The following is a 57,671-nucleotide window of genomic DNA, read 5'->3' as shown; positions in this document are numbered from 1 at the left end:
GGTGGCGATGGCGGCCGACGGCCTCAAGGTGGGCGTCGTCGACGCCGACATCTACGGCCACAGCGTGCCGCGCATGCTGGGCGCGGACGGCAGTCCCACCCAGGTCGAGAACATGATCATGCCGCCGTCGGCGAACGGCGTGAAGGTCATCTCGATCGGCATGTTCACCCCGGGCAACGCGCCGGTCGTCTGGCGCGGCCCGATGCTGCACCGCGCGCTCCAGCAGTTCCTCTCGGACGTCTACTGGGGCGACCTGGACGTCCTGCTGCTCGACCTGCCGCCGGGCACCGGCGACATCGCGATCTCCGTCGCCCAGCTGGTCCCGAACGCGGAGATCCTGGTCGTGACGACCCCCCAGCAGGCGGCGGCCGAGGTCGCCGAGCGGGCCGGCTCCATCGCCGTCCAGACCCACCAGAAGATCGTCGGCGTCGTCGAGAACATGTCCGGCCTGCCCTGCCCGCACTGCGGCGAGATGGTCGACGTGTTCGGCACCGGCGGCGGCCAGACGGTCGCCGACGGCCTGACCCGGACCACGGGCGCGACCGTCCCGGTCCTCGGCTCCATCCCGATCGACGTCCGGCTGCGCGAGGGCGGCGACGAGGGCAAGCCCGTCGTCCTGACCGACCCGGACTCCCCCGCGGGCTCCGCGCTGCGCGCCATCGCGGGCAAGCTGGGCGGCCGTCAGCGCGGCCTGTCGGGACTGTCGCTGGGGATCACCCCGAAGAACAAGTTCTAGGCCTGTACGACCATGGGGTGCCCTCCGCCGGGAGGGCACCCTTCGTGCTACTGGGCGTACGCCTCGATGTCCTTCACCACGGAGAAGCCGAGCCCGTAGGCGCTCATGCCCCTGCCGTAGGCCCCCAGGTGCACGCCCTGCTCGGTGGAGCCGGCCAGGACCCATCCGAACTCCGACTCGCGGTAGTGGAAGGGGGTCGGCACACCGTCGACCGGGAGGGACAGCGCCGACCAGTCCGGCCCCGCCAGGTCGTCCGCGAGCACCCAGGCCGTCTCGGTCTGCTGGTCCAGCCAGTCGTCCCGCAGTGTGTGGTCCATCTGGCCCGGCCAGGTGAAGGACAGCAGACCCACCCCCGCGAGCCAGGCCGCCGAGGACACCGAGGTGGCCTCCAGCAGGCCCGTGCCGTCCGGGCTGCGCCGCACCGGGTTCGCGGCGACCGTGACGACGACCGCGAACCTGCCGCGGTCCTCGCCGGCCGTCTCGTGTCTTATGGAGGGTTCGTCACCGTGTCCGATGGAACCGTGTTCGACGGCCCCGTCGGCCGCCGCTCCCACCTGCATCAGCCAGCGCGGTCCCGTGTAGGCCTCGTCGAGGCCGTACCACGGGAAGGGCGCCTCCAGGTAGCCGTCGACCGTGCGCCGGACGGAGGGAACCTGTTGTCCACCCTCCGCGGCCGGCGTCTGCGCGACTGCCCGACTCGTCGTCTCCATGTGCCCGGACGCCTCCTCGCTCTCGACGGAGCGACGGGCCCGCCCCCCTTCGGGCGTACTCGTCCGCTCCGCACAACAACCAGGCAGCATAGCCACCCCGCCGCGGAGAGCGGTGAAGCCGCCCGGCGCGCAGGTGGCGCGGGGCGGCTTCAGGGGGACCCGGAGTGGTCCGGGGAGCGCACGGGGGTCGCTCAGGTGGCGTCCGCGTCGAAGGGCGGCCGGTCGTCCTTGCCCGGGTCCTCGGGCTTCTTGGTCATGTCGATCCTGCCGCCCGACGACCCCGCGGACGAGCCCGCGGACGTGTCCGTGTCACGGCTGTGCACGGCGTCGGTGACCTCGGCCATCTCCTTCTTCAGGTCGAAGCCGTTACGGATCTCCTTCAGCCCCAGTTCGTCGTTGTCCAGCTGCTTGCGGATGAACGTCTTGGGGTTGAGGTCCTCGAACTCGAAGTCCTTGAACTCCGGTCCGAGCTCCTGCCGGATGTCCTGCTTGGCGCTCTCGGAGAACTCACGGATCTTCCGGACGGTGCGCATCACGTCCGAGATGACCTTCGGGAGCTTGTCCGGACCGAAGACGAGCACGGCCAGGACGACGATCGTCACCAGCTCGAGCGGGCCTATGTCATTGAACACCTGAAGCTCCTTGCGATGTCCGCGGTCCTCGGCCCTCTGCGGTCAGGTCAGGTCTTCCGTGGTCCGGGCCGGGTCCACGGTACCCGTCGCACCTGTCCGACCGGTACCGTCCCGTGCTGTCCGACTGGGTGCACACGGCCGGTTTTTCGCGTTGTTTGCCTTGTCGGAGCGTGTTTCGGGGTCCGATCTGTGAGGTTTCTGTCAATCGCTGTGGGGTCGCCGTCCGGGAGCCGTTCAACTTCCGTCGGCGGAGCCCAGGACCAGCGAGAGCGTACGTTCCCTGCCGCCACGCTCGACGGTCAGCTCCAGGCGGTCACCGGGACGGTGGGCACGGGTTTTGACGATCAGTTCGTCACCCGAGTGGATGCGGGTGCCGTCGACCTCGGTGATGACGTCCCCGGCCTTGATGCCGGCCAGGTCACCGGGGCCGCCCGGGGTGACCGCCGCACCGCTGGCACCGCCCTTGCTGCTCACCCGCGCGCCGTCGCCCGCGTAGTCCAGGTCGAGGGTGACGCCGATGACGGGATGGGTCGCCCTACCCGTGTTGATCAGCTCCTCCGCGACGCGTTTGCCCTGGTTGACGGGGATCGCGAAGCCCAGGCCGATGGAGCCCGCCTGGCCGCCGCTCTGAGCGGCACCGTCGTCGGCGGACCGGATGGCGGAATTGATGCCGATGACGCGGCCCCGGGAGTCGAGCAGGGGCCCGCCGGAGTTGCCGGGATTGATGGGCGCGTCGGTCTGCAGGGCGTCCACGTACGACACGTCACTGCCGTCCCCGCCCCCGCCGCCGGCCGTGATGGGCCGCTCCTTGGCGCTGATGATGCCGGAGGTGACGGTTCCCTCCAGGTCGAACGGGGCGCCGATGGCGACGACCGGGTCGCCGACCTGGACGTTGTCGGAGTTGCCGAGGGGCAGCGGCTTGAGGCCGCCGACCCCGCTGACCTCGACGACGGCGAGGTCGTACCCGCTGTCCCTCCCCACGACCTCCGCCTCGGCGGTCTGTCCCCCGTTGAAGACGACGGTTATCTTCCCGTCGCTTCCGGCGGGCTCGACCACGTGGTTGTTGGTGAGGATGTGACCGCGGGTGTCGAGCACGAACCCGGTGCCGGTGTCGGACTCCCCGCTGCCGGTGACCCGCAGCGTGACCACACCGGGCAGGGCCCGGGCGGCGATCGCGGCGACGCTGTCCGCGGCCCGCCCGGTGGGCTCCGCGGAGGCCTGCGGCAGCTCCACCCCGCCGAACCCGCCGTTGCGCTCCAGATGGGCACCCACGACCCCGCCGAGCACCCCGGAGACCAGTGCGAGCCCCAGCGCGCCCCCGGCCAACCGCCGCCGCACCTGCCTGCGCCGCTCCCCCTCACCGACGACACCGGCACCGGTCTGCTGAAGGGGACCTAGGGAGCCGCGCGGAACGGGGGAAGCCCAGGGGTCGTAGCGCTGCCACGGGGTGGCCGGAACCGGGACCTCGACGGGGGCGGGCGGCGACTGGGGCGGGGCCGGGAGCGGAGGGGGGACGGGCGCGGCGGACTCGGGTGAGCTCGACTCCGCCGGGGTGGCCGAGGCCACGGCCGGCGCGGGGTGGGCCGGCGCCGTGCCGTGGGCCGGGGCGACCGCCGGGTGCTGGACGGGGGGCGCGGGGGCCCAGGGGCCCGGGTGACCGTAGGGCGGGGTGCTGTAGGGGTCGGGGTCGTGCAGGGGCTTGGGCGGCTCGTCGGGGACGGGGGCCGGCGCCGGCCCGGCGAACGGCTCCTCGGCCGGGACGGTCGCGTCGGGCGTGAGGGCAGGTGCGTTCGGCGTCCGAGCGGTCGCGTCCGGCGTCGGAGCGGGTGGGTTCAGGGGGCGGCTCAGTTCGTAGTCGCCGTCGTCGGCACCCGCCTCGTCACCCTCGGTCTCCCCCGCCGCCTCGCCGCCCGGGACGGCACGCTCCGGGAGGGCCAGTTCGAAGTCGCCCTCCGGCAAGCGGTCCTCAGGCAGGCCGCCCGCCGACGGGTCGCCCTGCAACGCGTCGCCCTCTGCCGGCAGACCTTGCTCCCCCGGCCCCGAAGGTTCCTGCGGTCGAGGCCGGCTCCACCACTTCGCCTTCGCGGACTTCCCCTCGTCCATGCTCTCCCCCCTGCCGGACCCGGTCAGGGCCGGGTCGCCTCCTTCTCCTGGATTCAACCAGGTTCGCCGCGGACCGGCTCGGGGGCCGGTTCAGCGGGCGTTCGGGGAGGCGGACGGGGCGGAGGTGGTGTCGGGGACGGGCACGGCGAGCAGACCTGGGCCGGTGGCCTCGGAGGTGGCGGTGGTCCAGGCGGTCAGGGCGAGCGGCGGGGTCGTGGCGAGCGGACGTATCAAGGGGGACACGGCCGCCGCTCCGGCCACCACGGGGGCGGTGAGCCGGTGCAGGACCGAGTCCGTGGTACGCCCGGTGGCCGGGGAGGGCACTCCGGGCAGCAGCGGGGCGGAGACCTCGGTCGGGGCGACCTGCCCGCCGCCGACCAGCGTGCCGTCCTGCGCGAGCAGGGGCCCGGTGCCGCGCCGGCGCTGGCTGTCGGGCGTCGTGGCGGAGCCCGTGCCCGGGGTGCGGGCCGGGGTCACATTGCTGCCGCCGGATCCGCCGCGTGCGTCCGCCGCCGTGTCGACCGACACGCCGGTGTTCACCCCGCCCAGGGCGATCGCGGCCAGCGACACCGCGCCGGCCGCCACGAAGGCGAACCGCATACTGCGCGAGCGCTCGCTGTCGGGCCGCCCGACGGGGTGGATGCGGAAGCCCCGGTCCGGGGCGGACGGCTGGAGGGCCGGGCCGTGGCCGCCGTCCGCCGGCACGTAGCCGAACGAGAACGGATCGTCACGTCTCATTCCGAAGACACCGCCGCCGAAGCCTGACCCGCCCAGCGGCGTACCGCCGCCGTCGGAGTCACCTCCTGCGGGGAGCCCCTGGAGACGGGCCAGGAAGCTCTCGGAGGGGGCGGGCGGGGCCACTTCCGCGAACACGTTCTTCAGCCGGCGCTGGGCGTCGACCTCGGCCTTGCACTTCGGACAGGTCGCCAGATGCGCCAGTACGCGCTCACGGCTGTCATGACCGAGCTCGCCGTCCACCAGGGCGGAGAGCCGGTCGCCCAGATGCTGCTCGGCGAGGAGCCCCTCGGCGGGATTGCGTCGAGTTCCACTCACGCGGTCGCGCCCCCTCCTCCCAGAGCGGGAACGCGGGGCACGAAGGAGCGGTGCTCGGCGCGCGCCTGCGGCGAGCGGTGGGCGAGGGCCTTGCGCAGCTGGGAACGCCCGCGGTGGATGCGCGAGCGGACGGTGCCCAGCTTGACGCCCAGGGTCGCGGCGATCTCCTCGTACGACAGTCCTTCGATGTCGCACAGGACGACCGCGGCGCGGAACTCGGGCGCGAGGGTGTCGAGGGCCTGCTGGACGTCCGCGTCGAAGTGGGCGTCGTTGAAGATCTGCTGCGGGGTGGGTTCCTTGCTGGCGAGCCGCTCGGCCGCGTCCTCGCCGAGCGAGTCGAAGCGGATGCGCTGCTTGCGGCGGACCATGTCCAGGAAGAGGTTGGTGGTGATGCGGTGCAGCCAGCCCTCGAAGGTGCCCGGCGTGTAGGTCGACAGGGAGCGGAAGACGCGGACGAAGACCTCCTGGGTGAGGTCCTCGGCGTCGTGCTGGTTGCCGGTCAGACGGTAGGCGAGCCGGTAGACCCGGCCGCTGTGCATGCTGACGATCTCCTCCCAGGTGGGCGGAGTCCACGCCTGCCCGTCCGCGTCGGTGGAGAAGGTCGCGGTCTGGGCCGGACCGGCGGCGAAGCCGACGGTGTGGCTGCTGTCAGCGGTGTCGTTCACGGATTTCGGCCTGCCTGCCGACCCGAGAAAGCGCCGCAGCGCTCCTCTCCGATCCACAGGCGCAGCCGCACCTCCCCTGTCGGCTCTGGTGGTGTCCAGTGGAGCCCCTACCATAGCCACCTCGCCCGTTAGCTCCGGATAAGCGGTTTTACGAGAATTTGATCTGTGCTGATACGGCTCATACGGCTGCGTCAGCACTTGCTCGGCGTCCCGTCCCTCGTCGTGATCCAACTGTGTCCCCCGGTCGTCGTTCCCACCCTTTCAAACGACCGGTCCCATCTGCGGGTTCCCGGCGGCAACGGATACAGTCACGCCCAGGCAACCACGGGGACAGGAGAGGGTCATTACCGGCAACCGGCAGACGAGCTGGGCGTTCGCCGACGCCTATGTCGCCGAGGACGAAGCGCTGCTCTGGGCCCGTGACCGGGCCCGCGAGGCAGGGCTGCGCTCGGTGTCGCCCAGCACGGGCGCCGCGCTGCGGTTGCTGGCCGCCTCGGTGGACGCGAAGGCGGTGGCCGAGATCGGCACCGGCACCGGCGTCTCCGGTATCCATCTGCTGCACGGCATGCGGTCGGACGGTGTCCTGACCACCGTCGACCCCGAGCCGGAGCACCAGCAGTTCGCCCGGCAGGCCTTCCGGGCCTGCGGCTTCGCCAGCAACCGGGCCCGCTTCATTCCCGGCCGGGCGCTGGACGTGCTGCCGCGTCTCGCGGACGCCGGCTACGACCTCGTCTTCTGCGACGGCGACCGGCTGGAGTTCCTGGACTATCTCGCTGAATCGTTGCGCCTGCTGCGCCCCGGTGGCCTGGTCGTTTTCGAGGGCGTCTTCGCCAACGGCCGCACGGTCGACTCCGGCCCACAGCCCACGGAGGTCATAAGGATCCGGGAGCTGCTGCGGGCGGTGCGGGACAGCCAGGAGCTGGTGCCGTCACTGCTGCCGGTGGGGGACGGGCTGCTGTGCGCGGTCAAACGGTGAGCTGAGCGGCACCAGCGGGGAGAAACACCCGCCCCGGCAGCCTTGAGGGTGCCGGGGCGGGTGAAAGGGTATGGTCGCTTGCGCGTCAGCCGACGACCTTCTTGAGGGCGTCGCCGAGCGCGTCGGCCTCGTCAGGGGTCAGCTCGACGACGAGCCGACCGCCGCCTTCGAGCGGAACGCGCATGACGATGCCCCGCCCCTCCTTGGTCACCTCGAGCGGGCCATCACCCGTCCGCGGCTTCATGGCCGCCATGCTCGTTCCCCTTCCTGAAACCAGCTCACGTCAAAGCCGACGACCCTGGGAGGGCACGCGCGGTCCAAACGTGGGACACGCGACACCGGCATCGAACACATTGCTTCCAGGCCATTATCCCGCATCTCAGGACCCGATGACCAACAGCAGTAGGCATCGCTTGGGCAACGCGCGATAGCAAAACCACTCAATTCGCCGCTGTGACTGCGATACTGCGCCGCCGCACAGACTTGCCGGGTCCGTAAACCGGGTCGGATTCTTTGACACAGGTCACATGTCGCGTCCGGTCCTCGGACAACGATCTCCGCCATGCTGTCCCTCGTAGGTCTGAGCCGCGACACGGAGGGGACATCCCATGGCCGACAGCGTCCTGTACGAGGTGAGCGACGGGCTCGCGACGATCACGCTCAACCGCCCGGAGGCGATGAACGCGCTGAACGTCGCCACGAAGGTCGCCCTGCGGGACATCGTGCGGGAGGCGGCGGACGACCCTGCCGTACGGGCCGTGCTGCTGACCGCCGCCGGGGATCGGGCGTTCTGCGTGGGGCAGGACCTCAAGGAGCACATCGGGCTGCTGGCCGAGGGGTCAGCCCACGTCATGAGCACCGTCAAGGAGCACTACAACCCGATCGTGCGGGCGCTGACGGAGGCGCCGAAGCCGGTGGTCGCCGCGGTCAACGGGGTGGCCGCGGGTGCGGGCTTCGGTCTGGCACTGGCCGCGGACTACCGCGTCGTGGCCGACACGGCGGGTTTCAACACGTCGTTCGCGGGCGTCGCGCTCACCGCCGACTCGGGCGTCTCCTGGACCCTGCCCCGGGTGATCGGACCCGGACGGGCCGCCGACCTGCTGTTCTTCCCCCGGACGGTCAAGGCCCAGGAGGCGTACGAGCTGGGGATCGCCAACCGGGTGGTTCCCTCGGCGTCGCTGCGCACCGCGGGCGAGCAGGTGGCGCGGATGCTGGCCGAGGGGCCGACCGTGGCCTATGCGGCGATCAAGGAGGCCGTCGCCTACGGCTTCTCGCACTCGCTCTCCGAGACGCTGGAGAAGGAGGACGAGTTGCAGGGGCGGGCCGGGGCGTCCGAGGACCATGCGATCGCCGTGCGGGCGTTCGTGGACAAGGAGGAGCCCAAGTACCTGGGCCGCTGAGTCAGGCCTGTCGGCTCACACAGTTTTCCAGGTGGTCGTCGACCAGGCCGCATGCCTGCATGAGCGCGTACGCCGTCGTCGGACCCACGAACCGCAGGCCACGTTTCTTCAGGGCCTTCGACAACGCCGTCGACTCGTCCGTCACCGCCGGGACGTCCGCGAGGGTCCTGGGGACCGGGCGGGTCGCCGGGTCAGGGGCGTGGGACCAGATGAGTTCGTCCAGGTCGCCCGGGGCCCACTCCGCCAGCACGCGCGCGTTCGCCAGCGTGGCGTCGACCTTGGCGCGGTTGCGGATGATGCCCGCGTCGGCGAGGAGGCGTTCGCGGTCCTCGTCGGTGAAGGCGGCCACCGAGTCGATCTTGAAGTCGGCGAAGGCGGTACGGAAGCCGGGACGGCGGCGCAGGATGGTGATCCAGGACAGGCCGGACTGGAAGGCCTCGAGGCTGAGCCGCTCGAAGAGGGCGTCGTCGCCGTGGACCGCGCGGCCCCACTCGTCGTCGTGGTAGGCCACGTAGTCCTCGGTGGACAGCGCCCAGGGGCAGCGCAGCGCGCCGTCCGGACCGGCCAGCACGGTGCCGTCGCTCACTGGTGGTCCTCCGGGGCGGGCTTCTCGAAGGAGACCTGGTGCCCCGTCCGGGCCTGGGGGCCGGCGAGGGCGGACTCCAGGTCGGCGATCCGGGCGTCGCGCTCGGCGAGCTCGGCGGCGAGGCGGTTCAGGGCGTCGTCGACGTCCGCCATGCGGTAGCCGCGGACGGCGAGCGGGAAGCGGAGCCGGTCGACGTCGGCGCGGTCGACGGGGCGGTCCTCGGGCAGCGGGTCGTGCAGCAGCTCCGGAGCCACCTCGGGCAGCGGGCCGGTGCCCTCGCCGCCGCCCACCACGGCGAGCGTCACCGCGGCGACCACCACGGCGAGCGCGATGACCAGGAACAAGAACATAACCATCGGTGGGTCCCCAGGCTCGGTGTGCTCGGTCTCGAATGTGTGTGGGTCCGATCGTGCCATGCGGGTCCGACGGTTAGGGTCACAGGCGGCGGATGTGCAGCACGTACTAGGAGAGGTCACAGGCGATGCTCAGGCTGGGCAGTCGGGTGTTCGCGGCCCACGAGCCGGTGATCATGGCGATCGTCAACCGGACGCCGGACTCGTTCTACGACCAGGGAGCGACCTTCCGGGACGAGCCGGCGCTCGCGCGGGTGGAGCGGGCGGTGTCGGAGGGTGCCGCCATCATCGACATCGGCGGGGTGAAGGCGGGTCCCGGCGAGGAGGTCACCGCCGAGGAGGAGGCGCGGCGCACGGTCGGGTTCGTCGCGGAGGTACGGCGGCGGTTCCCGGACGTGATCATCAGCGTGGACACCTGGCGGGCGGAGGTCGGGGAGGCGGTCTGCGAGGCGGGCGCGGATCTGCTGAACGACGCGTGGGGCGGGGTCGACCCGGGGCTCGCGGAGGTCGCCGCGCGGTTCGGGGTGGGGCTGGTGTGCACGCACGCGGGCGGTGCGGACCCCCGCACACGGCCGCACCGGGTGACGTACGACGACGTCATGGCCGACATCCTCCGGGTGACCGTGGGGCTGGCGGAGCGGGCGGCGGGGCTGGGGGTGCCGAGGGAGTCGATCCTGATCGATCCCGGGCACGACTTCGGGAAGAACACGCGGCACAGCCTGGAGGCGACGCGGCGGCTGCCGGAGATGGTGGAGACGGGGTGGCCGGTGCTGGTGTCGCTGTCCAACAAGGACTTCGTGGGGGAGACGCTGGACCGGCAGGTGAAGGAACGGGTGCTGGGGACGCTGGCGACCACGGCGGTGTCGGCGTGGCTGGGGGCGCAGGTGTACCGGGTGCACGAGGTTGCCGAGACACGGCAGGTGCTGGACATGGTCGGCTCCATCGCGGGCCACCGTCCGCCCGCCGTGGCCCGGCGCGGGCTCGCGTAGGCGCGTGTCCCAGGGGGCTCCACCCCCTGGACCGCGGTCGGCCCCGAAGGGCCTCGTCCTCGAACGCCGGACGGGCTGAAAGATCGCGCCCGGCCGGCGTCGAGGACCAACGGCTAGGGCGAAACACGCCCTAGCGGGCCGCCTCCTTGGACACCAACGCCACCGCCTCGTCCACGTCGTCCGTCACGTGGAACAGGAGGAGGTCCTTCTCCGCCGCCTTGCCCTGGGCGACCAGGGTGCCCCGGAGCCAGTCGATCAGGCCTCCCCAGTACTCCGTTCCGAAGAGGACGATCGGGAAGCGGGTGACCTTCTGGGTCTGGACGAGGGTGAGGGCCTCGAAGAGTTCGTCCAGGGTGCCGAGGCCGCCGGGCAGAACCACGAAGCCCTGCGCGTACTTCACGAACATCATCTTGCGGACGAAGAAGTACCGGAAGTTGAGGCCGATGTCGACGTAGGGGTTGAGTCCCTGCTCGAAGGGCAGCTCGATGCCGAGGCCGACGGAGACGCCGCCCGCATCGAGGGCGCCCTTGTTCGCCGCCTCCATCGCGCCCGGGCCACCGCCCGTGATCACCGCCCAGCCGGCGTCCACCAGGCCGCGTCCGAGCCGGACGCCCGCCTCGTACTCCGGTGAGTCGGCGGGGGTGCGGGCGGAGCCGAACACGCTGATCGCCGGGGGCAGTTCGGCCAGGGTGCCGAATCCCTCGATGAACTCCGACTGGATGCGCAGGACCCGCCAGGGGTCGGTGTGGACCCAGTCGGAGGGGCCGCCCGCGTCCAGCAGCCGCTGGTCGGTCGTGCTCGCCGTGACCTGACCCCGCCGTCGGAGGACCGGTCCCAGCCGCTGTTCCTCCGGCGGCTGCTTCTTCCCCTCGGGGTTACCGGTAGCCATGTGCGCTCCCTCCGCTTGCAGGTCTTTCCGTGCCAGCGTAGATCCAGCCCGGTTACGGGCGGGGGACGTCGGCGTGTCCGGCACGGAGCGTGCCCGTGCTCAGCCGTTGAGCCAGGCCCGCAGGCGCTCCTCCCCGGCCAGGATCTTCGCCGTCTCGACGCGTTCGTCGCGCTTGTGGGCCAAGTGCGGGTTGCCGGGGCCGTAGTTGACCGCGGGGACGCCCAGCGAGGAGAAGCGGCTGACGTCCGTCCAGCCGTACTTGGGCTGCGGGGTGCCGCCCACCGCAGCGATGAAGGCGGCGGCGGCCGGGTGGGAGAGGCCGGGCAGGGCGCCCGGGCTGTGGTCGTCGACGACGAACTCCGCGACCCCGCAGTCCGCGAAGACCTCGCGGACGTGTGCGATCGCCTCCTCCTCGGTGCGGTCCGGCGCGTAGCGGAAGTTGACCGTCACGACGCACTCGTCGGGGATGACGTTGCCGGCCACTCCCCCGGTGACGCCCACCGCGTTCAGGCCCTCGCGGTACTCCAGGCCGTCGATCACCGGATGGCGCGGCTCGTACTCGGCGAGGCGGGCGAGGATCGGGGCGGCCGCGTGGATCGCGTTCGAGCCCATCCAGCCGCGCGCCGAGTGCGCCCGCTCGCCCGTGGTCTTCAGCAGGACCCGCAGGGTGCCCTGGCAGCCGCCCTCGACCTGGCCGTCCGACGGTTCGAGGAGGACCGCGAAGTCGCCGGCCAGCCACTCGGGGTGCGCCTCGGCGACGTGCTTCAGGCCGTTGAGGTCGGCGGCGACCTCCTCGTTGTCGTAGAAGACGAACGTCAGGTCGCGGTTGGGGGCGGGGACCGTGGCCGCGATGCGCAGCTGGACCGCCACTCCCGCCTTCATGTCGCAGGTGCCGCAGCCCCAGAGGACCCCGTCCTCGTCGAGGCGCGAGGGGACGTTGCCGGCGATCGGGACGGTGTCGATGTGGCCGGCGAGGATCACCCGCTCCGGGCGGCCCAGGTCCGTCCGGGCGACGACGTTGTTGCCGTGGCGGTCCACCGTGAGGTGCGGCAGGGCGCGCAGGGCGGTCTCGATCGCGTCCGCGAGGGGCTTCTCGGTGCCGCTCTCCGAAGGGAAGTCGACGAGCCACGCGGTGAGTGCGGCGGCGTCCAGGGTGAGATCAAGGGGGGTGTCGGCCATGCCGTCGACCCTAACGCGCCAGATGTACGGCACGCTTCGGTCCGCTCTTCACATACCGTCCACACCTGTCTCCTGCATCTCCGTACTCTCCAGTACCTTGTACGCGTGCCGAAGCCGTCCCCCTCCCCCAAGCGCCGCGGCCGCCGCCTTCTCCGTTTCGGGGCGGCCTGCGTGGTCCTGTCCGCCGTCGCGGGTTACGTCGTGGTCCAGTACGTCAGCGGTGGCGCCGGTGATCCCGGTTGCAGAGTCGTCTCCGGCAGCGGGACCGGGCCCTCGTACGAGTTCACGCCGGAGCAGGCGGTGAACGCCGCGACGATCACCGCCGTCGGCACCAACCGGAACATGCCCGAGCGGGCCGTGGCCATCGCGCTGGCGACCTCGCTGCAGGAGTCGGGGCTGCGCAATCTCACCCACGGCGACCGGGATTCGCTCGGCCTCTTCCAGCAGCGGCCCTCGCAGGGCTGGGGCACCGCGAAGGAGGTCTCGGACCCGGCGTACGCGGCGAACGTCTTCTACGAGCATCTGGCCAAGGTGCCCGACTACACCAAGCTCCCGCTCACAGTGGCGGCGCAGCGGGTGCAGCGCAGCGGCTACCCGGAGGCGTACGCCAAGCACGAGCCGGACGCCACGCTGCTGGCCGCCGCGCTGACCGGGACCTCGGCGGCCGCGCTGACCTGCGACGGCCGGCTGGCCGCGGCGACGGCCACCGGCCCGGACGCGGTGCGCGCGGCGCTCGTACGGGACTTCGGGCGGGACGCGCTCAAGGCGGCCGGGGCCGAGGCCGACGGCGGGACGACGTCCGCGTCGGCCGCCGGCGTTGCACCGTCCGCCGAGACCGACGGGCGGACGGTGACACTGCCCGTGTCCAAGGAGACCACCGCCGCGGGACGCAGTGTCGAGGAGCGCGGCTGGCAGCTGGCGCACTGGGCGGTGGCCAACGCGTCGGCGCTGCACATCGAGCGGGTCTCGTACGCGGGCCGGGAGTGGACGGCCGGGAACACCGACAGCAGGTGGCGGCCGTCCGGGACGGGTGCCGCGGAGGCCGCGGGGGCCGCGGGGGCGGGCGGCGGCACGGGCAGCGTGCGGATAGTCACCGGGGAGTAGCGCCCCGCGCATCAGGGCCCGTGGGCATCCGGCGGGCGGGGCATCCGGGCATCCGTACGGGCCTTCACCCGGCCGGGTTGTGCACGGGGTGCCCGGCCGGCCGGGTGCTCAGGTTTTCGCGCCGTCACTCCCGTGTGCGGCGAAACCCTTGGGAGCACAGGGCTCCGGCGGTTTGACGGACTTTCACATCGTCCCGCTTTTGCCCGTTTTTATCCACACCCGATTATGCGACGCATTGCCAACTCTTTACGTCGGGCGTCCGCAACCTTCGCGGCCTTCGAGCGGTAGTCACGGCGTCTTTGTTCTCTCCCGTCGAAGGAGCATCATGTCCCTCCCCCTGACCCGCAGGATCGCCCGTGCCGCGCTGCTCGTCGCTGCGGGAGCGGCCGCCGGGGTCGGTGCGGCCGGCTCCGCCAGTGCGGCCCCCTCCGCCCTGCCCGCCACCCCGGCCCTCGGCGGGCTGACCGCCCTGGACGCGGGCAGCGTCGGCAACACGGTCGACGGCGCGGCACAGAAGGCCGCCGGGCTCGCGGGCGAGACCGGCGGCAAGGCCGTGCAGCAGACGGTGCCGGCCGCGGGCAGGACCGGCGGCAAGGCCGTGCGGAAGGCGGCGCCGGCCGCGCAGAAGGCCGCCGGTGAGGCGGCGGGGTCCGCGGGGGGCATCCTCGGGGACACCGCGAAGGCCGCCACGAAGGGCGGACTGCCGACGGACGGGCTCACCAAGGGCGGGCTGCCGGGCGGCGCGAACCTCCCGACGAAGGGCCTGCCGATCGGCTGAGCGCCCGGCTCGGGCCGGTGAGGTGAAACGGGGTCCGGGGGTGTGCTCCCGGGCCCCGTCCCGTTGTGCTCACAGCCGCTCCACGGCCGCCCGCACCCGCTCGTCCGTCGCCGTCAGGGCCACCCGGACGAACTTCTCGCCCGCCTCGCCGTAGAAGTCGCCGGGGGCGACGAGAATGCCCCGGTCGGCCAGGTGGGCGACCGTGTCCCAGCAGGACTCGTCCCTGGTCGCCCAGAGGTAGAGGCTGGCCTCGCTGTGTTCGATGCGGAAGCCGTGGGACACCAGCGCCTCGCGCAGCAGGACGCGGCGGGCCGCGTAGCGCTCGCGCTGCTCCTGGACGTGGGTGTCGTCACCCAGGGCCGCCACCACGGCCGCCTGCGTCGGGGCCGACGTCATCATGCCGCCGTGCTTGCGGATCTCCAGGAGCGGGGCGAGGACCGCCGGGTCGCCGGCCAGGAAGGCGGCGCGGTAGCCCGCGAGGTTCGAGCGCTTCGACAGCGAGTGCACGGCGACGACGCCCTCGTACGAGCCGCCGTTCACGTCCGGGTGCAGGACCGAGACGGGGTCGGCCTCCCAGCCCAGTTCGAGGTAGCACTCGTCGGAGAAGAGCAGGACGCCGTGCTCGCGGGCCCAGGCGACGATCCTCGTCAGCTCGGCCTTCGACAGGACCTTGCCGGTCGGGTTGGACGGCGAGTTCAGCCAGAGGAGCTTCAGGCCCTCGGGGTCCAGGTCGGTCGGGTCGTCGTAGACCTCGTACCCGGCACGGGCCAGGCGCGCGCCGACCTCGTACGTCGGGTAGGCCAGGCGCGGGTACGCCACCCGATCGCCGGGGCCGAGGCCCAGCTGGGTGGGGAGCCAGGCGACGAGTTCCTTGGAGCCGACGATCGGCAGCACGTGCCGGTGCGTGACCTCGCGGGCGCCGAGCCGGCGCTCCAGCCAGCCGGTGATCGCGTCGCGCAGCGCCGGGGTGCCCCAGACGGTCGGGTAGCCGGGCGAGTCCGCCGCCTCGACGAGCGCCTTCTGGATCAGGTCGGGGACCGGGTCCACCGGGGTGCCGACCGAGAGGTCGACGATGCCGCCGGGGTGCGCCGCGGCCGTCTTCTTGTACGGCTCCAGCTTGTCCCAGGGGAAGGTGGGCAGGCGGTCGGAGACTGCGGAGGACACGGTTGCTGGCTCACTTTCTTCGGTACGGCAAACGCCTCGGCCCCGCACGGCGAGCCGAGCAGGCCGTGCGGGACCGAGGCGACGCGTCTTGGGCGGCCGCTCGAACTGGTTACTCGGCCTGCGGCGGCAGCGCGGCGACGAAGGGGTGGTCGCGCTCGATCAGACCCAGCTTGCTTGCGCCGCCGGGCGAGCCGAGCTCGTCGAAGAACTCGACGTTCGCCTTGTAGTAGTCCTTCCACTCCTCCGGAGTGTCGTCCTCGTAGAAGATCGCCTCGACCGGGCAGACCGGCTCACAGGCACCGCAGTCGACGCATTCGTCCGGGTGGATGTACAAGGACCGCTGGCCCTCGTAGATGCAGTCGACCGGGCACTCCTCGATGCACGCCTTGTCCTTCACGTCGACACAAGGCTGCGCGATGACGTAGGTCACGCTGTCGTTCCTCCTCGATAGGGCGCTGGCGGGCCTCCTCGGGCCCTGCCGCCTGGCGCGCGGGAGCGCGGCGTCGTCGATGCCCGCCCCTAGTATCTCCGTTCTTGGGCATGATCCGAACAGGAGGGGTGAACCGACCTGTGGAAATCTCGGCCTACGGACGCCTCGAGGTCCGTGTCACCGCGGCTGACGTGGGCAAACGTGTCTCCGTGCGGCGTTTGACCGACCCGGGGACCACCGAGGGGAAATTCACCGACACGGTGGGTGTTCTCACATCATGGGACGACGGTGTGCTGGTGATCACACGGAAGAGCGGTGAGAGCGTGCGGATTGACGAGTCCTCGCTGGTCGCCGCCAAGATCGTCCCGGCCGCCCCGGCCCGGCGCCGTGGCCCCGCCGCCTCGTACGAGGAGCTCGCGCGGGTCGCCGCGCGGGGCTGGCGGCCGGTCGAGAGCGAGCGGCTCGGCGAGTGGGAGCTGCGGGCCGCCGCCGGGTACACCAGGCGGGCCAATTCCGTGCTGCCGCTGGGCGAGCCCGGCATACCGCTCGACGAGGCGCTGGACGCCGTACGACGCTGGTACGGAGAGCGTGGTCTGCCGGCCTACGTGCAGACCGCGACCGGTGCCGAGGGCGCCCAGGAGCTGCTGTGCGCCGAGCTGGAGCGGCGCGGGTGGGTGCGCGAGGTGACCGCGGAGATGTGGATCGGGGCGCTCGCGCCGATCGCCGACGCCGTCGAGCCGGCGGTGGCCTCCGGGGTCGTGCTGTCGCGGGTCGCGGACGAGGCCTGGCTGGCCCGGTATCAGCGCAAGGGGGTGAGCGAGGTGGCTCTGAAGGTGCTGGGGAACTGCCCGTCGGTGTGGTTCGCGTCGGTGCCCGGTGCGGCGGCCGGTGACGCGCCCGCCGCCATCGGGCGGTGCGTCGTGGACGGGCGGTGGGCCGGGTTCGCCGCCGTCGAGGTCGATCCGGCGCATCGCCGCGAGGGGCTCGCCACGACCGTGATGGCCGCGCTCGCCCGGCGGGCCCTGGACGAGGGGGCGTCGGCCGCCTGGTTGCAGGTGGAGGAGGACAACGCCGGGGCGCGGGCGCTGTACGCCGGGATGGGGTTCTCGGCGCATCACGCCTACCACCACTACCGGGGGCCGTCGTGAGCGGCTACGCCGTCGGTGAGGTGCGGCGGCTGTTCGCCGAGGAGGTGCGGGCCGAGCGGCCCGACCTGGCCACGCTGTGCCTGCTGATCGGCGCGCAGGCGGACCGGGAGCTGGACGAGGCCGGGCTGGACGCCGCTCAGGCCGAGCTCGACCGGCTGGCCGGGCAGGTGCCGTACCGGCCGGGCGGGCCGCGGGAGTGGGCGGTGGCGCTGCGGGAGCTGCTGGGCGAGCGGCACGGGTTCCGCGGCTCCGCCGCGGACTACCAGCGGCTGGAGTCCTCGCTGCTGCACCATGTGCTGGCACGGCGGCGGGGACTGCCGATCCTGCTGTCGGTGGTGTGGGTGGAGGTCGCGCGGCGGGCGGGGGCGCCGGTGTACGGGGTCGCGCTGCCGGGACACTTCGTGGTGGGCTTCGGGCCGCCGGAGGACGTGGAGCGGCAGGTGCTCGCCGATCCGTTCGACGGCGGGCGGATTCTGGCGGGCCCGGACGCGGAGGCGCTCGTCACCCGGGCGACGGGGGCTCCGCTGGAGCCGTCCATGCTGACGTCGGCCGAGCCGATCGAGGTGATCGTGCGGATTCTGAACAACGTCCGGTCGTGGGCCGCGGCCCGGCCGGAGCGGTCGGATGTCGCGCTGTGGGCCGTGGAGTTGTCGCTCCTCGTGCCCTCCCATCCGGCTCGGCTGCGGTACGAGAAGGGGCAGTTGCTGGTGCGGCGGGGTGATTTCGTGGGGGGTGCGGTGGAGATGGAGGAGTACGCGGAGCTGGTCGAGGTGGTGGACGAGTCGGCCGCGGCCCGGGTCCGGGGGGAGGCGCAGGCGGCCAGGGCGATGCTCAACTGACCGGCCGCGGCCGGGCGTACCCCGGCAACCAGCCCCTACAACCAGCCCTTCTCCCGCGCGATCCGCACCGCCTCCGCACGGTTCCTCGCCGCCAGTTTCTGGATCGCCGTCGACAGGTAGTTGCGGACCGTGCCCTGGGACAGGTGCAGGGCCGCCGCCAGTTCCGCGTTGGTCGAACCGTCGGCCGCCGCGCGCAGGATCTCCCGTTCGCGGTCGGTCAGCGGGTTCGCGCCGCCCGCCAGGGCCGCCGCCGCCAGGGTCGGGTCGATGACGCGCTCGCCGGCGAGGACCTTGCGGACGGCCTGGGCCAGTTGGGCCGCCGGGGCGTCCTTGACGAGGAACGCGTCGGCGCCCGCCTCCATCGCGCTGCGCAGATAGCCGGGGCGGCCGAAGGTGGTGAGGACGACCAGCTTCAGCCGCGGGAGTTCCTTGTGGAGCTGGGCCGCCGCCTCGATGCCCGTCTGCCCCGGCATCTCGATGTCGAGGAGGGCCACGTCGACGTCGTGGGCGCGGGCGGCCGTGAGGACCTCGTCACCGCGGGCCACCTGGGCGACCACCTCGATGTCGTCCTCCAGGCCGAGGAGGGCCGCCAGTGCCTCGCGGACCATCGACTGGTCCTCCGCCAGCAGGACCTTGATCGTGCCGTCACTCATGAGCCGGATCCTATGTCCGGCGCGGCCTTGGCCGGGACCCGGGCGACCAGGCGGAAGCCGCGCTTGACCCGGCCCGCCTCCAGGGTGCCGCCGGCCTTCTCCATGCGTTCGGTGAGGCCGGTGAGGCCGTTGCCGGGGCCCTTGCCGGATCCGCCCGAGCCGTTGTCCTCCACGGAGAGTTCGAGGAGGGGGCCGTCGAGGGTCTGGCGGCGGACGACGTCCACGGTGGCGCGGTCGGCGCCGCTGTGCCGTACGACGTTGGTGATCGCCTCGCGCAGGGCCCAGGCGACGGCGGACTCGCTGTCCTCGGGCACCCCGTCGAGGTCGGGTTCGGCGGGCACCTCGGCGGTGATGCCCGCCGCGGTCAACGCGACCTGGGCGCCGGCCAGTTCGGCGGCCAGCCGGGGCCGCCGGTAGCCGGTGACGGCCTCGCGTACGTCGACCAGGGCCTGCCGGCTGACCTGTTCGATGTCGGCGACCTGCTGGGCGGCCTTCTCGGGGTGCGCGGGGAGCATCCGGCCGGCCAGCTCGCTCTTCAGGGTGATGAGGGAAAGGGAGTGGCCGAGCAGGTCGTGCAGGTCCCTGGCCAGGCGCAACCGCTCCTCGTTCGCGGCCAGTTGGGCGACGGTCGCGCGGGCCTTGCGCAACTCCACGGTCGTCCGGACCAGTTGGCTCACGCCCGTCATCGCGAAACCGATGAGCAGGACCAGCAGCAGGAGGTTGAGCGCCTCCTCCTCGTCGGCGTGCAGGCCGACGAGGAGCATCACCGCGCCCGTGCCCGGGATGGTCCAGAAGGCGAGGCGCAGCGGCAGCGTGATCCCGCAGGCCACGGAGACGTAGCAGAACAGGCCGAGCCAGCTGGAGCCGAGGGTGAGGACGAGGACGACGGCGAGCACGGCCATGGAGCCGATGAGGGCGCCGACGAGCCACGACGGGAAGGGGGTGGCCCCCATGTCCCGGAAGAGGAGCGAGAGGTAGACGGCGACGAACACCGCCAGGCCCAGCCAGCCGGCGACCGTGCCCGCGGTGCCGTGGTGCCCGGAGAGCAGGTCGTGCACCGGCGAGCTGAGGAACACCAGCCAGACGCCGATCCACAGCACCTTGCGCCGCCACAGCTCCCGCCGGTTGCGGGCGGCCCGGCCCAGCGCGATCGGCGGCCCCTGGGCCTCCTGGGACAGAAGGTCGTCGGTCATGGCGCTCACGCCTTCAGGGTGTCCTTCCGGTACAGCCAGGCCGCCCCGCCCGTGAACAGGGCGAAGAAGACGACCAGGACGGCGATGTCCTCGGCATGCGGGGCGCGGCTCTGTTCGATGGCCTGCCCCAGGGCAGCGTACGCGTGGGTGGGCACCCACCTGGCTATGTCCTGGAGCCACTGCGGGAAGGTCGTCGTGGGCATCCACAGGCCGCCGAGGATCGACAGTCCGAAGTAGGTGATCATGGTGATCGGGCGGACCGCGTCCCCGTTCGCGAGGTAGCCGATCGCGACGCCCAGGGCGGCGAAGACGAGGCTGCCCGCCCAGATCGCGCCGGTCAGCGCGAGCCACTGCCAGGCGTCGAGGCGTACGTGCTTCACGGCCGCGGCGACGGCGAAGACCACGATGATCGAGGGGAGGCTGACCACGGCCGCGCTCGCGGTCTTGGCGAGGACGTATCCGTGCCCGGGGAGCGTGGTCAGGCGCAGCTGCCGCACCCAGCCGCTCTCGCGCTCCTTGGCGATGCGCTCGCTGTTGCCCATCAGGACGGCGGTGAGGGCGCCGAAGGAGGCCATCGACACCATCATGTACGTCGGGAGGGTGAGGCCGGAGCCGTCGACCTTCTCCGTGGCGTCGGAGGAGCCCGCGATCAGCAGGAACAGCACCGACGGGTAGATCACCGAGAAGAACAGGAACTTGCGGTTGCGCAGGGCGCGGGTCAGCTCGAGCCTGATCAGGCCCCGCGAAGCGAAGGTGTTCACTTGGTCCTCGCCTCCTCGGCGGCGGTGATGGCGACGAAGGCCTGCTCGAGACCGAGGCCGGCGACTTCGAGGTTGCGGGGGTAGAGGCCCAGGCCGTACAGGGCGTGGACGGTGGCGTCGGCGTCGGAGGACTGGACGCGGACGGTCTGGCCGGAAACGTCGATCGTCGTCAGGAACGGCAGGGCGCGCAGTGCGGCCTCGTCGATCTCGCCCTCGAGGTCGAAGGAGATCCTGCGGGCGCCCGCCTTCGCCTTGATCTCGGCCGCCGTGCCGTCGGCCAGCAGCCGGCCGCGGTGCAGGACCAGCACCCGGTCGGCGATCGCGTCGGCCTCCTCGAGGTAGTGGGTGGCGAACAGGACGGTCCGCCCCTGGTCGGCCTGCTCGCGCATGGTGGCCCAGAAGCCCTGGCGGGTGGTGACGTCCATGCCGGTGGTCGGCTCGTCCAGGACGATCAGATCGCTGTCGCCGGCCGTGGCGAGGGCGAAGCGGACCCGCTGGGCCTGGCCGCCGGACAGCTTGTCGACCTTGCGGCCGGCGATCTGGGAGACGCCCGCGCGGGCCAGCACGTCGGAGGGCTTGTACGGCTTCGGGTGCAGGCCGCAGGCGAGCCCGACCAGTTCGGCGACCGTGACCTCGTCCATGAGCCCGCCGCTCTGCAGCATGGCGCCCACGCGTCCGGCCACGATGGCCTCGCGCGGGCCGGTGCCGAAGATGCGGACCGTGCCGCTGTCGGCCTGCTTGAGGCCGAGCAGCAGGTCGAGGGTGGTGGACTTGCCGGCCCCGTTGGGCCCCAGCAGTGCCACGGTCTCCCCCGGGTGGAGGGCGAGCGTCAGCCCGTCCACCGCACGTACGTCCCCGTAGCTCTTGCTCACCCGGTCGAAGGCGACCGCCGGTGCTGTCTTCGTCGTCATGACGGCCATCGTCGCCCCGGGCACCCGGCGGGCGTCAGTGTCGGCCGTCCCCAGTGCCGCATGACAGATGTCATGCGGCACTGTCGGCGGATCAGCTCGGGTCGGTGTCGATGACCCCGACCCGGTTCGTCCTGCTGACGAGGGCGGGGCGCAGCGCGCCGATGACGTCCTCGACGGTGACGGCCGTCTTCTGGCCGGTGCCGCGGGCGATGAGGACGCCGTCGAAGGCGTTGCCGTAGAGCTCCTCCAGCGCCTTCTTGTTGTAGCTCTCCACCAGCTTGCCGTCGACGGCCTTGACCCCGAGGAACTTCCACAGGGAGTTCTCCGGGCTCATCGGGACGGAGTGCGCGGCGTCGGTCTGCACCGTGACCTGGCCGGACATCGCCGGTTCGGCGAACTTCTTCATCATCCGGTCGACCTCGGCGTCGCTGATGGTGGGCTGCTTGGTCGTCGTCGGGACCTTCGCCGGGGTGGTCGAGCCGGTCTCCACGGCGGCGCGGAACGCCGCCACGACGGCCTCCTCGGCCTTCGCCGCGTCGATGCCCTTGCCCGCCTTGCCGTAGACGGCGACGGCCTTGCCCGACTCGAACTTGATCGTGCCCTCGGTGGCGGAGCCGGAGGCGCCCGCGGCGGTCTCCAGAGCGGCCTGGAGCTTCTCCTCGTCGACCGGCATCTCGGGCTCGACCACGCGGTGCTGTCCGAACAGCGAGCCGATCACGGAGACGGGGTTGTAGTCGCTCTTGGCGGCGTCGTCGACCGTGGCCGGGATGTCGAACTGGAGGCCCGCCTGGTCCGGCTTGAGGCTCACGGTGTCGCCGTCGACGGACAGCTTCAGCGGCTGGGCGACCCGCTTGTCGAAGGCGTCGTCGAGCTTCTTGACGGCGTCGTCGCGGGTGCCGCCGCCGATGTCGACGCCGAGCACGGTGGTGCCCTTGGGCACGTCGGAGTGGTTCATCAGCAGTCCGGCGCCGTAGACGCCGACGCCGCCGAGGACGAGCAGTCCGCCGAGCAGGACCAGCTTGCTGCGGCCCTTCTTCTTTTTCTTCTTCGAGCCGGCCGTGGACGCGGTCTGCGCGGCCGGGGCCGGGGTCTTCGGAGCGTTGGCCGCGCCGGGCGCCGTCTGGGTGCCGCCGGGCACGACGGGGATGCCGCTGGTCACGGTGTGCCCGGAGACGTTGTCCACGGGACGGCCGCCGTAGCCGCCGCCCGGCGGTTCGGGGGCGGGCTTCTGCGGGGTGAGGATCGCCGTGTCGTCGCTCAGGCCACCACCGGGGTGACGGCCGGGACCGGCGCCGACGGCGGTGCCGGGAGCGGCTCCGCGGGGGCCGCCCGGGGCGGTGGGCCTGCCGGGGGCCGCGGTGCCGGCCGGGCCGTGGGTCGCCGGGGGCACGATCAGGCCGTCGCCGGTGACCGGGCCGCTCGTCGGACCGGTGGGGCCCTGCGGGCCGCCGCCGCCGAAGGGGCCGGCGGGACCCTCGGGGCCGTTGAAGTCGTGCCGGCTGCCGGGGCCGGGGGCTCCGCCCTGGCCGTTCGGACCGCCCTGGCCGTTCGGACCGGCGAAGCCGTTGTCCGAGAAGTACGGCAGGCCGTCGCGGCGCGACTCGGCGCCGCCGCCACCCTGCGCCTGGCCCTGGCCCTGACCCTGGCTCCGCGGCGGGCGGGACGGGCCGAGCGGGCCGGCGGCCAGCGCCTCGGTCACGTCGAAGGAACCGGTGCCGCCGCCGTGCCCGGGCGCCACCGGACCGCCGGTGGCGCCGCCGGGAAGCCCGGCACCGTTCGTACCGCCCGGACGGGTACCGCCCGGCGCGCTCATGGAGCCGACCACACCGCCGGGCCGCCCGGTACCGGGACGCGCGCCGGACGGGGCGCCCGGAGCGGCCGTGCCCGAGGCACCCGCCGCACCGGAGACACCGGCGGCCGAACCGCCCGGCATCCCGGCCCCGTTGGTGGAGCCGCCACCCTGACCGCCCTTGGCCGGCCCGGACTTGCGCGGGGCGAACCAGTCGCTGGTCTTCTCCTCGGCGGCGGGCGCCGGTTCGGCGGGCAGCGCGAAGGACCCGGTGGTCTCGGACACCGAGGGACTTTCGGCGGGCGCCGACAAGGCGTCGGTACCGGTGTCGGTACCGGCGTTGTCCTCGCCCTCGGAGTCCGCGACGGGCTTGCGCACGACGACCGGCGGAATGGGCCGCGAACCCGGGATGTTGATCCGGATCCGGGTCGTCAGCGTGGTCTCGGTCTTGCGTTCCTCCGGCCGGGCGGCCGAACGGCCCGCGTCCGCACCGCCGTCGGACACCACCGGGGTGCCGTACGGCGGCGTACCCGAGGGGTACGCGGCCCCACCGCGCCCGTTGGGCCCGGAGGACGGACTGTCAGTTTCACGACTCAAGGCAGGTTCTCCAGGTTGGCTCCGCCGCCCGCCACGACCTCACGGCAGACCTGGCGGCGCGCACCACCATACTGGCCACTTCTGGCCTCTATCCCACGACCGCCGCTGAAACCCACACGGGACTCGCACGGCCGCGCCACGGCGAACTGGTACGTCACTTGCGAAGTCGGACGTCGTCGCCGAGCGGTTGCCGACCCAGGCCAAGGGTGGCGCAGATCACAGCGAGAGCCATACCGCCGAGCAGGAAGAGATAGGAGCCGCCTCCCGCGCCGAACAGGTAGTCACCTTCGGGACGGCCCGCGGTGCACAGGACGACGGCGATCATCCAGCCTGCGGCGGGCGCGACCGCGCCGGCCCGGCTGCGGGCGGCCCGGGCGCCGCCGAGGAAGAGCCCGGCCGCTCCGGCGAGCGCGAGCAGCAGCCCGCCGGGGAACCAGCCGGCCTGCACGAGGGCCCCGGCCAGGCCGGTGACCAGGCCGAGGAGAAGAAGCCCCAGATAGGCGGCGATCCGCCCGGCGGAGGGCCGCCGGAGGGGCTGGGCGAGCATGGAACCGCGGTCGGACATCACACCACTCCCTCGATGCCGGCGAACAGGTCGCTCTCCCGGGCCGCGCCCTCCTGCCGCCCGCGCACCAGTTCGTAGTACTCGGTGGTGAACAGGGGTTGCGCGAGTTCGTTGGAGAGCGCGAAGTACCGCCCGTCCGGGGCGACCTCGATCTGGGTGGCGTGCGCGCGCATCGCGGCGGCCTTCGCACCGGCGTACGCGGCGCCGTCGATCTCGGTGGTGATCCGCTCGTCGTCGACGACACCGGGGACGTCGCCGACGGCGGCGCTCTTCGTGAAGGGCAGCCCTGGCAGTTCCTCCCGGAGCCGGGCGAAGGCGGCCTCGACGACGGAGCGCGGGACGCGGTTGTAGTAGACCTTGGGGACCGTCCAGCCGGCCTCGGCCGCGAAGTCGACGGCCCGCAGGGCTACGCGGTGGGCCTGGATGTGGTCGGGGTGGCCGTAGCCGCCGTTGTCGTCGTAGGCGACGACGACGTGCGGTCGCACCTCGACGATCACCTCGGCGAGCGCCGCGGCTGCCTCGTCGACCCGGGCCTGCCAGAAGCAGGCGGGGTCGTCGTTGTCGGCGAGGCCCATCATCCCGGAGTCGCCGTAGCGGCCGACGCCCCCGAGCAGCCGGAAGTCGCCGACGCCGAGCTCCGCCATGGCGTCGTTGAGTTCGCGCAGCCGGTACTCGCCCAGGGCGGCGCCCGTGAGGTGCCGCAGGTGCGGCGGGATGACCTCGCCCCGCTCCCCGAGGGTGCAGGTGACCAGGGCCACCCGGGCGCCCTCGGCCGCGTACCGGGCCATGGTCGCGCCGTTGTTGATCGACTCGTCGTCCGGGTGCGCGTGCACCAGCAGCAGACGCCGAGCGGGCAGTTCCGTCATGCGCCCACCCTACGAGGCGGCCGCCGTCGTCCGGCCACCTCCCCGCCCGCCTGTCACCCCTCGTCGTCGAGCACGTGGGTGACGGCGGGCGCGATGCCGGCCACCCGTCCCGGATCCGTCAGGCTTACGGATCCGGATGCGGGGAAGGCGCGCAACATGGCAGCCAACGGCGAGCTCCGGTCGACCACCCACCCGAGCCCGCCTGCCGCCGCGCGTCAGAACTTGATACTGCCGATCATGCTCGCCACGCTCGTCGTCAGATCGTTGATCGTCCCCGCCATCGTCGAGGAGGCGAGATAGAAGCCGAGCAGCATGCAGACGACCGCATGACCGCCCTTCAGTCCTGACTTCTTGATCAACAAGAAGACGATGATCGCCAGCAGCACCACCGCCGAAATCGAGAGTGCCACGGCGGCTCACCTCCAAGAACCCGGGAACGTGGGGGCAGAACAGAACGAGGGAACTTGTAAATCCATACAACTGCCAGCAGGTTCATACCCACACAGCGGTAGTGATCATAACTATGAGTGCGTGCGCATCTCTCGGCGCACAGCCGCACAAGGGGGCGCATGGCCAATATGGTCGGGGGATGACGACCGAGTCCGACTCCTTTCCCCGCCGGCACGCACGCACCCAGCGCTTCACGCTCGGCGCGCCGCGTTCGTTCACGGTGGCTCCCGACGGCTCCCGGGTCGCGTTCCTGCGCTCCGGTTCCGGCACCGACCGCGCAGGTTCGCTGTGGGTTCTCGACCCGGCGGACGGCACGGAGCGCGTGGCCGCGGACCCGAGCGCTCTCCTGGGCGGCGCCACGGAGGACCTCTCGCCCGAGGAGCGGGCCCGCCGCGAGCGCAGCCGCGAGGGCGGCGCCGGGATCGTGGGCTACGCCGTCGACGAGGCCGTGGAGCTTGCGGCTTTCGCCTTGTCAGGGCGGCTTTTCACGGCCGAGTTGCGCGCCGGGACCGCCCGTGAACTGGACGTTCCCGGGCCGGTGATGGATCCCCGCCCCTCCCCCGACGGGCGACTCGTCGCGTATGTCGCCGGGGGCGCGCTGCGGGTCGTGGGGGCCGAGGGCGACGGGGACCGGGTGGTCGCGGAGCCCGAATCGGAGACGGTTTCCTATGGATTGGCCGAGTTCATCGCCGCCGAGGAAATGGCGCGTTCGCGGGGCTACTGGTGGGCTCCGGACTCGGACCGGCTGATGGTGGCGCGGGTGGACGACGCGCCGGTGGAGCGATGGTGGATCTCCGATCCTGCGCAGCCGAAACGTGACCCACAACACGTGCCGTATCCGGCTGCCGGGACGGCCAACGCGGAGGTCCGGCTCTACGTGTTCGGGCTCGACGGGGTGCGTACGGAGGTCGTCTGGGACCGGGCGCGGTATCCGTATCTGGCGCGAGTGCACTGGTCAGGGGCGGGTGCGCCGCTCCTGCTCGTACAGGCGCGCGACCAGCGCAGTCAGCTGTACCTGGCCGTGGACACCGACTCCGGGGCGACCCGGATGGTGCACGCCGACGAAGATCCGATTTGGCTTGATCTTTTCCCCGGGGTGCCGTGCTGGAGCCCGTCGGGCCGGCTGGTCCGGATCGCCGACGAGGGTGGCGCACGGGTCCTCGCGGTGGGGGAACGGCCGCTGACCGGAGCGCAGTTGCAGGTACGGGCGGTGCTGGACGTGACGGCCGACGACGTGCTCGTCTCGGCCTCCGCCGGGGAGGACGCCGAGCTGCCCGAGATCGGCGAGGTGCATGTCTACCGCGTCAACGAACTCGGCGTCGAGCGTCTTTCCCAGGAACCCGGCGTGCACTCGGCGGTGCGGGCCGGGGGTGTGACGGTCCTGGTGTCGGCGAGCCTCGACCGGCCCGGGAGCAAGGTGCAGATCCTGCGGGACGGGAAGCCGGTGGCGACTGTCCGGTCGTATGCGGAAGATCCCGGTCTGTCCCCCCGCGTGGAACTCACCCAGGGGGGCGCACGGCGAATCCCGTGCGCCGTGCTTATGCCTACGGACTACCCCGGTGACACCACACAACCGCTGCTTCCGGTTTTGCTGGACCCCTACGGCGGCCCCCACGGCCCCCGCGTCCTCGCCGCACACAACGCGCACCTCACCTCGCAGTGGTTCGCCGACCAGGGCTTCGCGGTGGTCGTGGCCGACGGCCGGGGCACACCGGGCCGCTCGCCCGGCTGGGAGAAGGCGATCCACCACGACCTCACGGTCAGTCTCGACGACCAGGTCGAGGCGCTCCAGGACCTCGCGCGGCGGTACCCCCTGGATCTCACCCGGGTGGCGATCCGCGGCTGGTCCTACGGCGGCTGGCTGGCGGGCCTCGCGGTCCTGCGCCGCCCGGACGTCTTCCACGCCGGCATCGCGGGCGCCCCGGTGGCCGACTGGCGGCTGTACGACACCCACTACACCGAGCGGTACCTCGGCGACCCCGTCGCGCACCCGGAGTCGTACGCGAAGAGCTCGCTCGTGACCGACGAGGGGCTCTCCTCACCCGCCGAGCCGCACCGGCCGCTGATGGTCGTGCACGGCCTCGCCGACGACAACGTGGTGGTCGCGCACTCCCTGCGGCTGTCCTCCGCGCTGCTCGCGGCCGGCCGCCCGCACGAGGTGCTGCCGCTGTCGGGAGTCACCCACATGACCCCGCAGGAACAGGTCGCGGAGAACCTGCTGCTGCTCCAGGTGGACTTCCTGAAGCGTTCGCTGGGGTTGCGGTAGCGCAGGCAACGGGCCGGGGCGACATGGCGCGCCCCGGCCCGTTTACGGCACCCGCACGGCCGTACGCTGTTCAGCCTGACGCGTCCGTATATCGGAATCGGGTCAGCCAAGTTGCCTGCGTGTTAACGCAGTTGCTGCACAAATGTGCGGCTATGGAACCTGGTTTCCATGATCGTCCGCCGGGACCACCTTCTTCTCCTGCGCGAAATGGCAGGCCGAGTCGTGCGCGGCGGGTCCGCTCGCATACCGGAACTCCGCCGGCACCGCGAGCTCCGGCACCTCCAGCGCGCACCGCTCCCGCGCCTTCCAGCAGCGGGTGCGGAAGCGGCAGCCGGAGGGGATGTTCGCCGGGGAGGGGACGTCACCGGTCAGGATGATCCGCTCCCGGTGCTCGCGCGCGACCGGGTCCGGCAGGGGCACCGCGGACAGCAGTGCCTGGGTGTAGGGATGCGTGGGATGGTCGTAGATCTCGGTGTCCCTGCCGATCTCCACGATCCGGCCGAGGTACATCACGCCGACCCGGTCCGAGATGTGCCGGACGATCGACAGGTCGTGCGCGATGAAGAGGTACGACAGCTCGAACTCGGCCTGGAGCCGGTCCATCAGATTGATGACCTGGGCCTGGATCGAGACGTCCAGCGCGGAGACCGGTTCGTCGGCGACGATCACCTCGGGGCGCAGGGCGAGGCCGCGCGCGATGCCGATGCGCTGGCGCTGGCCGCCGGAGAACTGGTGCGGGTAGCGGTTGACGTACTCCGGGTTGAGGCCGACGACGTCCAGGAGGTCCTGGACGTGCTTGCGCCGGTCGCCCTTCGGCGCCACCTCCGGGTGGATCTCGAACGGCTCCCCGATGATGTCGCCGACCGTCATCCGGGGGTTCAGGGAGGTGTACGGGTCCTGGAACACCATCTGGATGTTGCGGCGGACGGCCTTCAGGGCCTTCCCCGACAGCCTGGTGACGTCCTCGCCCTTGTAGCGGATCCGTCCTGCCGTCGGCCGCTCCAGGTGGACGAGCATCTTGGCGACCGTGGACTTGCCGCAGCCGGACTCGCCCACGATGCCGAGGGTTTCGCCCTTCCCGAGCGCGAAGTCGACGCCGTCGACGGCCCGCACCGCTCCGACCTGCTTCTTGAACAGGATGCCCTGGGTGAGCGGGTAGTGCTTGTGCAGCCCGCTCACCTCGAGGACCGGCTCAGACGTCGAGGCCATCGAGGCACTCCCTCCAGAGGTGGCACGCGCTCCCCCGGTCCGCGTCCACCTCGTAGAGCGGCGGCACGTCCGTGCGGCACACCGCCCGGGCCGTCGGGCAGCGCGGGTTGAAGGCGCAGCCCGGCGGGATGTTCATGAGGTTGGGCGGCAGGCCCCTGATGGCGTAGAGCTCCTGGCCCTTCTGGTCCAGGCGTGGGATGGAGTCGAGCAGACCGCGGGTGTAGGGGTGGGCGGGGGCCTTGTAGATGTCGTGGACGGGCGCCGACTCGACGATCCGGCCCGCGTACATCACGGCGATGCGGTCGGCGACGTCGGCGACCACGCCGAGGTCGTGGGTGATGAGGATGAGCCCCATGCGGTACTCGCGCTGCAACTCCGCGAGGAGGTCCATGACCTGGGCCTGGACGGTGACGTCGAGGGCGGTGGTGGGCTCGTCGGCGATGATCAGTGCCGGTTCGAGGGCGAGCGCCATGGCGATCATGATGCGCTGGCGCATTCCGCCGGAGAACTGGTGCGGGTAGTCCCTGACCCGTTCCCTCGCCGCCGGGATGCGGACGTGCTCCATCAGCTCCACGGCCCTGGCCCGCGCGTCCTTCTTCGACATCCCCCGGTGGACGACGAACATCTCGCCGAGCTGGTCGCCGACGGGCAGCACCGGGTTCAGGGCGGACAGCGCGTCCTGGAAGATCATCGCCATCTCGGCGCCCCGGGTCCGCCGGCGCTCGTCCTCCCTGAGCTTCAGCAGGTCCCGGCCCCGGAAGAGGATCTCCCCGCCGGTGATCCGTCCCGGCGGCATGTCGAGGATCCCCATGACCGCCTGCGCGGTGACGGACTTTCCCGACCCGGACTCGCCGAGCACGGCGAGGGTCTCGCCGGCGTCCACGGCGTAGGTGACCCCGTTGACGGCCTTGGCGACACCGTCCCGGGTCCGGAACTCCACATGCAGGTCACACACTTCGAGCAGCACCGGACCGTCACCTCAGCTTGGGGTCGAGGGCGTCGCGGACCGCGTCGCCGAGCATGATGAACGCGAGCACGGTCAGGGCGAGGGCGCCCGAGGGCCACAGCAGGGCGTGCGGGGCGTTGCGGACGTACGGGGAGGCGGCGGAGATGTCGATCCCCCAGGAGACGGTGGGCGGCTTCAGACCGACGCCCAGGTAGGACAGGGTCGCTTCCAGGGCGATGTACGTGCCGAGGGCGATGGTGGCCACGACGATCACCGGGGCGACGGCGTTCGGGGCGATGTGGCGCAGGATCAGACGGGAGTCGGAGGCGCCCAGGGCGCGGGCGGCCTGGACGTAGTCGTTCTGCTTGGCGGTGATGACCGAGCCGCGGGCGATGCGGGAGATCTGGGGCCAGCCCAGCAGCACCATGAAGCCGATGACCGGCCAGACGGTGTTGCTGGTGACGACGGAGAGCAGTACCAGTCCGCCCAGCACCACCGGGATCGCGAAGAAGACGTCGGTGACGCGCGAGAGGACCGAGTCGCCGGTGCCGCCGAAGAAGCCCGCGAGGCCGCCGAGGACGCTGCCGAGGAGGGCTACGCCGAGGGTGGCGAGGACGCCGACCGTGACGGACGTGCGGGCGCCGTAGACCACGCGCGTGTAGACGTCGCAGCCCTGGCCGTCGAAGCCGAAGGGATGGCCGGGCTGGGAGCCCTCCTGGGCCTTGGAGAGCTCGCATTTGAGGGGGCTCATCCAGGTGATGGCCGAGGGCCACAGAGAGATGAGGACCAGGAAGAGGATGATCAGGCCGGAGACGATGAAGACCGGGTTGCGGCGCAGGTCGCGCCAGGCGTCGGACCAGAGGGAGCGGGGCCCCGCGGCCGGCTCCGTGACCGGGGCCTCCTCCAGGGTCTCGCCCTCCGCCGTGGCGAGGTCCATCGCACCGCCCGCGCCGGTGCCGGCGATGGCGCCTTCCGGTTCGTACGGCTGCTCAGACATAGCGGATCCTCGGGTCGAGTACGGCGTACAGGAGGTCGACGAGGAGATTGGCGACCAGGAAGACCAGCACCAGGACGGTCACGAAGCCGACGACCGTCTGGGTGTTCTGGCGCAGGATCCCCTGGTAGAGCTGGTAGCCGACGCCGTGGATGTTGAAGATGCGCTCGGTGACGATCGCGCCGCCCATCAGGGCGCCGATGTCGGTGCCGATGAAGGTGACGACGGGGATGAGGGAGTTGCGCAGCAGGTGCCGGGTGACGACCCGGTGGCGGGGCAGGCCCTTGGCGACGGCCGTACGGACGTAGTCGGAGCGCTTGTTCTCCGCGATGGAGGTCCGGGTCAGACGGGTGACGTAGGCCAGGGAGACCGAGGCCAGCACCAGGCCGGGCACGACCAGCTCACCGAAGGTCGCCTCCGTGGACACGGACGGTTTGATCCAGTCCCACTCGACGCCCAGCAGCAGCTGGAGCAGCAGGCCGGTGACGAAGGTGGGGACGGAGATGACGACCAGGGTGAGGACGAGGACGCCCGTGTCGACGGGCCGCCCCCGCTGCAGTCCGGTGATCACGCCCAGGGTGATGCCGATGACGATCTCGAAGAGGACGGCGACGATCGTCAGCCGGATGGTGACGGGGAACGCCGACGCCATCAGCTCGGTGACCGGCTGGCCGTTGAACGCCGTACCGAAGTCGCCGGTGAAGACGTTCCCCATGTAGGTCAGGTACTGCTGCCATACGGGCTTGTCGAGGCCGAACTCCTTCTTCAGCTGGGCGGCCGTCGCCGGGTCGCACTGGCGGTCGCCGCACAGTCCCGCGACGGGGTCGCCCATCACGTTCACCATCAGGAAGATCAACAGCGTGGCGCCGATGAACACCGGGATCATCTGCAGCAGGCGCCGGACCACGTACCGCCCCACGCGGGTCAGCCGACCTTGATCTCGTTGTAGACGGGGACGGAGAACGGGTTGAGCTTGACGCCGGAGAGCCGCTCCGAGTAGCCGGCGCTGCCGTTCTGGTACCAGAGCGGGATGGCGGCCATGTTGTCGCGGACGACCTCCTCGGCCTGCTGGAAGGTCGTGACGGCCTTGGCGGTGTCGGTCTCGGCGTTGGCCTGGTCGACGAGCGTGTCGAAGTCCTTGTCGGACCACTTGCCGTCGTTGGAGGAGGCGTTGGTGTAGGAGAGCGGCTGAAGGAAGTTCTGGATGAGCGGGTAGTCCATCTGCCACCCGGCCCGGAAGGGGCCGCTCATCTTCTTGTCGCCGATCTGGTTGCGGAAGTCGGCGAAGGTGCCGACCGGGTTGCCGACGCAGGCCTTGTCGTTGCCGAGGGCGTTGTTGACGGAGTTGCAGACGGCGTCCACCCACTGCTTGTGGGAGCCGGTGTCCGCGTTGTAGGTGATCTTGACCTGGCCGTTCGGGAGGCCGCCGCCCTCCTCGATGAGCTTCTTGGCGGCCGCGGGGTCGTAGTCACAGGCGTCCCCGCACAGGCCCGCCTTGTAGCCGCCCTCCTCGCCGAGCACCGGCGAGGTCCAGTCGGTGGCCGGGGTGCGGGTGTTCTGGAAGATCGTCTTGGTGATCTGCGCGCGGTCGATCGCCCGGGACAGGCCCGTGCGGACCTTCTCCGAGCCCGGCTTGTTCCAGTCCGGGTCGTAGTACGGGAAGGCCAGGGTCTGGATGATGCCGGCGGGGGTGTTGAGGTAGCGGCCCCCCAGGTCGTTCCCGACGTTCTTCAGCTGGGCCGCGGGCACGTCGTCGACCAGGTCGAGGTTGCCGGCCAGCAGGTCGGTGTAGGCGGTGTTGTTGTCGGTGTAGACCTTGAGGTCCACTCCGCCGTTCTGCGCGACGTCCTCGCCCGGGTAGTCGTTCCACTTCCGCAGGGACATCTGCGAGCCCTTGGTGTACGAGGCGACCGTGTACGGGCCGTTCCCGACCGGTTTCTTCACCCAGCCGGCGTGGTCGGTGAAGAAGGACCGGGGCAGTGGGGCGTAGGCGTTGTAGCCCAGGGTGTCGGGGAAGGTGGAGAACTTCTGCCGGAGCTTCACGGTGAAGGTGAGGTCCCCGGTCACCTTCAGTCCGGAGAGGGTGTCGGCGCTCTGTGCGCTGCCGTCGTCCGGGTGGGTGCTGTCGTAGCCGTCGATGTACTCGAAGAAGTACGCGTTCTTCTGGTTGTTCCTCAGGCTCGCGCCGTAGTTCCAGGCGTCGACGAAGGACTTCGCCGTCACCTTCTCGCCGTTGCTGAACGTCCAGCCGTCCTTGACGGTGATGGTGAAGTTCCGCGAGTCGGTGGTGTCGATCTTCTCGGCCAGCATGTCGTAGGCCTTGCCGGTCTCCGGGTCGTACCGCTTCAGGTTGCGGAAGATCATGTCGAGGACCTTGCCGCCCTGCACCTCGTTGGTGTTGGCCGGCTCCAGCGGGTTCTGCGGGTCCCCCCAGGAGGAACTGAGGACCCCTCCGCTCTCCCCGCTGGCCCCACCCCCGCAGGCCGTCGCCGCGAGCACCGTCAGCGCCGCACATACGGCCCATTTCGCGTGCGTGGCTCCACGCATGGGATGCCTCCTCTTGACTGCGGACCCGTCACCGTGATCCTTTACCAGTCAATATCGGCACATGGTGCGTGCGGTGCATTTTCACCCCACCCGTACGGGTTTATCCCCGCCAAACGGATGACCCCGAACAGCCGTACCGAGCCGTTCGGGGTCATCCGCGGTTCAGGTCGGGTCAGCGCGGCAGCGCCTTGAAGACCACGTGGGCTCCGCCGTGCGGCGACAGCGATATCAACAGGTTCGACGACAGGGCCGCCGCGAGCCGCTCCAGCACCGGCAGCGTCGGCACCCCGCGGCCGTGCTCCATGCGCGAGAGCGCGCCCTGGCTCATCCCCGCCTGTTGCGCAAGGCGTTCCTGGGTCAGGCCCAACTCCAGCCGCCTGGTCCGTACGGCCGCCCCGAAGGGCCGCCCGAGCCACTCCCCCGCGACCCCGGCGCCTCTTCGATCCGTTGCAACCAACATCTCGTCACTCTCCCCGTTTGCGTTGGAACAACGATCAGGACAGAGAGTGGTGGAACCTGGTTCCGGGCTTGGCGAAGTCTTGAGCGCGCCTTGCATACCGCAAAGCACATGCGCCCACACGGTGAGACGCTGATCACTTCATGCGGTCCATGTGATGGTGACGATCGGCGCGCACACGGCCAAATCAACCCTCCGTCCGCTTTCCCGAGTTCCCGTCCGCACGCTTTGCCCGATGGCGCCGCGGAGTGTCAATGCGCCCTGTGGCATGGGCACGTTCGGGCGCCGGGCAACCCGGTTGCCGCCCTGTCCGTGCCCGGCCAGTCTGACTCCGCGCTCGGGTGCACCGCTCCGGTGAACGCAGCGCTTCCTGAAGGGGGAATCATCGTGCTGAGAATCGCAAGTGCCGTCGTCTCCACCGCCGTCGCGGCCGGCGGACTCGTGGCCGGTGTGGCCGCTCCGGCCTCCGCCGCGTGTGCCCCGAGCCCCGGCACCGGCTACCACATCACCAACAAGTCCACCGTGAGCAAGCCGACCAACCTGCACAGCGAGTGGATGTACGACAACCTCGACGGCAACCTCACCTACAACCACTCGGCGACCGCCACGGTCAGCGCCAGCGGCACCGCGGGTGTCGAGGCCGAGGCCGGGGCCATCTTCGCCAAGGCGAGCACGTCGTTCAGCGTGACGCTCGGCAAGTCCTGGGCGAAGTCGAACAGCTGGAGCTACTCGATCCCGGCGAAGAACAAGGCGGGCAAGACCAAGGTCCGCATGACGATGTTCCACGAGTCGAAGAAGTTCAAGGCCACGAAGTACTCGTACTACTACGACGGCCACTGCAAGTACCACGAGAGCAAGAAGTGGTCGAAGTGGTTCACCGCTCCGGTGAAGAAGGACTCCAACGTGTGGGGTCTGGAGTGGAAGTAGCGGCCGCACGAGGGGTCGTGGCCTGACACGGCCGCACCACCGGGGGAACCTCGACCTCGACGCGGGCCGGCCGGGACCGCCACTGCTGGCGTTCCCGGCCGGCCCGGAGCACTCACGCGGAGTGGACGACGTCCTTCTCCTCCGCGAAGTGACAGGCCGACTCGTGGGCCGCCGGCGTGTCCTCCCCGCGGAAGCGCTCGGGTACGGCGAGCACCGGCACCTCGGTGGAGCACTTGTCCTGCGCCTTCCAGCACCGGGTGCGGAACCGGCAGCCGGACGGCGGGTTCGCCGGCGAGGGCACGTCACCGGAGAGGATGATCCGCTCGCGGCCCTCACGGGCCTCCGGGTCGGGCACCGGGACGGCCGACAGCAGCGCCTGGGTGTAGGGGTGCGTCGGGTGCTCGTAGATCTGCTCGTCGGAGCCGATCTCGGCGATCTTGCCGAGGTACATCACGCCGACCCGGTCCGAGATGTGCCGGACGATCGACAGGTCGTGCGCGATGAAGATGTAGGAGAGGTTGAACTCGTCCTGCAGTCGCTCCATCAGGTTGATGACCTGGGCCTGGACGGACACGTCCAGCGCGGAGACCGGCTCGTCGCAGATGATGACCTCGGGGTTGAGCGCCAGCCCTCGGGCGATGCCGATGCGCTGGCGCTGACCGCCCGAGAACTGGTGCGGGTAGCGGTTGATGTACTCCGGGTTGAGGCCGACGACGTCCAGGAGGTCCTGCACCTTGCGGCGCCTGTCGCCCTTGGGCGCCACCTCCGGGTGGATGTCGAACGGCTCCCCGATGATGTCGCCGACCGTCATCCGTGGGTTCAGGGAGGTGTACGGGTCCTGGAACACCATCTGGATGTTGCGGCGGACGGCCTTCAGGGCACGGCCGGACAGCTTGGTGATGTCCTGGCCCTTGTAGAAGATCTCGCCCGCGGTGACCCGCTCCAGGTTCATCAGGAGCTTGGCGACCGTGGACTTGCCGCAGCCGGACTCGCCCACGATGCCGAGGGTCTCGCCCTGGTAGAGGTCGAAGGAGACGCCGTCGACGGCTTTGACCGCGCCGATCTGTTTCTTGAACAGGATGCCCTGGGTCAGCGGGAAGTGCTTCACCAGGTTGCGCACCTGGAGAATCGGTTCACCGCGGTCCACGGGCGCCTCGATCGCGGCGACCGCGTCGGTCTCGGACTGCACGTCCGCGGTCTCCACCTCGGAGACGTTCGGCGTGGCCTCCTGCTCGTCGTTCTTGCTGAGCTCAGCCATGGATCGTCTCCTTCCAGAAGTGGCACGCCGAGGCGCGGCCGACCAGCTCGGTGCCGTCCTGCTCGGTCACCGGCAGCAGGGCCGGGACGTCCGTACGGCAGATGTCCTGCGCCCTGGTGCAGCGCGGGTTGAACGCGCAACCGCTGGGGACGTGCAGGAGGTTGGGTGGCAGGCCCTTGATCGCGAACAGTTCCTGGCCCTTCTGGTCCAGGCGCGGGATCGAGTCCAGCAGGCCCCGGGTGTAGGGGTGCGCGGGGCGCTTGTAGAGCTCGTGCACCGGGGCGTGCTCCACGATCCGGCCCGCGTACATCACCGCGATCTTGTCCGCGACGTCGGCGACCACGCCGAGGTCGTGGGTGATCAGGATGAGACCCATGTTGTACTCGCGCTGGAGCTCCGCGAGCAGGTCCATGACCTGGGCCTGGACCGTCACGTCGAGGGCCGTGGTGGGCTCGTCGGCGATGATCAGGTCCGGTTCCAGGGCCAGCGCCATGGCGATCATGATGCGCTGACGCATACCGCCGGAGAACTGGTGCGGGTAGTCGTTGACCCGGGCCGCGGCGGCCGGGATCTTCACCCGGTCCATCAGCTCGATCGACTTGGCCTTGGCCTCCTTCTTGGAGAGGCCCTGGTGCACCCGGAACATCTCGCCGAGCTGGTAGCCCACGGAGAGCACCGGGTTCAGCGAGCTGAGCGCGTCCTGGAAGATCATGGCGATCCGCTGACCACGGATGCGGCGGCGCTCCTCGCCGGACATCTTGAGCATGTCCTGGCCGCGGAAAAGGATCTCGCCCTGCGGGATCCTGGCCGGGGGCATGTCCAGGATGCCCATGACCGCCTGTGCGGTCACCGACTTGCCGGAGCCCGACTCACCGAGCACGGCGAGCGTCTCGCCCGCCTTCACGCTGTAGTTGACGCCGTTGACGGCACGTACGACACCCTCGCGGGTGACGAACTCGACGTGCAGGTCACGGACTTCGAGCAGCGGGGTGTCCCCGCCGTCGCGGGGCGCCGGTACCGGGGCTTCTTCGATGATGGTCACGTACGCCTCCCTCAGCGCGTCTTCGGGTCAAGGGCGTTGCGGACCGCTTCGCCGAGCATGATGAATGCCAGCACCGTGATGGTGAGCATGATCGACGGGTAGAGCATGATCCACTGGGCCACCCGGATCGAGTTGCCGCCGTCGGAGATGTCGTTGCCCCAGGAGACGCCGTTCAGGCCGAGCCCCAGGAAGGACAGCGTGGCCTCGGAGCCGATGTAGACGCCGAGCGAGATGGTCGCGACGACGATCACCGGGGCCAGCGTGTTCGGCAGGATGTGCCGGAACAGGATCCGTGTGGTGCTCGCGCCGAGCGCCTTGGCCGCCTGGACGTAGTCGGACTGCTTGGTGGTGATCACCGCGCCGCGCATCACCCGCGCGAGCTGGGTCCAGCCGAAGAAGCCCAGGGCGCCGATGACGACCCAGGTGGTGCGCTCCGGGAAGGAGTTGAGGACGACCATGGTGCCCAGCAGGAACGGGATGCCGAAGAACACGTCGACGAGCCGGGACAGGATCGAGTCGACGATCCCGCCGAAGTAGCCGGCGATCATGCCGACCAGACCGCCCGCGATGGTCACCAGGAGGGTGGTGCCGAAGCCGACGGCTATGGAGGCGCGGGCGCCGTAGATGAGCCGGGCGTAGACGCTGCGGCCCTGCTGGTCGTAGCCCAGCCATTCCGGCGAGAAGACCTTGCCGAGCTTCGGCTTCTGCAGGTAGTGCTTGGCCAGGTCGCCGTAGGTCGGGTCGGCGCTGGTGAACCAGCCGGGGAAGAAGGTGATCGTCAGCAGCAGCAGGATCAGCACCGCCGAGACGATGAAGATCTTGTTGCGGCGCAGGTCCTGCCAGGCGTCGCCCCACAGGCTGCGGACCTTCTCGGCCTTGACCGGCACTCCGGCCGGGGCGGCGGTGGCCACGGCGTCCGGCGTGGCGGTGGCGGTGTCGGACTTGGTCATGTCAGGCATAGCGAATCCTCGGGTCAAGGACCGCGTAGAGCAGGTCGACAAGGAGGCTGGCGACGAGGTAGACGAGGACGAGGATGGTCACCAGGCCCACGAGGGTGGTGCCTTCCCGGCGGATGATCGACTGGTAGATCGTGCCGCCGATGCCCTGGATGTTGAAGATGCCCTCGGTGACGACGGCACCGCCGAGCAGGGCGCCGATGTCGGTGCCCAGGTAGGTGACCACGGGGATCATCGAGTTGCGCATCAGGTGGACACTCACCACCCGGCGCCGGGGCAGGCCCTTGGCGATGGCCGTACGGACGTAGTCGGCGCGCATGTTCTCCGCGATGGACGTACGGGTCAGCCGGGACACATAGGCGAGTGACGCCGTGGCCAGTACGATCGCAGGCATCAGCAACTGCCCGTAGTTCGACGGGTCGTTGACGTTCGGTTCGAGCCACTGCAGCTCGTCGGCGAAGATCCACTTGAGGATGAAGCCGAGGACGAACACCGGGACCGAGATCAGCAGCAGCGTGATCAGCAGGACCGTGGTGTCGGCGGCGCGTCCGGCGCGCAGGCCGGCGAAGACGCCGAGGGCGATGCCGACGACGAGCTCGATGGCGAAGGCGAAGCTGCCCAGCCGCAGAGTCACCGGGAAGGCGTCGCCGAGCACATCGGTGACGGGACGTCCGCTGGCGATCTGCGTGCCGAAGTCGGCGTGCAGGACGATGCCCTTCATGTAGTCCCAGTACTGCACGAGGATCGGCTGGTCGAGGCCGTACTGGTGCTTCAGGGCGGCGATCACCTGGGGGCTGCCGCCCTTGTCGCCGAACAGTCCGCGCACGGGGTCGCCGGGCAGGGCGTAGACCATGAGGAAGATAAGCAGGGTGGTCCCGATGAACACCGGGATCATCTGGAGCAGTCGTCGTGCGACATAGCGCCCCATCGTGCCTCCAAAAAAGTCACAGCGGCAGCAGGCGGGCCCTTCCCCCGCGCACCGCGTCGCGATGCATGTGGAAAGGGCCCCCCGGCCGCTGCCATTGCCCGGGGCGCGGCCTGCGCGCCCCGGGCAACGGATTGTCTGCGGTTACTTCTTGACCTCGACGCCGGTCAGGATCGGGTCTCCGTCCTGGCCGAACTTGACGCCCGAGACCTTCTCCGAGTAGCCCGCGTTGACCTTGTAGTACCAGAGCGGAATGCTCGGCATGTAGTTGACGAGCTGCTTCTCGATCTCCTGGTACTTCTTCACCGAGTCGTCCAGCGTGGCGGCGCTGTCGGCGGCGGCAATATCGGCGTCGATCGTCTTGTTGGAGAAGCCGCTCTGGTTGCCGTCCGACTTCGTGCCGTACAGGTCACGGATGAAGTTGGCGTTCATCGGGAAGTCCAGCACCCAGCCCGAGCGGTACATGGACTTGACCTCGTGCGCGTCACGGGCGTTGAGGTCGGCCTGGAAGTCGGCCTTCGGGTCGGTGTTGCACTTCACCCCGGTGGCGTTGGTGATGGAGTTGCAGACCGCCTCCACCCACTCCTTGTGACCGCCGTCGGTGTTGTACTGGATGGTGATGGAGTTGCCCGGAACGCCGCCACCTTCCTTGATGAGCTGCTTGGCCTTGGTCGGGTTGTACGTGGTGACGTCACCCGCGACGTTCGGCTCGTAGCCGAGGACGCCCTTGGCGACCCAGCCGGTGGCGGGCTCACGGGTGCCCTGGAGCACGGTCTTGGTGATGGTGTTCCGGTCGATCGCCATCGACAGGCCCTGCAGGACCTTCGGGTCGATGTCCTTCCACTGCTTGGTGTAGAAGGCCGGGGCGATGGTCTGTATCGCGGAGTACGCCTGGTCCACCGCGCGGGAGCCGAGGTCCTGCTTGTAGACCGGCAGGTCCTTCGGGGCGACCTGGGTGATGACGTCGAGGTTGCCGGACTTCAGGTCCTCGTACGCCGTCTCCGGGGTGGAGTAGTTCTTGAAGACCACGCCACCGTTCTTCGCCGCGTTCGAGCCCTTGTAGCCGGCGTACTTCTTGACCGTGATGGCCTTCTTGTGGTCCCAGCTGACGAACTCGTACGGGCCGTTGCCGACCGGCTTCTGACCGGCGGCCTTCGGGTCCTTGTAGAAGGACTCGGGCAGCGGCGAGAACACCTGGTAGCCGAGCTTGTAGACGTAGTACGGGATCGACTTCGACAGCGTGATGGTGAAGGTGTTGTCGTCGACGACCTTCAGACCGGAGAGCTCGGTGGCCTTGGGCTTGCCCTTCGCCGGGGCGACATCGTCGTAGCCCGCGATGTCGGAGAACCAGAAGCTGTTGGTCTGCTTGTTCTCGGGGTTGGCGGCCCAGTTCCAGGCCTTGACGTAGGACTCGGCGGTGACCGGGGTGCCGTCGTGGAACTTCCAGCCGGACCTCAGCTTGACCGTGTAGGTCTTGCTGTCCTTGGTGTCGATCGACTCGGCGTTCATGTAGACGATCTTGCCGCTCGCGTCGTAGTCCACCAGGCCGGTGAACAGCGAGTTGATCACGATGCTGCCGTAGGACTCCATCGTGTTGGCGGGCTGCAGGGGGTTCTGCGGCTCGCCGGACTCGACCGTGAACGTACCGTTCGGGTCGACGGCGGCCTTGCTGTCACCCTTGTCGTCGTCGCCACCACCACAGGCGGTCGCTGCCAGTGCCACCACCGCGGCCATCGCGACCCACTTGGCACTCCTCGCACCGCGCATGGGTTCCTCCTCAAGAATCCATTGATTCAGCGCATGGGGCAGCACGCGACTCAACACCGTTGCCGGCGCCTGAAAATGGTCGGTGCCCCCAGCGCTCGCGAGCCTGCGCCGCCTGTCGGCGCCTGACCCGTCCATCCGAGCTCTACGCGCCTAACTATCTGCCATGAGCGAAGACCGAACCACACCGGCAAGGTCTCGGTTCGATCACACCTGTCGCCTACTTCTTCCAAAATCCGGACAAAGGGATAGAGGGAAGATCCCTGCGAAACGGACTTGTTACACATCTACCGGAGAGAGGTGTCCGCATTCCGGACGTTCGGGAAGAAAAATGAGTTGCGGTCACCGCGGTCGCCGTGCGGGGGATCGTCCGACTTGTCCGTCACCGCCAACGACCCGTGCCCTCAAGGTCGTTCGCCGACACCGCACCCGCATGCGTCTATGCCGCACTTGTCCGAGGCTAGTACTCATCACCCCAAGGCGGGCGCCTCTGGAGCAGATCAAAGGGTTATCCCTATGTCTGCGCAGAGCAAAGACTGTGTTCACGCAACGAGCCAGGTCCCGCCGCGCGGGACCTGGCTCCTTCGCTGTGGGTCCGTCAGCCGTGCTTGGCGCGGCTCGCGGAACGCGCGCGCTCGCGCTGGTCGAGCACGACCTTGCGGATGCGGACGGCCTCCGGGGTCACCTCGACGCACTCGTCGTCGCGGCAGAACTCCAGCGACTGCTCCAGCGACAGCTTGCGCGGCGGCACGATCGCCTCGAACGAGTCGGCCGACGAGGACCGCATGTTCGTGAGCTTCTTCTCCTTGGTGATGTTCACGTCCATGTCGTCGGAGCGCGAGTTCTCGCCGACGATCATGCCCTCGTACACCTCGGTGCCGGGGTCGGTGAACAGCACACCGCGCTCCTGAAGGTTCGTCATCGCGAACGCGGTGACGGCGCCGGAGCGGTCGGCGACGAGCGAACCGTTGTTACGGGTCGTCAGCGTGCCGAACCACGGCTCGTGGCCCTCGTGGATGGAGTGCGCGATGCCCGTGCCGCGGGTGCCGGTCAGGAACTCGGTACGGAAGCCGATGAGACCACGGGACGGCACGACGAACTCCATGCGCACCCAGCCGGAACCGTGGTTGGACATGTTGTCCATCCGGCCCTTGCGGACACCCATGAGCTGCGTGACCGCGCCCATGTGCTCCTCGGGCACGTCGATCGTCATGCGCTCGACGGGCTCGTAGACCTTGCCGTCGACGTCCTTGGTGACGACCTGCGGCTTGCCGATGGTCAGCTCGAAGCCCTCGCGGCGCATCTGCTCGACCAGGATGGCCAGCGCCAGTTCACCGCGGCCCTGCACCTCCCAGGCGTCGGGGCGCTCGGTGTCCAGGACGCGCAGCGACACGTTGCCGACCAGCTCGCGGTCGAGGCGGTCCTTGACCTGACGGGCGGTGACCTTGCGGTCCTTGACCGCGCCCTTGTTGTCCGCGCCCTTGCCCGTACCGCCGCGACCGACCAGCGGCGAGGTGTTCGTGCCGATGGTCATGGAGATCGCCGGCTCGTCGACCGTGATCAGGGGCAGCGGGATCGGCCTCTCGGGGTCGGCGAGGGTCTCGCCGATCATGATGTCCGGGATACCGGCGACGGCACAGATGTCACCCGGGCCGGCCTTCTCGGCCGGCTTGCGGGTCAGCGCCTCGGTCATCAGCAGCTCGGTGATGCGCACGTTGGACATCGTGCCGTCACGCTTGATCCATGTGACGGTCTGGCCCTTGCGCAGCTCGCCCTGCTCGACGCGCAGCAGCGCGATACGGCCGAGGAAGTTGTCGGCGTCCAGGTTGGTGACGTGCGCCTGGAGCGGCGCCTCCTCGTCGTACTCCGGAGCCGGGACGTGCGAAAGGATCGTCGAGAAGAACGGCTCCAGGCTGTCGCTGTCCGCCGGGACGGTGCCGTCCTCGGGCTTGGTCAGCGAGGCCACTCCGTCGCGAGCGCACGCGTAGACGATCGGGAACTCGATCTGGTCCTCGTCGGCGTCGAGATCGAGGAAGAGGTCGTACGCCTCGTTGACGACCTCGTCGATGCGCGAGTCGGGCCGGTCCGTCTTGTTGATGCACAGGATGACGGGCAGGCGGGCCAGCAGCGCCTTGCGCAGCACGAAGCGGGTCTGCGGCAGCGGGCCCTCGGAGGCGTCGACGAGCAGCACCACCGCGTCGACCATCGACAGCCCGCGCTCGACCTCGCCGCCGAAGTCGGCGTGGCCGGGGGTGTCGATGATGTTGATGGTGATGACGTCACCGCCATCCTTCGGGTGGTACTTCACCGCCGTGTTCTTGGCCAGGATCGTGATGCCCTTCTCACGCTCCAGGTCGTTCGAGTCCATCATGCGGTCGTCGAGCGACTCGGCCGCGTGTGCGGCGAAGGCGCCGGCCTGCTTGAGCATGGCGTCGACCAGGGTGGTCTTGCCGTGGTCGACGTGGGCGACGATGGCGACGTTGCGGATGTCGTGGCGCGTGGCCATAAAGCGGCGTTCTCCCGGAGTGTGAGGAAGGCCTGCGCGTACATCTGTGTCTACGCGGGCCCTGCCGGGCTTGACATGCCACGGCCTCACCCCATGGTACGTGGCTCAGCGGGCGGCGGTCTCCGCAGGCCGCCGGATGCACCCCGCGGAGACCGGTGTGGATCAGGCGCCCCTGGTCGCGGCCGTGCCCGCATCGCAGGCCAGCCGGGCGGCGTCCCGGGCGAGCGCCGCGTCACCGACGGACTCGTCACAGTCGAGCACACCGCCGCCGTCGGCCTTCCAGCCCACCGCGTGGCCGCGCACGGCCGTGCCGTCGGCGCAGGAGTAGCGGAAGTCACCCGCCACCTCGGTGGTGTAGGCGTACTGGACGAAGTGCCCGGCGCCGTCGACCTCGCTCACCTCCTGCCCGTTGATCTCGGGCGCCTTCGCGTGCACGTCGGTGAAGACGTCAGCCGTGCCGTCCTCGGCCGGGGTGGCGGCGCCGGATTCGATCAGGCCGGTCTTCCTGCCCAGCGAGAAGAGCACCTCGGCGGAGGGCAGGGCCGCCCCCCGGGACTCGACCGACTGACGCGGGGTGTACAGCCTGGTCAGCGGATACGTCAGTCTGCCGCCGCCCTTGCCCAGAGCCTCCGGCTCGGAGAGTCCCGTCAGCCGCTCCGTCTCCTGGACGCCGGTCCAGGTGTACGTCCCGTCCGGGCACGCCCGCTTCCCGGCCACCGGACTCGCCGACGCCCCCGGGGCGGCCGACCGTTTGCCGCCGTCGTCGTCCGACCCGCCGGTGCAGGCCGTCAGGCCCGCCGCCAGGGCCACCGCGGCCACACCCGCCGCCCGGATCCGTCGCTGGACACCATGCATCGCAACTCCCCCGTTCCCCTGTTGCTTGTCGCGTACATGGTGCGGACTGCCGTCGGGCGCGGCAAGCGGTACAAGGGCTTCCGGGCGGGCTGTGACGTGACTGTTTCGGTCTCGGACGCGACCGTCTCACCCGCTCGACGACGGGCCGGGAGCGGGCTTCGCCCCCTTCTTCAGGAACCCCATGTCCTCGTAGACCGGCGTCTGGAAACCGAAGGCGCCGGCATTGACGACGTTCTTCCTCGCGGCGGTGAGCTGGGGACGCTGGTAGAGGGGGATGGAGGCGGCCGCCGCCCAGATGCGGGAGTCGGCCTTGCGGAGCAGCGAGCGCTCCTCCTCGGCGTCCAGCGTGGAGATGGCCTGATCGAACAGCTGGTCGACCTGGTCCGTGCCGACGCGGGTGTAGTTCTGCTCGACGCTCAGCGAACCGTCGGCGCCCGGCACCGGCTTGGCGTAGATCGGCCGGGCGTCGGTGGCCGGGAACGCGGTGGCGGGCCAGGAGTAAAGGGCCAGGTCGTACTGGCCGGAGGCGATGTGGTCCTTGAAGTAGCTCTCGTCCTTGACCTTGACGGTCTCGGTGCGGATGCCGACCTTCTCCAGCATGCGCGAGATCCGGGCGGCGACCGTGCGCAGCGGCTCCGAGCCCGGCCCGGAAGGCAGCACGAACCGCAGCGACAGCGCCTTGCCGTCCTTCGCCAGCGCCCCGGCGGCGGCGCCGGCCGGAGCCGCGGTGCCCTTGGGGGCGTAGGCGCCGGGGGCGCCGCCCTGGTGGGCGTTCTGGTACTGCGTGCCCTCCTGCGCGAGCTGCCGCCCCGAACCGTCGCCCTCGGGATCCCGGTCCGAGTCTCGCCGCGCCTTGTCGTCCTCCCCCACGATGTACGTACCGTCGGAGTCCTCCTCCGCCTCCCCCTCGTCCCCGGCCTTCTTCCCTTCGGCCCCGGCCGCCTTCTCGCCCTTCTCCTCCTTGTCCTCCTTGTCCTCCTTGTCCTCGGCCTTCTCCTCCTCCGGCTTCTCCTCCTTGATCGGCCCCCCGGCCACCCACCCGGCGTCCGCGAGCAGCGCCTGCGCCTCGGCCGTGTCGTGGCCGCCGAGCGCTCCGCTGTTGTCGGCGTACGCCTCCTGACCGGACAGCGCGAGATGGCTGCCGACCGGCCGCGCGGGCAGCCCCAGCGGCTTCAGCACCAGCTCCGCCAGTTCCCGCCGGTCCAGCGCGCGGGCCACCGCCCGCCGCACCCGCTCGTCGGCGAGCGGCCCCTCCGCGCCGTTCAGGGCGAGCTGGGTGTACGCGGGCTCGAGCGAGCGCCGCACCTCGAAGTCGCGCAGCGCCTTCTGCTGCTTCTCCCACTTGGCGATCGCCTTGCGCAGCTTCTTGCGGGCGTACGTCTCCTCCTCCGCCGCCTCCTCGTCGGAACCGTGTGCGAGCGCCCAGGAGCGCAGTGCCTTCGCGGCGGTGCGGCCGGCGCCCGGGCCGGAGAGCGGTCCGGCCGCCGAGCCCTTCGCGGCGCCGGCGATGCGCTCGGCTGCGGCCGGATCGATCTCGGCGAGTTCGATCTTCCCGGAGGCCAGCGCGGCGGCCCGGTCGGCGCGGGGCACCGCCTTCAGCACGATCTCCGACAGCTTCGCCGGCTGCCCCCACCAGCGCGGGTTGCGGGTGAGCCGTACCTGCTCCCGCCCCCGCTCGACCTTCTTCACCAGGAACGGACCGGCGGTGACCTTCAGCGTGCCCCGCGCCCCGTCGTTGAACGACGAGGGCGTGCCCATGACGTCCTTCGGGTACAGCGGCGAGAACAGCGACTGCCAGTCGGCGTAGGGGCGGCTGAAGGTGACCCGGACCTCCAGGTCGTTGTCACCGCGCTCGATCTTCTCGATGCGGTCGTAGCCGGCGTTGCGGGCGGTCCAGTACGCGCTGTCCTTGCCGGACAGGGCACGCCACTGGGCGGCGAAGTCGGCGGCGCCGATCTCCCGGCCGTCGCTCCAGACCGCCTGCTGGTTCAGCTTGTAGAGCACGACCTGCTTGGGCTCGGTGTCGACGACCTTCGCGGACTCCAGGTAGTCGGCGTTGCGGCGGGCCCGTCCGTACGCGTCGAGCCGGTACAGGGACGGCAGCACGGCCTGGGCGATCCGGGTGGTGGTGGCGTCGGCGTCGGACTGGAAGGTGTTGAAGGTCTCCGGCACGGTGTCCACGGCCCAGTGCAGGGTGCCGCCGTCGGCGACCGCCGCGCGGGCCGCCGGGGCGATGTCCTGGGCGGCGAGCGGCCTGCTCGGCTCGTCCTCAGCGCCACAGCCGGCCAGCAGGGGGACCGCGAGCGCGCCCGCGGTGAGGAAGGCGGCCGAGCGCATGACCGAGCGCAGCCCGACGCCGTCGTAGGACATCGACATCTTTGGTACCTCTGATCACATTTGGAGGTATTTTGGACTTTGATCAGATCTACGACACTGAACACGGCCACTGAAGAGGAAAGGATTCGCCTGCCGAGGGCGACACGGCGGCCGGGGCGTCCGACCCCACTCGTGCGGAGCAACACGAACTCCCGCGTCCGCCAATCGCTGCACATGCCTTCACACCGACCGGTGTGACGCGCAACACTCGCAGGCGCATGAACGTTGCCGTCCAGGGCACAGCCCACGGAAGCGAGGTCACGTCATGTCCGTGCACGACGACCTGACTACGGTTCAACGCTGCCTCGACGACCTCTCCCGGTCCGTCGGCAAGCTGGAGCAGCAGCTCGGTGCCGGCGGTCTGGAGATGCGCCGGGTGCGCACCGACGCCGCCCACCTCAAGGAGAGCGTCGCGCTGCTGCGCGATGCCGCCTCCCATCCCGCGTCACCCCGCAAACCCGAGCTCGTCACCATCCCCGACACTCCGTACGACGACTCCCTGTGGATCGACACGGACGACGAGGGGCTGGGCGCGCGGGACCGGCACGCCCCCTGACCCCCATCTGAAGCGACCCGACCGGAGTCCTGCATTGGCCACTGGTACGGAACCTCCCTCGACCGACTCCCATCCCCCGGGCGGCGTACGCGGATCGACCCGCGCCGCGATCGCCGCCCCCCATCTGCGGACCGACCGCTGGTGGCTGGCGCCCGCCGCCACCGCCGCCGGTCTACTGGCGTTCATCGTCTACTCGACCTGGCGGGCCTTCGCGAACGCCGACTACTACGCGGCGCCGTACGTGTCGCCGTTCTACTCGCCGTGTCTGGCGGAGAACTGCCGGACCATGCGGGCCGGGCCCAACGCGGAGATCTTCGGCGGCTGGTGGGGCATCTCGCCCGCGATCATCATCCTGATCTTCCCGCTCGGCTTCCGCCTGACCTGCTACTACTACCGCAAGGCCTACTACCGGGGCTTCTGGGCCTCGCCCCCGGCCTGCGCGGTGGCCGAGCCGCACCAGAAGTACACCGGCGAGACGCGCTTCCCGCTGATCCTGCAGAACATCCACCGGTACTTCTTCTACGCCGCGATCGTCGTCGCCGGAATCCTGACCTACGACACCGTGCTCTCCTTCCGCGACGAGCACTACCGCTGGGGTCACATGGGCCTCGGCACCCTGGTCTTCCTGGCCAACATCACCCTGATCTGGGCGTACACGGTGTCCTGCCACTCCTGCCGGCACATCGTCGGCGGCAAGCTCAGGCACTTCTCCAGGCACCCGGTGCGCTACAAGGCCTGGCAGTTCGTCGGACGGCTCAACGCCCGGCACATGCAGCTCGCCTGGGCGTCGCTGCTGAGTGTGGCGGTCGCCGACTTCTACGTGTACCTGGTCGCGTCCGGCGCCTTCGACGATCCGAGGTTCTTCTAGATGCCGTCCGAGGTTCTTCCAGTGAGTGAGGCCTTCTGATGTCCGTGGTCGACCGTCAGGAGTGGGACGTCGTGGTCGTGGGCGCCGGCGGCGCCGGGCTGCGGGCCGCCATCGAGGCCCGCGAGCGCGGCGCGCGTACGGCCGTGATCTGCAAGTCGCTGTTCGGCAAGGCACACACCGTGATGGCCGAGGGCGGAATCGCCGCGGCGATGGCCAACGCCAACGAGCACGACAACTGGCAGGTCCACTTCCGCGACACCATGCGCGGCGGCAAGTTCCTCAACCAGTGGCGGATGGCGGAGCTGCACGCCCAGGAGGCCCCGGACCGGGTGTGGGAGCTGGAGACCTGGGGCGCGCTGTTCGACCGTACGAAGGACGGCCGGATCTCCCAGCGCAACTTCGGCGGCCACGAGTACCCGCGCCTCGCGCACGTCGGCGACCGCACCGGTCTGGAGCTGATCCGCACCCTCCAGCAGAAGATCGTGGCGCTCCAGCAGGAGGACGAGCGGGAGACCGGGGACTACGAGTCCCGGCTGAAGGTCTTCCAGGAGTGCACGGTCACACGCGTGCTCAAGGAGGGCGCACGGGTCTCCGGCGTCTTCGCCTACGAGCGCGAGACCGGCCGTTTCTTCGTCCTCGAGGCGCCGGCCGTGGTCATCGCGACCGGCGGTATCGGCAAGTCCTTCAAGGTCACGTCGAACTCGTGGGAGTACACGGGCGACGGCCACGCGCTGGCCCTGCTCGCGGGCGCGCCGCTGCTGAACATGGAGTTCGTGCAGTTCCACCCGACCGGCATGGTCTGGCCGCCGTCGGTGAAGGGCATCCTCGTCACGGAGTCCGTCCGCGGCGACGGCGGGGTGCTGCGGAACTCCGACGGGAAGCGCTTCATGTTCGACTACATCCCCGACGTCTTCAAGGAGAAGTACGCCCAGTCGGAGGAGGAGGGCGACCGCTGGTACGAGGACCCCGACAACAACCGGCGGCCGCCGGAACTGCTCCCCCGCGACGAGGTGGCCCGCGCGATCAACTCCGAGGTGAAGGCGGGCCGCGGCTCCCCGCACGGCGGGGTCTTCCTGGACGTGTCGACCCGGATGCCGGCCGAGACGATCAAACGCCGGCTGCCGTCCATGTACCACCAGTTCAAGGAGCTGGCGGACGTCGACATCACCGCGGAGGCGATGGAGGTCGGACCGACCTGCCACTACGTGATGGGCGGCATCGCGGTCGACTCCGAGACGGCGGCCGCGCGCGGGGTGCCGGGGCTGTTCGCGGCGGGTGAGGTGGCCGGCGGGATGCACGGCTCGAACCGGCTCGGCGGTAACTCGCTCTCCGACCTGCTGGTGTTCGGCCGCCGGGCGGGCCTGCACGCGGCCGAATACGCGACGGCCCAGGCCGTACGGCCGCCCGTGGACGACACGGAGATCGACGCGGCCGCCGCCGAAGCCCTGCGCCCCTTCTCCGCCGAGGCCGAACAGGCCGATCCGGCGGGCACGGGCACGGGCCCGGCCGAGAACCCGTACACCCTGCACCAGGAGCTCCAGCAGACGATGAACGACCTGGTCGGCATCATCCGCCGCGAGGGCGAGATGGAGCAGGCCCTGCACAAGCTGGCGGAGCTTCGGGGGCGGGCCAGGCGGGCCGGCGTCGAGGGCCACCGCCAGTTCAACCCCGGCTGGCACCTGGCCCTCGACCTGCGGAACATGCTGCTGGTCAGCGAGTGCGTGGCCCGGGCCGCGCTGGAGCGCACCGAGTCACGCGGCGGCCACACCCGCGAGGACCACCCGACGATGGAGCGGGCGTGGCGCAACGTCAACCTGCTGTGCCGGCTCACGGAGACCGTCGAGACCACCGCCGGCGACTCGATCGATCTCGTACGCGAGAACACCGACCCCATCCGCCCGGACCTGCTCGCCCTCTTCGAGAAGGAGGAGCTGGTCAAGTACCTCGCCGAAGAGGAGCTCTACGAGTGAGCAGCTACGAGGCCCGTTTCAAGGTGTGGCGGGGTGATGTGGGCGGCGGCGGTCTGGAGGACTTCGCGGTCGAGGTCAACGACGGCGAAGTGGTGCTGGACATCATCCACCGCCTCCAGGCCACCCAGGCGCCCGACCTGGCCGTGCGCTGGAACTGCAAGGCGGGCAAGTGCGGTTCGTGCTCGGCGGAGATCAACGGACGGCCCCGGCTGATGTGCATGACCCGTATGTCGGTGTTCACCCGCGAGGAGACCATCACGGTCACGCCCCTGCGCGCCTTCCCGGTGGTCCGCGACCTGGTGACGGACGTCGGCTTCAACTACCAGAAGGCGCGCGAGGTGCCGGCGTTCGTGCCGCCCGAGGGGGTCGGCCCGGGCGAGTACCGGATGTTCCAGGAGGACGTGGACCGGCCGCAGGAGTTCCGCAAGTGCATCGAGTGCTTCCTGTGCCAGGACACCTGCCATGTGGTGCGCGACCACGAGGAGAACAAGACGGCGTTCGCCGGGCCGCGCTTCCTCATGCGCGTCGCCGAACTCGACATGCATCCGCTGGACGCCGCCGAGGAGTCCGGCCTGGACCGCAAACGCACGGCCCAGGACGAACACGGTCTCGGCTACTGCAACATCACCAAGTGCTGCACGGAGGTCTGCCCCGAGGGCATCAAGATCACCGACAACGCTCTGATCCCGCTGAAGGAACGGGCCGTCGACCGGAAGTACGACCCGCTGGTGTGGCTGGGGTCGAAGATCAGAAGACGGTCTTCGTAGGCGGGAGGGTCGTGCGGCCCGGCCGCCGCGCGGGCGAGGGGGCGAGGTCGGCGGTGGTGAGGTGGTGTCGGGGGGGGTCGGTTCACGCGCAGAGTCTGTCTCCCGCCCGCTCACCTCACCCACCCCTTCTCGTACGACGTCCAGTCGGTCTCCGTCGCCGTGAAGTCCACGTACGCCGCCACCCCGAAGTTCTCGCGGTCCGCGTCGGTGCGGGACAGGCCCAGGCGGACGCCCCGGACGGCGGCGGCGACCGTCTCGGCGTGTGCCCAGTGACCGAAACGGTTCTCCCGGTAGAAGGGCAGCCCCATCAGCAGGTCGGTGCCGGGCGGGGTGACCTCCAGGGCGAGGGAGGTCTGCTGGGCGACGTAACCGCCGTAGGTGCTCTCGAGCGGCTGCATGGTGTCGTACGACATCACGGCGATCTGGTCGACCCGGCGGGCCACCTGCCCGAAGAACCGCTGCGACCACCACTTGGGGTGTCCGGTGGTCGTGCCCCAGAAGGAGTGGAAGCCGGGGAGGGGGTCGATCTGGTGGGCGGCGACGGAGAGCTGGGCGCCCCGCGCACGGGTGACCTCGTGGAGGCTGCCGAGCAGGGTGAGGTAGTTCCGGTCGCCTGAGTGCAGGGGCTCCAGGTCGAAGTGGGCGCCCTCGAAGCCGGCGGCGAGGATCTGGCGGGTCGACCGGACGACGGCGGCACGGGTCTCGGCCCGCTCAAGACGCATGCCGTCCGGACTCTCACTGGCGAGCACGTCACCGAGCCAGGCCTGGACGCGGATACCGGGCGCCTCCCGGTGCACGGCGGCGATGAACCAGGCGGCCTTGGGGTACGCCGACCCGGGGAGCGTCCCATCGTGTTCGAGGGGACCGGCGTGGACGTACAGATCCCGTATCCCGGTGTCTCGCAGCCGGCCGGCGAGAGCCTCGACGTCGGTGTCGTTCTTCCGCCCGTCGACCCAGGCGTGCCCCAGCCAGAGGGCGTCCTTGTTCCGGGTGTGCGTACCGTCGGCCGGGTCTCCCGAATAGTTCACCCCGAGGGAGATCTGAGAGGCGAGCACGGGGACGAGGAACAGCAGGACGAGCGCGAGAGCGAGCCGCCGCAGACGCTTGCGCCACGGACGAGGCGGCGCCTCCGGCCGTGCCACGGGCTCCGAGTCCGGCTGCGGCTGCGGCCCCGACTGTGACGCGGGCTCTGACGCGGGTTGCGACGCGGGTTCTGACGCCGGTTCTGACGCGGGCCGTGCCGCCGACTCCGGCGTCGGCTGTAACGCCTTGCCGTCGCCGGCTTCCGTGGCCTTGTGGGCTTCCATACCGTTCCCCCTCCTGTGCCACTTCGCCCCACCACCCCCGCCTCGGGTGCATCCCGCTCGCGCCGCCGCATTCGCCGCCATACGCTCCGAAATGTGACGTCATCCCTGTCCCGAGGCCGGCCGCGGCGTGCCAGGTCGCACATATCCGTGCGGGTGGCCCATGCCGTGATGGGCGGTGCGGTCGGGGTGGTGTGGCTGGTGTTGCCTGCGATGACGTCGGCGAACGAGCTGCCGGTTGCGATCAAGGGGCCCGCGCCCGCCGCGAGCGCCGCCGCACCCCAGGACGACGAGACGTCCGCGGCGGACCTGGTGCTGCCGCTGGTGGCGGTCGGCGCGGTGGGCGCGATCGCGGGGTACGGGTACGTGCGCCGGGTACGGCGGGCCCGCGAGCGGACCACACCCGGAAGGGTGAGCGGCCCCGCGACCGCGAGTGCGGAGCCGTCCCTCGCCGGCCCGGACGCGGAGGCCTGCGCGGCACTCGTCCACGCCGACGACCGGCTTCGCGCGGCCCGCGCCGAACTCGGCTTCGCCGAGGGGCTCCTCGGGGCGGGGGCCGTCGTCCGCTTCGAGCGGGCGCTGTACGACGCCGAGGGCGAACTGGCCGCCGCCTTCCGGATGCGGCAGCGGTACGACGAGGGCGTGCCCGAGGAGGAGGCCGCCCGACGGCACGCGCTCGCGGGGATCGTCGGGCGGTGCGAGGAGGCGGGGCGGCGGCTGGACTCGGTGGCCGACGACTTCACGGCGCTGAGGACGACGGCGGAGGCCCTGCCCTTCGCCGAGGCGCGCTTCCGGGAGCTGACGGCCCGCACCACGGCGGCCGAGGCCCTCCTCGCCCGGCTCGCGCGGCGCTACGCACCCACCGCGACCTCCTCCGTCACCGGCAACGTCGAACAGGCCAAGGACCGGCTGCTGTTCGCCACCGCCCGGCTCAACCTGGCCCGCCAGGCGGCCGATTCGGGCCGGGCGGAGGACTCCGACCGCGAACTGCGCGCCGCCGAGGGTGCCGTGGCGCAGGCGGCCGTCTTCCTCGCGGGCGTCGACCGGGTGGCCGCCGAACTGCGGGACGCCGAGGAGATGGTTCCGGCCGCGCTCACCGGCGCGGAGGCGGACCTGTCGACGGTACGGCGGCACACGTTCCGGTACGACGAGCCGCACCCCCGCCTTCTGGGCGCCGACGCCGTACTGGCCTCCGTACGGCAGGAGTTGACGTCCAGCCAGCCGTACGACCCGCTGGCCGCCCTGCGCCGGATCGTACGGGCCACCGCGCCGCTCGCCTCGGGGCGGGCCGGGGTGCTGCCGGCCGCCGCGCTGTCCGTCGCCCGCGCCGCGACCGCCGCGGCGGACGACTTCGTCACGACACACCGGGGCGCGGTGGGGGCCACGGCCCGCACCCGGCTGACGGAGGCGCGGCTGCTGCTCGCGGCCGGGGCGCCGGCCGACGCCGAGCGCGTCGACGAACTGGCCCTGGAGGCACGTCGGCTGGCCGAACAGGACGTACGACTGCACGGGAACCCCGCGCGGGGAGCGCCGGCGGATTCGGCGGAGGCCGCGACCGGCGCCGCCGGTGCGGTCATCGGGGGGATCCTCCCGGGCGACGCGTCCGACGACGGGCGCCCCTCATCGGGGTTCAGCGGGCTCTGAGCCAAGTGGGCTGAAATCGACCCTGGTTGTGTCGGATCGGTGACGATTCCAAAGCGCCGTCAGTACCCTTTTGTAAGATGATGTGATCTTGTCGTTATTGATGCCGGCGGGACGAGACGGACACACGGGGGTGTGGAGCGCATGATCAAGCCGGAGGAGATCCCTCAGTTCACCGGGAATCTGTTCCAGCTGGAGCTGGCCCACGCGGACCTGAGAAAGGACGCCGGCAACGTCCGGACGACCGGCAGCGACATCGACGCCCAGTTCCAGGGGTTGTCGGCGTTCTACCACGCGCCGGAGGCGGAGCAGCTGTTCGCGACGACGAAGCCGGTCAAGGACCGCGCGGACGACTTCGCCACCGACCTGGAGACGGTGTCGGGTGCGCTGTCGTCGTACGCGACGGAGATCCGCCCGCTCGTCTCGAAGCTGCTGGAGCTGAAGACGAAGGCGACCACGTTCGTCGCGTCGGTGAAGGACGACGACGACTGGGAGTACGACGAGGACAAGGTCGACGAGCACAACCAGCTCCGCGACGACATCACCACGACGGTGGCGGCGTTCTGGGCCGCGGAGCGGACCTGCCACAACAAGATCACCGCGATCTGGGGCGGGACCCAGATGGTCGCCGGGGACGGTTCGGACCGCAAGGACCAGTACGGCTTCAACGCCGAGGACCTCAAGAACGCGAAACTCCCCTGGGGCGACCCGGTGGACGAGAAGCACCACTGGTACGAGGTCGGCCACTGGGTGAAGTCCTTTGTGTGGGACGGCCTGATCGTGGACGGTATCTGGGGCACCATCAAGGGCCTGGGCACGCTGGTGGGTTTCGGCGGCTGGGACGCGATGGGCCAGGCCTGGAAGGGCCTCGCGCAGCTCGCGACGGGTCTTGCGCTTGCCTCGATCCCGGGTGTGGGGACGGCGTTCTGGCTGATCCCCGACGACAAACTCCCGTCCTGGATCCGTGATTCGCGCACCGCGATGAAGGAGACCGGCAAGGCGCTGGTGGCGTGGGACGAGTGGGGCAAGAACCCCGGCCGGGCGGCCGGCGCGGTCACCTTCAACGTCCTGACGACCGTCTTCACCGGCGGTGCGGGCAGTGCGGCATCGGGCGCCGGCAAAGCGGGCGCGGTCGCCAAGGCCCTCTCCCTCGCGGGCAAGGCCGGCAAGATCATCGACCCGATGACGTACGTCGCCAAGGGCGCGGGCGCGGGCCTGTCGAAGATCGGCGACATCACGAAGGCGCTCAAGGGCGTCGGCAACATCGAGATCCCGAAACTCCCCGACAACGCCATCACGCTCCCCGAGGGCACCGTCAAACTCCCCGACGGCACGATCCACCTCCCGGAGGGCGCCGCGATCCCGGAAGGCGCCACCAAACTCCCCGACGGCAACATCAAACTGCCCGACGACGTACCGGCCCTGCCGGAGAACACCACGAAGCTGCCCGCGGGCGAGACCGCCCCGGCGCAGTACTTCGACCCGAAGGGCAACCTCCTCGACGAGCACGGCAACGTCGTCCAGAGCGTGACAGACGCTCCCACCGACGTGGTCGACAAGGGCACGGGCACCCCGCCCGCGGGCTCGGACGTCCCCCACACCCCGTCCCCGGTGAAGGAACCGGCCCTGGTCGGCGCGGGCACGCACACCGCCGACAACGCCGCCCAGCACATCAACCTGGGCAACAGCCTCGACAACAACCTCGGCGACATCGGCCGCGTCGGCGACGACGCCACGACCACCCCCGTGGTCCACGCGGGCGACAACCTCCCCGGCACCAGCCTGGGCGACCACCTGCCGGGCGGCACCGCGGACCACCTCCCCGGCGGCGGAGTCGGCGACAACATGCCGACAAACAGCATCGACACCCACACACCCACGGGCACCGGGGACAACGCGGTGCCCGGCACCGGGGACAATCCGCCGGGCGGCCAAGGCCATCACGTACCGTCCAACAGCCTGGACAACGCTGCACCCGGCACCGCGGGCACCGGCCTGAGCCCCGGTGGCCCCGGCGGTCCGATCGCCTCCAGCGCCCTGGACGACCTGGCCGCCCGGTTCGGCGACGACGCCCTCGGCGACATCGCCCACACCGGGGACGACCTGGGCGACATGGGCAGGGTCGACGACGAAGCGGGCACTCCCACACACCACGCGGACGAGGGTGCGGGCGCCACGGACGAGTCACAGCCGACGCGGACGCCTGAGGAACAGCAGCGGATTATCGAGGAGCAACTCCACAAGGCCAATACCGACCCGGACTGGTTCAAGGATCACTACCGCTCGGACGGCCACCGGCACAGCACCGACCTGGTCGACAGCAACGGCGATCCCCTGCCCATCCTTGCCAAGGATGCAGACGGCAACTGGATCGCCCGGGACACGATGCCCTCCAAGCAGCCGCCCCCAAGGCTGCACCCGGACCCGGTCAGCACCGACTCCCTCGGCAAGGCCCAGATCGACCACCTCGACGACGTGGCGAAGGACCGGCATGTTGCCGCAGAACTCACCGCGGCTGAGAAAGCGGCCAAGGCGCATCCGACTGACACGTCACTGCACGACGCTCTCACCGAGGCACAGAAGGAATTCGACAGGCGGCTGGCAGGTACGCCCAACAACAGCGCCATCGCCGAGCGCCTTGGTGAGGAGGCAGCCAGCGTCCACGTCATTCCGGAGCGGTTCCCGGACTACACACCGGTGACGCTGCCGAAGACGGCCAACGGCGCCAACATGTTCGACCAGCTGTACAAGCGGGAGGACGGCAGCTACCTGATCGTCGAGGCGAAGGCCCCGAAGAGCGACTTGATCTGGCGCCAGGGCGCCGGCCCGGCGAAGGGCTGGATGGTCCGGCAAGGCACCTCGGAGTACGTCCACACGATCATCGCCGAGATGTTGACCCGCAAGGGAGCGGACATCCGCATAGCACGCGACCTCCTCCGGGCGTGGAAGGATGGCAAGCTGGATTACGTCCTGGTCAAGGCCAACGAGAACACCGGCAGCTATGTCGGGTCCACGTTGGAGCAGTTCCCGATCAACTACAAGCTCGACTAAGAGGAGAGCGTCAGTGGTCACGACCGTTCCCCGCCACGAGTACGCCACGGACGACGTGCCGGACACTCTCGACGCCCTCGGCGAGACCGCGAACTGGATCCTCGACGAGTTCGCCGACTCGCCCGTCCTGCGTCCCCAGGCGCTGAGCACGGCGCTTACCCTGGCGCAACAGCACTGTGCCATAGACCCGCAAGCAGTGAAGTTCGAGACCTGGGAAGCCTGGGTCACGGCCATGCAGACCGGATCCGCGCTCTTCGCCGCCGCAACCGCACCCGACGGCACGAGCGTCATCTGTCGCATCAAGGAGCAGGAGCGCACGCTCCCCGCCACCGGACCCGAATCCCATCTGAACGCGGGGACGTGGGTCACGGCCTTCTACCTGGCAATGATCTGCCGCGACAATGACCGCCTGCGCGGACTGGCCGAGGTGCCCGTCTCCTTGCTGCGAGATTCCGGCGCGGTGTTCGACGAGTACATCTACTCCTGGGTGGAGGCGCTGCAGAGCTTCTGGCTCGGCCGCCAGGACGTGGGCGACAAACTCGTAGCGGCGGTCGACGGCACCGCCCCCGATGCGCTGCGGTACGCGGACGCGGATCTGATGTCGAAGATCCTTTATCCGCCGCTGATCCTGCTTTACCGCGTCATCCGCCGCGACCCCGCTCAATTCAACAAGGCGCTGACAGACGCACTGCGCTGGCACAAGGCGTACTGGACCGCTGACGAGGACCGCGCGACCAGCGCCGACGGACTCATCGCCCTCGGCCCGCTGGCCATGGCCTGCCTCGCCCGTGACCAGGGCATCCCCGTGGATGTCGAGTCCGAGTACCTGCCCGAGGCTCTTCTGAAGTACGCCTGGATCGGCGAGATCGAGTACTAGGGCGTGTTTCGAAAGTAGCGTCGTCTGCCCGAAGGGCAGGCCTGGCGGCGTCTGGTGCGTGCGATCGCAAGGCGGAGGGTCGCCCCGATA

52 protein-coding genes (1 of these 52 running past the window's edge) are annotated in these 57,671 nt (G+C 70.6%); 17 read left to right on the top strand and 35 right to left on the bottom strand.

Annotation, left to right across the window (positions count from 1 at the left end; translation table 11 throughout):
* Positions 1-736, top strand: the 3' portion of a protein-coding gene (locus ABT057_RS28555; RefSeq protein WP_352346473.1) for an Mrp/NBP35 family ATP-binding protein. Its footprint begins 398 nt before the window's first position; only the last 736 of its 1,134 coding nucleotides appear in the window; the start codon falls outside the window, past its left edge; its stop codon occupies positions 734-736.
* 47 nt (positions 737-783) lie between these two features.
* Here the strand turns inward: ABT057_RS28555 and ABT057_RS28550 are convergent, their stop codons facing one another.
* The 5 genes from ABT057_RS28550 to sigE all read right to left on the bottom strand — a co-directional run bounded on the left by ABT057_RS28550 (position 784) and on the right by sigE (position 6,013).
* A complete protein-coding gene (locus tag ABT057_RS28550; protein WP_352346472.1) occupies positions 784-1,446 on the bottom strand; it encodes a hypothetical protein in 663 nt (220 codons plus the stop codon).
* A gap of 191 nt (positions 1,447-1,637) precedes the next feature.
* Positions 1,638-2,078, bottom strand: coding sequence for a sec-independent translocase (locus tag ABT057_RS28545; protein WP_352346471.1), 441 nt, complete (start codon positions 2,076-2,078; stop codon positions 1,638-1,640).
* Positions 2,079-2,312: 234 nt separating this feature from the next.
* Positions 2,313-4,181, bottom strand: a complete 1,869-nt coding sequence (locus ABT057_RS28540) for a trypsin-like peptidase domain-containing protein (RefSeq protein WP_352346470.1) — start codon at positions 4,179-4,181, stop codon at positions 2,313-2,315.
* A gap of 90 nt (positions 4,182-4,271) precedes the next feature.
* Entirely contained in the window at positions 4,272-5,234 is a 963-nt protein-coding gene (locus ABT057_RS28535) for an anti-sigma factor family protein (protein WP_352346469.1), read from the bottom strand.
* Positions 5,231-6,013, bottom strand: coding sequence for an RNA polymerase sigma factor SigE (gene sigE, locus ABT057_RS28530; protein ID WP_352346468.1), 783 nt, complete (start codon positions 6,011-6,013; stop codon positions 5,231-5,233). The genes ABT057_RS28535 and sigE overlap by 4 nt, the downstream gene beginning before the upstream one ends.
* 163 nt (positions 6,014-6,176) lie before the next feature.
* On the opposite strand from sigE, the gene ABT057_RS28525 reads away from it, so the two are divergent.
* Complete coding sequence (locus ABT057_RS28525; protein ID WP_352346553.1) at positions 6,177-6,875, top strand: O-methyltransferase; 699 nt, start codon at positions 6,177-6,179, stop codon at positions 6,873-6,875.
* Between the two features lie 85 nt (positions 6,876-6,960).
* Here ABT057_RS28525 and ABT057_RS28520 read toward each other — a convergent pair whose 3' ends face one another.
* Positions 6,961-7,128, bottom strand: coding sequence for a DUF3117 domain-containing protein (locus ABT057_RS28520; RefSeq protein WP_003966491.1), 168 nt, complete (start codon positions 7,126-7,128; stop codon positions 6,961-6,963).
* Between the two features lie 355 nt (positions 7,129-7,483).
* Between ABT057_RS28520 and chcB the strand changes: the two genes are divergently transcribed.
* Positions 7,484-8,275 (top strand): 2-cyclohexenylcarbonyl CoA isomerase, encoded by a 792-nt coding sequence (gene chcB, locus ABT057_RS28515; RefSeq protein WP_352346467.1) that lies wholly within the window; start codon positions 7,484-7,486, stop codon positions 8,273-8,275.
* 1 nt (position 8,276) lies between these two features.
* Here chcB and ABT057_RS28510 read toward each other — a convergent pair whose 3' ends face one another.
* Together ABT057_RS28510 and ABT057_RS28505 are read right to left on the bottom strand one after the other, a co-directional pair.
* On the bottom strand, positions 8,277-8,861 hold the full coding sequence (locus ABT057_RS28510) for a DNA-3-methyladenine glycosylase I (protein WP_352346466.1): 585 nt from the start codon (positions 8,859-8,861) through the stop codon (positions 8,277-8,279).
* Positions 8,858-9,211: a DivIVA domain-containing protein gene (locus ABT057_RS28505; RefSeq protein ID WP_352346552.1), complete on the bottom strand. Its 354-nt coding sequence runs from the start codon at positions 9,209-9,211 to the stop codon at positions 8,858-8,860. The genes ABT057_RS28510 and ABT057_RS28505 overlap by 4 nt, the downstream gene beginning before the upstream one ends.
* A 131-nt stretch (positions 9,212-9,342) precedes the next feature.
* Here ABT057_RS28505 and folP point away from each other — a divergent pair, with 131 nt between their 5' ends.
* Complete coding sequence (gene folP, locus ABT057_RS28500) at positions 9,343-10,203, top strand: dihydropteroate synthase (protein WP_352346465.1); 861 nt, start codon at positions 9,343-9,345, stop codon at positions 10,201-10,203.
* 130 nt (positions 10,204-10,333) lie between these two features.
* Here the strand turns inward: folP and ABT057_RS28495 are convergent, their stop codons facing one another.
* Together ABT057_RS28495 and dapE are read right to left on the bottom strand one after the other, a co-directional pair.
* Positions 10,334-11,092, bottom strand: coding sequence for an LOG family protein (locus ABT057_RS28495; protein ID WP_352346464.1), 759 nt, complete (start codon positions 11,090-11,092; stop codon positions 10,334-10,336).
* Between the two features lie 99 nt (positions 11,093-11,191).
* Positions 11,192-12,271: a succinyl-diaminopimelate desuccinylase gene (dapE, locus tag ABT057_RS28490; RefSeq protein WP_352346463.1), complete on the bottom strand. Its 1,080-nt coding sequence runs from the start codon at positions 12,269-12,271 to the stop codon at positions 11,192-11,194.
* 105 nt (positions 12,272-12,376) lie between these two features.
* On the opposite strand from dapE, the gene ABT057_RS28485 reads away from it, so the two are divergent.
* Both ABT057_RS28485 and ABT057_RS28480 read left to right on the top strand, forming a co-directional pair.
* Positions 12,377-13,375: a VldE C-terminal domain-containing protein gene (locus ABT057_RS28485; RefSeq protein ID WP_352346462.1), complete on the top strand. Its 999-nt coding sequence runs from the start codon at positions 12,377-12,379 to the stop codon at positions 13,373-13,375.
* A 325-nt stretch (positions 13,376-13,700) separates the two neighbouring features.
* Entirely contained in the window at positions 13,701-14,153 is a 453-nt protein-coding gene (locus tag ABT057_RS28480) for an ATP-binding protein (protein WP_352346461.1), read from the top strand.
* A 69-nt stretch (positions 14,154-14,222) separates the two neighbouring features.
* Here the strand turns inward: ABT057_RS28480 and ABT057_RS28475 are convergent, their stop codons facing one another.
* Together ABT057_RS28475 and fdxA are read right to left on the bottom strand one after the other, a co-directional pair.
* Complete coding sequence (locus tag ABT057_RS28475) at positions 14,223-15,317, bottom strand: bifunctional succinyldiaminopimelate transaminase/glutamate-prephenate aminotransferase (RefSeq protein ID WP_352346460.1); 1,095 nt, start codon at positions 15,315-15,317, stop codon at positions 14,223-14,225.
* Between the two features lie 109 nt (positions 15,318-15,426).
* Positions 15,427-15,747 carry a ferredoxin gene (fdxA, locus tag ABT057_RS28470; protein WP_007495984.1) on the bottom strand — a complete coding sequence of 107 codons (321 nt, stop codon included), beginning with the start codon at positions 15,745-15,747 and terminating at the stop codon, positions 15,427-15,429.
* 140 nt (positions 15,748-15,887) lie between these two features.
* Between fdxA and ABT057_RS28465 the strand changes: the two genes are divergently transcribed.
* Complete coding sequence (locus tag ABT057_RS28465) at positions 15,888-16,895, top strand: GNAT family N-acetyltransferase (protein WP_352346551.1); 1,008 nt, start codon at positions 15,888-15,890, stop codon at positions 16,893-16,895.
* Complete coding sequence (locus ABT057_RS28460; protein ID WP_352346459.1) at positions 16,892-17,734, top strand: transglutaminase-like and tetratricopeptide repeat-containing protein; 843 nt, start codon at positions 16,892-16,894, stop codon at positions 17,732-17,734. Before ABT057_RS28465 ends, ABT057_RS28460 begins: the two co-directional genes overlap by 4 nt.
* A gap of 35 nt (positions 17,735-17,769) precedes the next feature.
* Here ABT057_RS28460 and ABT057_RS28455 read toward each other — a convergent pair whose 3' ends face one another.
* The 8 genes from ABT057_RS28455 to ABT057_RS28420 form a co-directional block, all read right to left on the bottom strand.
* Complete coding sequence (locus tag ABT057_RS28455; RefSeq protein ID WP_352346458.1) at positions 17,770-18,387, bottom strand: response regulator transcription factor; 618 nt, start codon at positions 18,385-18,387, stop codon at positions 17,770-17,772.
* Complete coding sequence (locus ABT057_RS28450; protein WP_502973973.1) at positions 18,384-19,589, bottom strand: sensor histidine kinase; 1,206 nt, start codon at positions 19,587-19,589, stop codon at positions 18,384-18,386. The genes ABT057_RS28455 and ABT057_RS28450 overlap by 4 nt, the downstream gene beginning before the upstream one ends.
* The gene (locus tag ABT057_RS28445) at positions 19,586-20,341 is read right to left on the bottom strand and encodes an ABC transporter permease (protein ID WP_352346457.1); all 756 of its coding nucleotides are present in this window, start codon (positions 20,339-20,341) and stop codon (positions 19,586-19,588) included. The genes ABT057_RS28450 and ABT057_RS28445 overlap by 4 nt, the downstream gene beginning before the upstream one ends.
* On the bottom strand, positions 20,338-21,252 hold the full coding sequence (locus ABT057_RS28440; RefSeq protein ID WP_352346456.1) for an ABC transporter ATP-binding protein: 915 nt from the start codon (positions 21,250-21,252) through the stop codon (positions 20,338-20,340). The genes ABT057_RS28445 and ABT057_RS28440 overlap by 4 nt, the downstream gene beginning before the upstream one ends.
* A 91-nt stretch (positions 21,253-21,343) precedes the next feature.
* Entirely contained in the window at positions 21,344-23,638 is a 2,295-nt protein-coding gene (locus tag ABT057_RS28435) for a hypothetical protein (protein WP_352346455.1), read from the bottom strand.
* Positions 23,639-23,792: 154 nt separating this feature from the next.
* The gene (locus ABT057_RS28430; RefSeq protein ID WP_352346454.1) at positions 23,793-24,203 is read right to left on the bottom strand and encodes a DUF6113 family protein; all 411 of its coding nucleotides are present in this window, start codon (positions 24,201-24,203) and stop codon (positions 23,793-23,795) included.
* The gene (mshB, locus tag ABT057_RS28425; RefSeq protein WP_352346453.1) at positions 24,203-25,069 is read right to left on the bottom strand and encodes an N-acetyl-1-D-myo-inositol-2-amino-2-deoxy-alpha-D-glucopyranoside deacetylase; all 867 of its coding nucleotides are present in this window, start codon (positions 25,067-25,069) and stop codon (positions 24,203-24,205) included. The genes ABT057_RS28430 and mshB overlap by 1 nt, the downstream gene beginning before the upstream one ends.
* A 215-nt stretch (positions 25,070-25,284) precedes the next feature.
* On the bottom strand, positions 25,285-25,479 hold the full coding sequence (locus ABT057_RS28420; protein ID WP_055635483.1) for a hypothetical protein: 195 nt from the start codon (positions 25,477-25,479) through the stop codon (positions 25,285-25,287).
* 179 nt (positions 25,480-25,658) lie between these two features.
* Between ABT057_RS28420 and ABT057_RS28415 the strand changes: the two genes are divergently transcribed.
* Positions 25,659-27,785 carry a S9 family peptidase gene (locus tag ABT057_RS28415; RefSeq protein ID WP_352346452.1) on the top strand — a complete coding sequence of 709 codons (2,127 nt, stop codon included), beginning with the start codon at positions 25,659-25,661 and terminating at the stop codon, positions 27,783-27,785.
* A 150-nt stretch (positions 27,786-27,935) separates the two neighbouring features.
* On the opposite strand, the gene ABT057_RS28410 is transcribed toward ABT057_RS28415, so the two are convergent.
* From ABT057_RS28410 to ABT057_RS28385, 6 genes are all read right to left on the bottom strand, one after another.
* Positions 27,936-28,994, bottom strand: a complete 1,059-nt coding sequence (locus ABT057_RS28410; protein WP_352346451.1) for an ABC transporter ATP-binding protein — start codon at positions 28,992-28,994, stop codon at positions 27,936-27,938.
* Positions 28,978-29,961 carry an ABC transporter ATP-binding protein gene (locus tag ABT057_RS28405; protein WP_352346450.1) on the bottom strand — a complete coding sequence of 328 codons (984 nt, stop codon included), beginning with the start codon at positions 29,959-29,961 and terminating at the stop codon, positions 28,978-28,980. Before ABT057_RS28405 ends, ABT057_RS28410 begins: the two co-directional genes overlap by 17 nt.
* Positions 29,962-29,968: 7 nt before the next feature.
* Positions 29,969-30,937, bottom strand: a complete 969-nt coding sequence (locus tag ABT057_RS28400; RefSeq protein ID WP_352346449.1) for an ABC transporter permease — start codon at positions 30,935-30,937, stop codon at positions 29,969-29,971.
* Positions 30,930-31,853 (bottom strand): ABC transporter permease, encoded by a 924-nt coding sequence (locus ABT057_RS28395; RefSeq protein WP_352346448.1) that lies wholly within the window; start codon positions 31,851-31,853, stop codon positions 30,930-30,932. The genes ABT057_RS28400 and ABT057_RS28395 overlap by 8 nt, the downstream gene beginning before the upstream one ends.
* A 5-nt stretch (positions 31,854-31,858) precedes the next feature.
* Positions 31,859-33,481, bottom strand: coding sequence for a peptide ABC transporter substrate-binding protein (locus ABT057_RS28390; RefSeq protein ID WP_352346447.1), 1,623 nt, complete (start codon positions 33,479-33,481; stop codon positions 31,859-31,861).
* 172 nt (positions 33,482-33,653) lie between these two features.
* A complete protein-coding gene (locus ABT057_RS28385) occupies positions 33,654-33,941 on the bottom strand; it encodes a helix-turn-helix domain-containing protein (protein ID WP_352346446.1) in 288 nt (95 codons plus the stop codon).
* 384 nt (positions 33,942-34,325) lie between these two features.
* Here ABT057_RS28385 and ABT057_RS28380 point away from each other — a divergent pair, with 384 nt between their 5' ends.
* Positions 34,326-34,865 (top strand): hypothetical protein, encoded by a 540-nt coding sequence (locus ABT057_RS28380; RefSeq protein ID WP_352346445.1) that lies wholly within the window; start codon positions 34,326-34,328, stop codon positions 34,863-34,865.
* 112 nt (positions 34,866-34,977) lie between these two features.
* Here the strand turns inward: ABT057_RS28380 and ABT057_RS28375 are convergent, their stop codons facing one another.
* From ABT057_RS28375 to ABT057_RS28340, 8 genes are all read right to left on the bottom strand, one after another.
* The gene (locus ABT057_RS28375) at positions 34,978-36,123 is read right to left on the bottom strand and encodes an ABC transporter ATP-binding protein (RefSeq protein WP_352346444.1); all 1,146 of its coding nucleotides are present in this window, start codon (positions 36,121-36,123) and stop codon (positions 34,978-34,980) included.
* Positions 36,116-37,165, bottom strand: a complete 1,050-nt coding sequence (locus ABT057_RS28370; protein WP_352346443.1) for an ABC transporter ATP-binding protein — start codon at positions 37,163-37,165, stop codon at positions 36,116-36,118. The genes ABT057_RS28375 and ABT057_RS28370 overlap by 8 nt, the downstream gene beginning before the upstream one ends.
* An 11-nt stretch (positions 37,166-37,176) precedes the next feature.
* A complete protein-coding gene (locus ABT057_RS28365; protein WP_352346442.1) occupies positions 37,177-38,124 on the bottom strand; it encodes an ABC transporter permease in 948 nt (315 codons plus the stop codon).
* Entirely contained in the window at positions 38,117-39,049 is a 933-nt protein-coding gene (locus ABT057_RS28360) for an ABC transporter permease (RefSeq protein WP_352346441.1), read from the bottom strand. The genes ABT057_RS28365 and ABT057_RS28360 overlap by 8 nt, the downstream gene beginning before the upstream one ends.
* Positions 39,050-39,190: 141 nt before the next feature.
* Entirely contained in the window at positions 39,191-40,813 is a 1,623-nt protein-coding gene (locus ABT057_RS28355; RefSeq protein ID WP_352346440.1) for a peptide ABC transporter substrate-binding protein, read from the bottom strand.
* A gap of 595 nt (positions 40,814-41,408) precedes the next feature.
* Complete coding sequence (gene typA, locus ABT057_RS28350; protein WP_352346439.1) at positions 41,409-43,316, bottom strand: translational GTPase TypA; 1,908 nt, start codon at positions 43,314-43,316, stop codon at positions 41,409-41,411.
* A gap of 162 nt (positions 43,317-43,478) precedes the next feature.
* A complete protein-coding gene (locus tag ABT057_RS28345) occupies positions 43,479-44,171 on the bottom strand; it encodes a hypothetical protein (RefSeq protein ID WP_352346438.1) in 693 nt (230 codons plus the stop codon).
* 126 nt (positions 44,172-44,297) lie between these two features.
* A complete protein-coding gene (locus ABT057_RS28340) occupies positions 44,298-46,541 on the bottom strand; it encodes an ABC transporter family substrate-binding protein (RefSeq protein ID WP_352346549.1) in 2,244 nt (747 codons plus the stop codon).
* 271 nt (positions 46,542-46,812) lie between these two features.
* Here ABT057_RS28340 and ABT057_RS28335 point away from each other — a divergent pair, with 271 nt between their 5' ends.
* Genes ABT057_RS28335 through ABT057_RS28320 form a run of 4 tightly spaced genes read left to right on the top strand, consistent with a single transcriptional unit; the run spans position 46,813 to position 50,708 of the window.
* Complete coding sequence (locus ABT057_RS28335; RefSeq protein WP_352346437.1) at positions 46,813-47,103, top strand: Rv0250c family protein; 291 nt, start codon at positions 46,813-46,815, stop codon at positions 47,101-47,103.
* Positions 47,104-47,137: 34 nt separating this feature from the next.
* Positions 47,138-47,971 (top strand): succinate dehydrogenase subunit SdhC, encoded by an 834-nt coding sequence (gene sdhC / locus ABT057_RS28330; protein WP_352346436.1) that lies wholly within the window; start codon positions 47,138-47,140, stop codon positions 47,969-47,971.
* Positions 47,972-48,009: 38 nt separating this feature from the next.
* Positions 48,010-49,941 (top strand): fumarate reductase/succinate dehydrogenase flavoprotein subunit, encoded by a 1,932-nt coding sequence (locus ABT057_RS28325; protein WP_352346435.1) that lies wholly within the window; start codon positions 48,010-48,012, stop codon positions 49,939-49,941.
* Positions 49,938-50,708 carry a succinate dehydrogenase/fumarate reductase iron-sulfur subunit gene (locus ABT057_RS28320; RefSeq protein ID WP_352346434.1) on the top strand — a complete coding sequence of 257 codons (771 nt, stop codon included), beginning with the start codon at positions 49,938-49,940 and terminating at the stop codon, positions 50,706-50,708. The genes ABT057_RS28325 and ABT057_RS28320 overlap by 4 nt, the downstream gene beginning before the upstream one ends.
* Before the next feature lie 110 nt (positions 50,709-50,818).
* On the opposite strand, the gene ABT057_RS28315 is transcribed toward ABT057_RS28320, so the two are convergent.
* Complete coding sequence (locus tag ABT057_RS28315; RefSeq protein WP_502973972.1) at positions 50,819-51,850, bottom strand: glycoside hydrolase family 18 protein; 1,032 nt, start codon at positions 51,848-51,850, stop codon at positions 50,819-50,821.
* Between the two features lie 258 nt (positions 51,851-52,108).
* Between ABT057_RS28315 and ABT057_RS28310 the strand changes: the two genes are divergently transcribed.
* From ABT057_RS28310 to ABT057_RS28300, 3 genes are all read left to right on the top strand, one after another.
* A complete protein-coding gene (locus ABT057_RS28310) occupies positions 52,109-53,656 on the top strand; it encodes a hypothetical protein (RefSeq protein WP_352346432.1) in 1,548 nt (515 codons plus the stop codon).
* 141 nt (positions 53,657-53,797) lie between these two features.
* Positions 53,798-56,704 (top strand): hypothetical protein, encoded by a 2,907-nt coding sequence (locus ABT057_RS28305; protein ID WP_352346431.1) that lies wholly within the window; start codon positions 53,798-53,800, stop codon positions 56,702-56,704.
* Between the two features lie 13 nt (positions 56,705-56,717).
* Positions 56,718-57,581: an immunity 49 family protein gene (locus ABT057_RS28300; protein ID WP_352346430.1), complete on the top strand. Its 864-nt coding sequence runs from the start codon at positions 56,718-56,720 to the stop codon at positions 57,579-57,581.
* Positions 57,582-57,671: the final 90 nt, after the last annotated feature.

Origin of the sequence: Streptomyces sp. NPDC002588 (assembly GCF_040295925.1) — a bacterium.
Classification (GTDB): Bacteria; Actinomycetota; Actinomycetes; order Streptomycetales; family Streptomycetaceae; genus Streptomyces.
The sequence above is the reverse complement of the archived record's forward strand: the minus strand, read 5'-3'. Positions and strand labels throughout refer to the sequence as shown.

Coding starts and splice junctions, on each gene's coding strand:
- ABT057_RS28550 (WP_352346472.1), bottom strand. CDS start 1,446: ATGGAGACGACGAGTCGGGCAGTCGCGCAGACGCCGGCCGCGGAGGGT.
- ABT057_RS28540 (WP_352346470.1), bottom strand. CDS start 4,181: ATGGACGAGGGGAAGTCCGCGAAGGCGAAGTGGTGGAGCCGGCCTCGA.
- sigE (WP_352346468.1), bottom strand. CDS start 6,013: ATGGTAGGGGCTCCACTGGACACCACCAGAGCCGACAGGGGAGGTGCG.
- ABT057_RS28520 (WP_003966491.1), bottom strand. CDS start 7,128: ATGGCGGCCATGAAGCCGCGGACGGGTGATGGCCCGCTCGAGGTGACC.
- chcB (WP_352346467.1), top strand. CDS start 7,484: ATGGCCGACAGCGTCCTGTACGAGGTGAGCGACGGGCTCGCGACGATC.
- ABT057_RS28505 (WP_352346552.1), bottom strand. CDS start 9,211: ATGTTCTTGTTCCTGGTCATCGCGCTCGCCGTGGTGGTCGCCGCGGTG.
- folP (WP_352346465.1), top strand. CDS start 9,343: ATGCTCAGGCTGGGCAGTCGGGTGTTCGCGGCCCACGAGCCGGTGATC.
- ABT057_RS28495 (WP_352346464.1), bottom strand. CDS start 11,092: ATGGCTACCGGTAACCCCGAGGGGAAGAAGCAGCCGCCGGAGGAACAG.
- dapE (WP_352346463.1), bottom strand. CDS start 12,271: ATGGCCGACACCCCCCTTGATCTCACCCTGGACGCCGCCGCACTCACC.
- ABT057_RS28480 (WP_352346461.1), top strand. CDS start 13,701: ATGTCCCTCCCCCTGACCCGCAGGATCGCCCGTGCCGCGCTGCTCGTC.
- ABT057_RS28455 (WP_352346458.1), bottom strand. CDS start 18,387: ATGAGTGACGGCACGATCAAGGTCCTGCTGGCGGAGGACCAGTCGATG.
- ABT057_RS28440 (WP_352346456.1), bottom strand. CDS start 21,252: ATGACGACGAAGACAGCACCGGCGGTCGCCTTCGACCGGGTGAGCAAG.
- ABT057_RS28430 (WP_352346454.1), bottom strand. CDS start 24,203: ATGTCCGACCGCGGTTCCATGCTCGCCCAGCCCCTCCGGCGGCCCTCC.
- mshB (WP_352346453.1), bottom strand. CDS start 25,069: ATGACGGAACTGCCCGCTCGGCGTCTGCTGCTGGTGCACGCGCACCCG.
- ABT057_RS28415 (WP_352346452.1), top strand. CDS start 25,659: ATGACGACCGAGTCCGACTCCTTTCCCCGCCGGCACGCACGCACCCAG.
- ABT057_RS28410 (WP_352346451.1), bottom strand. CDS start 28,994: ATGGCCTCGACGTCTGAGCCGGTCCTCGAGGTGAGCGGGCTGCACAAG.
- ABT057_RS28400 (WP_352346449.1), bottom strand. CDS start 30,937: ATGTCTGAGCAGCCGTACGAACCGGAAGGCGCCATCGCCGGCACCGGC.
- ABT057_RS28390 (WP_352346447.1), bottom strand. CDS start 33,481: ATGCGTGGAGCCACGCACGCGAAATGGGCCGTATGTGCGGCGCTGACG.
- ABT057_RS28385 (WP_352346446.1), bottom strand. CDS start 33,941: ATGTTGGTTGCAACGGATCGAAGAGGCGCCGGGGTCGCGGGGGAGTGG.
- ABT057_RS28375 (WP_352346444.1), bottom strand. CDS start 36,123: ATGGCTGAGCTCAGCAAGAACGACGAGCAGGAGGCCACGCCGAACGTC.
- ABT057_RS28365 (WP_352346442.1), bottom strand. CDS start 38,124: ATGCCTGACATGACCAAGTCCGACACCGCCACCGCCACGCCGGACGCC.
- ABT057_RS28360 (WP_352346441.1), bottom strand. CDS start 39,049: ATGGGGCGCTATGTCGCACGACGACTGCTCCAGATGATCCCGGTGTTC.
- ABT057_RS28355 (WP_352346440.1), bottom strand. CDS start 40,813: ATGCGCGGTGCGAGGAGTGCCAAGTGGGTCGCGATGGCCGCGGTGGTG.
- typA (WP_352346439.1), bottom strand. CDS start 43,316: ATGGCCACGCGCCACGACATCCGCAACGTCGCCATCGTCGCCCACGTC.
- ABT057_RS28345 (WP_352346438.1), bottom strand. CDS start 44,171: ATGCATGGTGTCCAGCGACGGATCCGGGCGGCGGGTGTGGCCGCGGTG.
- ABT057_RS28340 (WP_352346549.1), bottom strand. CDS start 46,541: ATGTCCTACGACGGCGTCGGGCTGCGCTCGGTCATGCGCTCGGCCGCC.
- ABT057_RS28335 (WP_352346437.1), top strand. CDS start 46,813: ATGTCCGTGCACGACGACCTGACTACGGTTCAACGCTGCCTCGACGAC.
- ABT057_RS28325 (WP_352346435.1), top strand. CDS start 48,010: ATGTCCGTGGTCGACCGTCAGGAGTGGGACGTCGTGGTCGTGGGCGCC.
- ABT057_RS28305 (WP_352346431.1), top strand. CDS start 53,798: ATGATCAAGCCGGAGGAGATCCCTCAGTTCACCGGGAATCTGTTCCAG.